Genomic DNA, 55,264 nt, shown 5'->3' on the forward strand with positions numbered 1-55,264 from the left:
TGGGGGCTGGTCGCGCAGTTCCCCGCGCCCCTGAAGACCAGGCCCCTGCGGGCCTGAAAAGCTCGGGGCGCAGCCCCTGCTTTTCAGGGGCGCGGGGAACTGCGCGAGAAGCCCCACCGGACCCGCACCCGACAACCGAGGCCTCCGGCACGGCCGAAAAACACAGGGCGCAGCCCGTGCTTTTTCAGGGGCGCGGGGAACTGCGCGAGAAGCCCCACCGGGCCCGCACCCGACCACGCACCCCCACCCGGCAGCAGCGGGGGAGGGCGCCCCACCACCCCCGGCCCAGCTGCACCAGGCCCCCCACACAAGGCAGACTCGTCCCATGCGCTCAGCCCACCGCGTAGAAACCGTCCGCACAGCCGAACGCACCCTCATGGCCCGCCTCCCCACCGGCGCCCTCATGCAACGCGCGGCCGCAGGCCTGGCCGCGGCCTGCGCCGACGTACTACCCCGCCGCGTCTACGGCAGCCGCGTCGTCCTCCTCACCGGCAGCGGGGACAACGGCGGCGACACGCTGTACGCCGGCGCCCGCCTGGCAAGGCGAGGCGCCGGCGTGACCGCCGTACTCCTCGCCCCGGACCGCACCCACCCCGCCGCCCTCGACGCCCTCCTCCGGGCAGGCGGCACCACCGCCGCCCCCACGACCGCCGCCGCCCTCATCAGCCGCGCCGACCTCGTCCTGGACGGCATCGTCGGCATCGGCGGCAGGGGCGGCCTGCGCCCCGAAGCCGCCCACCTGGCCGCCCTCGTCGCCGCCTCCCCCGCCACGGTCGTCGCCGTGGACCTCCCGAGCGGCATCGAACCGGACACCGGCGAGGTGCACGGCGCAGCCGTCCGCGCCGACCTCACCGTCACCTTCGGCACCCACAAGCCGGGCCTCCTCATCGACCCGGCACGCGAGTACGCCGGCTCGGTCCGCCTGATCGACATCGGCCTGGCGGACACCCTCCCTGCCACCCCCGCCCTGGAGTCCCTCCAGCACACCGACGTGGCCGCCCTCCTGCCCCACCCGTCCCAGGAGAGCGACAAGTACCGCCGCGGGGTCGTCGGGATCGCCGCGGGCTCGACCCGCTACCCGGGCGCGGCGGTCCTCGCGGTCGCCGGTGCCCTGCGCGGCGGCGCGGGCGCGGTCCGCTACGTCGGCGCGGCCGGCGACGCGGTCCTCGCCCGCTTCCCGGAGACCCTGGTCTCGAACACGGGCCCGAAGAAGGCGGGCCGGGTCCAGGCCTGGGTCGCCGGCCCCGGAGCCGCCGACGACCCGGCCCCCGTCACCGAGGCGCTCTCCACCGACGTCCCCGTCCTCCTCGACGCCGACGGCCTCCGTCTCGCCGCCCGCGAGACGGTCCGCACCCGCACGGCCCCCACCCTGCTGACCCCGCACGCGGGCGAGGCCGCGGCGCTCCTCGGCATCTCCCGCGAGGAGGTCGAGGCCTCCCGCCTCACCGCCGCACGCGACCTGGCCCGCGCCTACGACGCGACGGTCCTCCTCAAGGGCTCCACCACCCTGGTCGCGGCCCCGGACCCGGGCGTCCCGGTCCGCGTCAACGCCACCGGCACCCCCTGGCTCGCCACCGCCGGCAGCGGTGACGTCCTCTCGGGCCTGGCGGGCTCGCTGCTGGCGGCCGGCCTCTCCCCCCTGGACGCGGCGAGCGTGGCGGCGTACGTCCACGGCCTGGCGGGCCGCTACGCCGCCGACGGCGCCCCGGCGGGCGCCCACGACGTGGCGGAGTCGATCCCGGCGGCCTGGCGGGACATCACCGCCTGAGGCCCGTCCCGTTCCGTCAGTTCCGCCCCGCCCCGCTCAACTCCCCTCCTCGATCCGCTCGATCGCCTCCCGCACCATCCCCAGATACTCGGCTTCCTCGCACCGGGGCTTGCTCCCCATCCGGTACATGTCCATCGCGTCGGAGGGACACTCGCCCAGATCCTCGTCCGGAAGATCCGCCGAGAGCTCGCTGCACACCCGCCCGGCCAGCTCCGCGTCACCGCGCGCAGCGTCCCGCCGGACGGCGTCCCGTACGCGCAGAGGTACACCAAAGGGCATCAGACAACCTCGATTCCCCCGGGCCCGCAGCCCCGGATCGGCCGGGAGGCGGCTCCCTCCCGGCCGCCCGGACGCTAGTCCTCCCTCCATGCCAGGTCCATACCTTCGTCACAGTTCACGCACAGTGAGGGGCGGATCCGCTATCGTGCGCCCCGGCGTGACGGACCCCACCCCGTCACCCCGTTCAAACTCCGTTAACAATGGACTGTGATCTCACCGGTCTCCTCGTTGCCGCGGAGCGCCCACCGGCCCAGGCCGGAGGCGACTCCCTACGTCGACCTCACCCGTGCCGAGTGGAGCGCGCTGCGCGAAAAGACGCCGCTCCCGCTGAACGCCGAGGAGGTCGAGAAGCTGCGCGGCCTGGGCGATGTCATCGACCTCGACGAGGTACGGGACATCTATCTGCCGCTGTCCCGGCTCCTCAACCTCTACGTGGGCGCCACCGACGGCCTGCGCGGCGCCCTGAACACGTTCCTCGGCGAGCAGGGCTCCCAGTCGGGCACCCCGTTCGTCATAGGCGTCGCCGGCTCCGTGGCCGTCGGCAAGTCCACGGTCGCCCGTCTCCTCCAGGCCCTCCTCGCCCGCTGGCCCGAACACCCGCGCGTGGAGCTGGTCACCACCGACGGCTTCCTGCTGCCCATGAAGGACCTGCGGGAGCGCGGCCTGGTCTCCCGCAAGGGCTTCCCCGAGTCCTACGACCGCCGGGCCCTGACCCGTTTCGTCGCCGACATCAAGGCCGGCAAGGACGAGGTGACGGCCCCCGTCTACTCCCACCTCATCTACGACATCGTCCCCGACCAGCGGCTCACGGTCCGCCGCCCCGACATCATCATCGTCGAGGGGCTGAACGTCCTGCAGCCCGCCCTCCCCGGCAGCGACGGCCGCACCCGCGTCGGTCTCGCCGACTACTTCGACTTCAGCGTCTACGTCGACGCCGGCGCCGACGACATCGAGCGCTGGTACCTCAACCGTTTCAAAAAGCTCCGTCAGACCGCCTTCCAGAAACCCGACTCGTACTTCCGCAAGTACACCCAGGTCTCCGAGGACGACGCCCTCGACTACGCCCGCACCCTCTGGCGCACCATCAACAAGCCCAACCTGGTCGAGAACATCGCCCCCACCCGGGGCCGCGCCACCCTCATCATCCGCAAGGGCGCCGACCACAAGGTGCGCCGCCTCAGCCTGCGCAAGCTGTAGGCCCGCACGCGCGCCCCGCTACCCTGCGGGCATGCTGCACTTGCGCCTGATCACCCCGTCCGACCGGACCGACGAGGTGGTGCGCCTGATCGAGGACACGGTCGGCACCACCCACCTCGTCGTCATGGCGGGCGCCGCCCGCGACCCCGCCGGTGACGTCGTGATGTGCGACGTGGCGCGCGAGGCGGGCGACGAACTGATCGGCGCGCTCCGGGCGTTGGACCTCGACAGGACCGGCTCCATCGCCGTGGAGAACATCGACCTGTCGCTCTCCGAGCGCGCCGACAGGGCGGAGAAGGACGCGCCGGGCGAGGGGGCGGACGCGGTCCTGTGGGAGCACCTGACGGACGCGACCCACGAGGAGTCGACGCTCTCCGTCACCTACGTCGCCTTCATCACGCTGGCCACGATGATCGCGGCCTGCGGAGTGGTCCTGGACAACGCGGTCCTGATCGTCGGCGCGATGGCGGTGGGCCCCGAGTTCGGCCCCCTGGCCGGCATCAGCACGTCCCTCGTCCAACGCCATCCACGCCTGGCCGTCCGCTCCTTCGTCGCCCTGCTGGTGGGCTTCGCCGTGGCGATGGCGGTGACGGTGGGCTTCAGCTTCTTCATGGACGCACTCGGCTACTTCACCGAGGCCAAACTGGAGGCCGACCGCCCCAACACGGCCTTCGTCTACGCCCCCGACGCCTTCTCCTTCATCGTGGCCGTCCTCGCCGGCATCGCCGGCACCCTCTCCCTCACCTCGGCGAAGTCGGGCGCCCTGGTGGGCGTCGCCATCTCGGTCACCACGGTCCCGGCGGCGGCCAACGCGGCGGTGGCCCTGGCCTACGGCGACACGAAGCAGACGGTGGGCTCCTCGGAGCAACTGCTCCTGAACCTCCTGGGCATCGTCCTGGCCGGCACCCTGACCCTGCTGCTCCAGAAGTGGCTGTGGTCAAGGCAACGCGGCGCCTCATAGCCGGGCCGCACACGAAAGGGGCGCGGGGCTGCGCTGAATGTGCGGCTACCGCCGCGTGGGCGCGACAAGCCACCACGAACCCGCGGCCCGCACCACACAGAACCCCACGCCCCTACCGGAACGCACAGACCCCGCACCTACCCGAGCGCGGACTTCACCACATCGGCCAACCGCCCCGCCACGGACCGCGCCTGCTCGATGTCCGCGGCCTCCACCATCACCCGAACCAGCGGCTCGGTCCCGGACGGCCGCAACAACACCCGCCCGGTGGCCCCCAGTTCCGACTCCGCCTCGGCCACGGCCGCGGCCAGCTCCGCCGACGAACCCACCCGCGACCGGTCCACGTCCGGCACATTGACGAGCACCTGCGGCAGCCGCTCCATCACGCCCGCGAGCTCCCGCAGCGTACGTCCGGTCTGCGCGACCCGGGCCGCCAGCAGCAGCCCCGTCAGCGTGCCGTCACCCGTGGTCGCGTGGTCGGAGATGATCACATGCCCGGACTGCTCGCCCCCGAGCGTGTACCCGTGCTCCTTCATCTCCTCCAGCACATAACGGTCCCCGACCGCGGCCTGCACCAGCCGCAGCCCCTCCCGCTCCAGCGCCAGCTTGAACCCGAGGTTGGACATCACGGTCGCGACCACGGTGTCCGAGTGCAGCTCCCCCCGCTCCCGCATGGCCAGCGCGAGCACCGCGAGGATCTGGTCGCCGTCGACCTCGTCGCCCTCGTGGTCCACGGCCAGGCACCGGTCCGCGTCCCCGTCGTGCGCGATGCCGAGGTGCGCCCCGTGCTCGACGACGGCGGCCCGCAGCTTCCCGAGGTGCGTCGACCCGCAGCCGTCGTTGATGTTGAGCCCGTCCGGCTCGGCCCCGATGGTGACGATCTCGGCACCGGCCCGGGTGAACACCTCCGGCGAGACCCCGGCGGCGGCGCCGTGCGCCTCGTCGAGGACGATCTTCAGCCCCTCCAGACGGTTGGGCAGAGCGGACAGCAGATGCGCGGCGTACCGCTCGAAGCCCTCGTCGTAGGACCGGATACGCCCGACACCCGCGCCCGTCGGCCGGTCCCAGGGCGCCCCGGTGCGGTGCTCCTCGTACACGCCCTCGATGCGGTTCTCCAGGTCGTCGGCGAGCTTGTGGCCGCCGCGGGCGAAGAACTTGATGCCGTTGTCGGGCATGGCGTTGTGGCTGGCGGAGAGCATCACGCCGAGGTCGGCGCCCAGCTCACCGGTGAGGAACGCCACAGCGGGGGTGGGCAGCACGCCGACACGCAGGACGTCGACGCCCGCACTGGCGAGGCCGGCCACGACGGCCGCCTCCAGGAACTCTCCGGACGCCCGCGGATCCCGCCCGACCACCGCCACCGGCTTGTGGCCCTCGAACGTTCCCGCCTCGGCGAGTACGTGTGCCGCCGCGACGGAGAGTCCGAGCGCGAGCTCGGCCGTCAGATCCGCGTTGGCGACACCGCGCACGCCGTCCGTGCCGAAGAGTCGTCCCACAGTGGTGTCCTCCGAATTGCTGAGAATGTGCGGCTCGTACCTGATGGTCCCCTACCGGGCGGTCCCGCACCGGCTGTCCCCGAGTGTCCCGGCATTCCCCGGACCAAGTACATCCCCTGAGACTGTCCTCCCCCTTTCGGGGTTGTACCGACAGTCCACGTGTAAGCCCCCGTACGAACGGTCGACCCTGCTACGCAAACCGCCCCGGCGGCACGGGTACGTGCCACCGGGGCGATACGCGCAGTGCGCGGCGCGCGCGACACGCGCGCCGGGCGCGGGCGCGATCTAGCGCTTGCTGTACTGCGGAGCCTTGCGGGCCTTCTTCAGACCGGCCTTCTTGCGCTCGACCGCACGGTCGTCGCGACGGAGGAAGCCGGCCTTCTTGAGGGCGCCGCGGTTGTTGTCCACGTCGGCCTCGTTCAGCGCGCGGGCCACACCGAGACGCAGGGCGCCGGCCTGGCCGGAGACACCGCCACCCGCGATGCGGGCGATGACGTCGTAGCGGCCCTCGAGTTCGAGCACCTTGAAGGGCTCGTTGACTTCCTGCTGGTGCACCTTGTTGGGGAAGTAGTCCTCAAGGGTGCGACCGTTGATCTTCCACTTGCCGGTGCCCGGGACGATCCGGACGCGGGCGATGGCGTTCTTGCGACGGCCCAGGCCGGCGGCCGGCTGCGGGTCGCCGAAGCGGCCGGCGAGCGACTCCGAGGTGTACTCACCCTCGACGGGGACCTCGGACTCGGTGGTGTAGCTCTCGATGTCGACGAGCTCGGTCTCGGTCTCTTCGACCGGCTGCTCAACGGTGGTCTCGGCCACGGTTCTCCTCAGATTCTTTTCTGTTTGGGGTGTGGCCGGAACTACTGCGCGACCTGGGTGATCTCGAACGGCACCGGCTGCTGGGCAGCGTGCGGGTGCTGGTCGCCCGAGTAGACCTTCAGCTTGCTGATCATCTGACGGCCCAGGGTGTTCTTGGGGATCATGCCCTTGATGGCCTTCTCGACGGCCTTCTCGGGGTTCTTCGCCAGCAGCTCGTCGTAACGGACGGAGCGCAGACCACCCGGGTAGCCGGAGTGGCGGTACGCCAGCTTCTGGGTCTTCTTGTTGCCGGACAGGTGAACCTTGTCGGCGTTGATGATGATGACGAAGTCGCCCATGTCCATGTGCGGGGCATAGGTCGGCTTGTGCTTGCCGCGGAGGAGGTTCGCGGCAGTGGTAGCCAGACGGCCCAGGACGATGTCCTGAGCGTCAATGACGTGCCACTGGCGAGTCACATCGCCGGGCTTAGGGCTGTACGTACGCACTTCGCAGCCTTCTTCTTCAGTGGATGGGTGCTGACACATGGCATCACTGAAGCGATCGTGCAGCTGGGGACGACAGTGCCGGGAACGATGCCCGTATGCCGCCCACTGGTAACTGCTCCAGGGAACCTACGTAAGGGCTTCTCGCCTGAGAGCGACCAAGCCAGTACGCATAACAAGCGGCCAGACTACTCGCGCTGCCCCGGACGGGTCAAAACGGCCCCCGGCCACGCCCCGGACCACCGGCGGGAAAAGGCCTCACCCGTAAGCGAGTGAGGTACGCCTTCGCCCGTCTAAACTGCGGCCCATGAGCTTTGGGCAGGGGGGGTCTCAGTGGAGCCCCGGGGGTTCCCACAATCCGTGGGACGATCAGTACAGTTCCACCAGTAACCGGACCCCGGACTGGGCGTCACTCGCCGAGCAGTCCGAGATACGCAACAGACGCCGCAGACTTCTGATGATCGTGGGCGGCGCCCTCGCCACGGTCGGCATAGGTGTCGCCGTGGCCGTCGCCGTCGTCAACAACGACAGCGGCAACACCGCGGCGAACGGTCCGAACGACCTGCCGACCGCCGCGGACATCCCGAGTGCCAGCGCCAAGGCGGACCCGTCGTTCGCGCCGACCTCGGCCCCACCGCCCCTGGACCCGAAGGAGTTCATCTCCAGTTCGGGCAAGGACAAGGCGCCGATCAGCCCGGACATCCTCTTCCCGGGCTCCCAGCTGACCAAGCGCGACGGCGTGGTCTACCGCAAGGGCGCCACGGCCTCGACGACCAACTGCGCGTCGGCCGTCCAGGGCAGCCTGGACACCCTCCTGACCGGCAACGACTGCACTCGCTTCCTGCGCGTGACCTACGTCAGGGACAAGATCGCGGTCACGATCGGCGTCGCCCTGTTCGACACCGAGGCCGAGGCGACCAAGGTCAAGAAGGACTGGGACAAGAAGAGCACCATCGTCTCCCTGCCCGGCGAAGGCGTCGCCACCTTCTGCCGCACGACCTTCTGCCGTACGACCGCCAACTCCTACGGCCGCTACGCCTACTTCACCCTGTCCGGCTTCACCGACGGCAAGGACGTCACGGAGAAGGACAAGGCCGTGTTCGCCGCCGGCGACGACCTCAGTCAGTCCGCCTACGAGCAGATCCACCGCCGGGGCGAGACCCAGGCAGCCGCCGCGGCAGGCGGGCAGTAGCCCGAGCGAAGCCGCCCCGGGGTCAGCAGCAGCCGGCCCCGGGCGCCCCCGGCAGGGTCCGCCGGTTGCGCGCCTCCCTGCTCCGCGCGGCCAGCAGCTCGTCGGCCGGGTAGCCGACCTCCTCCAGGGTCAGCCCGTGCGGCCGTACGACATGGACGGCGGAGTCCCGCACACCGGCGGCCAGCACCTTCCCCGGCCAGTCGGTCCCCCGGTGCCCGTCCCCCACGAACAGCAGCGCCCCGATCAGCGAGCGCACCATGTTGTGGCAGAAGGCGTCGGCCCGCACAGTCGCGGTGATGATCCCGTCGTCCCCCCGCACCAGGCTCAGCTCCTGGAGCGTACGGATGGTGGTGGCCCCCTCGCGCCGCTTGCAGTAGGCGGCGAAGTCATGCTCCCCCAGCAGCAGCCGGGCCGCCTCGTTCATCGCGTCCACGTCGAGCGCCCAGTCGTGCCACAGCACATGGCCGCGCAGCAGCGGGTCGACACCGCCGGGATTGTCGGTGACGCGATACGCGTAGCGCCGCCAGACGGCCGAGAAACGCGCGTTGAAGCCGCTGGGCGCCTCCCTGAGCGCCCACACCCGCACATCCCTCGGCAGGCGCCCCGCGAGCCGCTTCAACAGCTTCTCGTGGTGCTCACGCCAGACCGCCTCCGGCAGGTCCACGTGCGCCACCTGTCCGCGCGCGTGCACCCCGGCGTCCGTCCGCCCGGCCACGGTCAGCTCGAAGGTCTCCCGGGACCGCGTCACGGTCCGCAGCGCGTCCTCGATCTCCCCCTGCACGGTCCGCCGCCCCCCGGCCTGCTTGGCCCACCCGGAGAACTCACTCCCGTCGTACGACAGGTCCAGCCGAACGCGCACATGACCCGGCGCCGCTTCATCACTCACACGAAGATCCTCTCAGGTACAAAAAAGCGGGCCCGCTCCCGTAACGGGAACGGACCCACTCAGACGCGCCCCCTTCCAGGGGCGCGGGGAACTGCGCGACCAGCCACGACGAACCCGCAGCCGCCAACCGCACAGCACCCCGCAGACGCTTACGCGTCCTTCGACTCCTCGGCAGCCTCATCGGCGGCGTCAGCCTTGGTGGTGTCCACCGTGGCCTCAGCGGCGGGCGTCTCCGCGTCCTTGGCGGCACGCTTGGTGGCGGCCTCGGCCTCACCGGTGGCCTGCTGCGCGACCGTCAGCGCCTCGACCAGCTCGATGACGGCCATGGGCGCGTTGTCGCCACGACGGTTACCGATCTTGGTGATGCGGGTGTAGCCACCGGGACGGTTCTCGTAGCGCGGGCCGATCTCGGTGAAGAGCGTGTGCACGACGCTCTTGTCCGTGATGACCTGGAGCACCTGGCGGCGGTTGTGAAGGTCGCCCTTCTTGCCCTTGGTGATCAGACGCTCGGCGTACGGCCGCAGACGGCGGGCCTTCGCCTCGGTGGTGGTGATGCGGCCGTGCTCGAAGAGGCTCTTCGCCAGGTTCGCGAGGAGCAGCTTCTCGTGCGCGGCGCTGCCGCCCAGACGGGCACCCTTGGTGGGCTTCGGCATGGTGTTTCTCCTAGGTGTCTGCCCCGGCCGTATCAGGTACCGGGGTCAGTATCCGAGCGGGCGGTCGCCCGTCGAAGATCCGGGGCTCCTCTTGCGAAGTGCCCCGGAGGACCGCGCCCCGTCAGGGGCGCGGGGAACCGCGCGACCGGCCATCACGGACCCGCAGTCAGAATCCGGCCGTCTCGCGGAGCGACTAGTACTGCTCGGTCTCCACGAACCCGGCGTCCGCGTCGTCGTCGGCGCCGAAGGCGTCGGCGGCGGCGGTCGGGTCGAAGCCGGGAGGCGAGTCCTTGAGCGCCAGGCCCATACCCGCCAGCTTCGCCTTGACCTCGTCGATCGACTTCGCACCGAAGTTGCGGATGTCGAGCAGGTCGGCCTCGGAGCGCGCGACCAGCTCACCCACGGAGTGGATGCCCTCACGCTTGAGGCAGTTGTACGACCGAACGGTGAGCTCCAGCTCCTCGATCGGCAGCGCCAGATCGGCGGCGAGCGCGGCGTCCGTCGGGGACGGACCCATGTCGATGCCCTCGGCGTCGATGTTCAGCTCACGGGCCAGACCGAACAGCTCGACCAGGGTCTTACCGGCCGACGCCATGGCGTCACGGGGACGCATGGCCTGCTTGGTCTCGACGTCGACGATCAGCTTGTCGAAGTCGGTGCGCTGCTCGACACGAGTCGCCTCGACCTTGTACGTGACCTTGAGAACCGGCGAGTAGATGGAGTCGACCGGGATACGGCCGATCTCCTGGCCCACCTGCTTGTTCTGCACGGCGGAGACGTAACCGCGGCCACGCTCGACCGTCAGCTCCATCTCCAGCTTGCCCTTGCCGTTGAGCGTGGCGAGGACGAGGTCGGGGTTGTGCACCTCGACACCGGCCGGGGGCGCGATGTCGGCGGCGGTGACCAGACCCGGGCCCTGCTTGCGCAGGTACATCACGACCGGCTCGTCGTGCTCCGAGGAGACGACCAGCTGCTTGATGTTGAGGATCAGGTCGGTGACGTCCTCCTTGACGCCCGGCACGGTGGTGAACTCGTGCAGGACACCGTCGATACGGATGGACGTGACCGCCGCACCCGGGATCGAGGAGAGGAGCGTGCGGCGGAGGCTGTTGCCGAGGGTGTAGCCGAAGCCCGGCTCCAGCGGCTCGATCACGAACCGGGAGCGGAATTCGTCGACGACCTCTTCGGTCAGCGAGGGACGCTGAGCGATCAGCATATGGAGATCCTTCTGTCAGGGGCGCCCGCTATTTGACGCCCTGAGGTGTAACAAGGGTACGGGCGATATGGCCCCGAAGAGCCATACCGCCCGAAAACCTGAGACCAAGCAGTCGCGCACCCGACCCGGAGGGTCAGACGCGCCGGCGCTTGGGCGGACGGCAGCCGTGCTGCGACATTGTGGGGGACGACCCCCACGCCCCCAGCCGGAAGCCGAGCCGCCCGGAGCCGGTGCGTCAGACGCGGCGGCGCTTGGGCGGACGGCAGCCGTTGTGCGGGGTGGGCGTGACGTCCTGGATGGAGCCGACCTCGAGACCGGTCGCCTGCAGCGAACGGATGGCCGTCTCACGACCCGAACCCGGGCCCTTGACGAACACGTCGACCTTGCGCATGCCGTGCTCCTGCGCGCGACGGGCGGCCGACTCGGCGGCCATCTGCGCGGCGAACGGCGTGGACTTCCGGGAGCCCTTGAAGCCGACGTGGCCGGCGGAGGCCCAGGAGATCACGTTGCCCGAGGGGTCCGTGATGGAGACGATCGTGTTGTTGAACGTGCTCTTGATGTGCGCGTGGCCGTGAGCGACGTTCTTCTTTTCCTTGCGGCGCACCTTCTTGGCAGCGCCCTGACGACCCTTGGGGGGCATCTACAAACTCCTACGGGGAGGTGGTCGGTCCTACAGCGAAGACCGCTGATGAAGCGTTGTCCGCTGAGGACTACTTCTTGCCCGGCTTCTTCTTACCGGCGATGGCGCGACGCGGGCCCTTGCGGGTGCGGGCGTTGGTGCTGGTGCGCTGACCGCGGACGGGCAGACCACGACGGTGACGGAGACCCTGGTAGCAGCCGATCTCCACCTTGCGGCGGATGTCGGCCTGGACCTCGCGACGGAGGTCACCCTCGGTCTTGATGTTGTTGTCCACGTACTCGCGGATCGCGACGAGCTGCTCCTCGGAGAGGTCGCGGACGCGGGTGTCGGGGTTGACGCCGGTCGCAGCCAGCGTCTCCTGGGAGAGGGTCCGGCCGATGCCGAACACATAGGTGAGGGCGACCTCCACACGCTTGTCGCGCGGGATGTCAACACCGGAAACGCGTGCCATTCAATGGCTCCTGGTGATTGTCGGAGGTCTTCCACAGAACCGGGCCCCGGCCGCCGGCCTCTTCCATGGCGAAGAGTAGGTACGGCTCGGGTCCCCGGCCTCCGAGCCGGGGGTGTCAGGCCTACAGCGCGCCTGGGTCCTGCGTATGAACAAATTCAGCTTGCGTCGCGCGAATCTCTGCGAATCGAGCAGAGGGATCGGTCGTGCGTCAGCCCTGGCGCTGCTTGTGGCGCGGGTTCTCGCAGATGACCATGACCCGACCGTGACGGCGGATCACCCTGCACTTGTCGCAGATCTTCTTGACGCTCGGCTTGACCTTCATGGGGTGAGGTTCTCCGGGTCAGTGCCACCACCCGCGTCCCGGAGACCGGGCACGGAGAGCGGGGGCAAGATCTACTTGTAGCGGTAGACGATCCGGCCACGCGTCAGGTCGTACGGAGACAACTCCACCACGACCCGGTCGTCAGGGAGGATACGGATGTAGTGCATACGCATCTTGCCGCTGATGTGTGCCAGGACCTGGTGGCCGTTCTGGAGCTCGACCTTGAACATGGCGTTCGGAAGAGACTCGACGACAGTGCCCTCGATCTCGATGGCACCTTGCTTCTTGGCCACGCTTCGCCCTTCGAATCGACTACCTTGATCGACTCGGCGTAACCGAATGAGGACACACGGAAACACGAGAGCCGACGAGTCAGTCTACGCCAGGGCCCCCGGAAACACGAATTCGGGTAAGGATGCCCAGAGCCGGAGATCCTTATGCCGCGCGCCCCGGAAGCGACGGGGCCGCTTTCAGGGCCGCGGGGCGGTGGCACCGAGCGGCTCCGCCGTGTGGGCACCACAGGCCCCACCGGTCACGCGCTAGGCGGCGAGAACTCAGCCCAGCGGATCGGGCGCCGCGACGATCCCGTACTCCGCCAGCTTGGCCCTGCCTCCGTCGGGGGCGGTCAGCACCAGCGGCCCCGCCTCGGTCAGCGCCACCGAGTGCTCCCAGTGCGAGGACCAGGTGCCGTCCGTGCTCACCACGGTCCAGTCGTCCGCGAGGACCTCGGTCTTCGGGGTGCCCAGGGCCACCATCGGCTCGATCGCGAGGCAGAACCCGGGGACGAGCTTGGGTCCCTTGCCCCGCCGCCGCTCGACGTAGTTCAGCAGGTGCGGGTCCATGTGCATCTCGGTCCCGATGCCGTGGCCGCCGTAGTCCTCGACGATGCCGTACTTGCCCCCGCCCGGCTTCGGCTGCCGGCGGATGTACGTCTCGATGGCGCGGGAGACGTCCACGAGCCGGTTGCCCACCTTCATGGCGGCGATCCCGGCCCACATGGACTCCTCGGTCACCCGGGACAGCTCGATCAGCTCCGGGGCGTGACCCGATCCCACGAACGCGGTGTAGGCCGCGTCACCGTGCCAGCCGTCGACGATCGCGCCGCAGTCGATGGAGATGATGTCGCCGTCCTTCAGGACGACCGTCTCGCTCGGGATCCCGTGGACCACGACCTCGTTCACCGACGTGCAGATCGTCGCCGGGAAGCCGCCGTACCCGAGGAAGTTCGACTTGGCGCCGTGCTCCGCGAGCACCTTGCGGGCCACCTCGTCCAGATCCTTCGTGGAGGCCCCCGGCACGGCGGCCTCGCGGGTGGCCGCGTGGATGGCTGCGACGACCAGCCCCGCCTCGCGCATCTTGGCGATCTGCTCGGGGCTCTTGATCTGCACCATGGGGGCCTGCGCTCTCCGTCTTCCGCGAATCCGACGTCTTGGGTGTGCCTACACAACAGTACGGCCGCGGCACCCTCCTCGGGCACCGCGGCCGACGTACCGACCGACGGCCTACTGGCCGTCGTCCTCGCGCTTGAGCGCTTCCATGGCGCGCTGGGTGACGTCCTCCACCGGGCCGAGCGCCGTGATCGTCACCACGAGGCCCTGGGCCTTGTAGTAGTCGATGATCGGCTCGGTCTGGGTGTGGTAGACCTCCAGGCGCTTGCGGACGGTCTCCTCGGAGTCGTCGTCACGCTGGTACAGCTCGCCGCCACAGGCGTCGCAGACGCCGTCCTGCTTCGGCTTCTTGTACGTGACGTGGAAGACGTGCGCGGAGTCGTTGCGGCAGATGCGCCGGCCGGCGATCCGCTTGACGACCTCCTCCTCGGGGACCTCCAGGTCCAGCACCGCGTCCAGGTTCATGGACTCGTCCTGGAGCGTCACGTCGAGCGCCTCGGCCTGCGAGACGTTGCGCGGGAAGCCGTCGAGCAGGAAGCCGTTCACGGCGTCCGGCTGCTCCATCCGGTCCTTCGCCATGGCGATGGTGACCTCGTCCGGCACCAGCTCGCCCTTGTCCATGTAGGACTTGGCGAGCTTGCCGAGCTCCGTCTGCTTGCTGATGTTGGCCCGGAACAGGTCGCCCGTGGAGATGTGCGGGATCGACAGGTTCCTGGCCAGGAACGCGGCCTGCGTTCCCTTACCCGCACCCGGCGGCCCGACGAGGACGATTCGCATCAGCGGAGGAACCCTTCGTAATTGCGCTGCTGGAGCTGGCTCTCGATCTGCTTCACGGTCTCCAGACCCACACCCACGATGATCAGGATGCTGGTACCGCCGAACGGGAAGTTCTGGTTGGCCCCGAAGCCGGCCAACGCCATTGTCGGCACGAGAGCGATCAGACCCAGGTACAGCGAACCCGGCCAGGTGATCCGGTTGAGTACGTAGCTCAGGTACTCAGCGGTCGGTCGGCCAGCCCGGATGCCCGGGATGAAGCCACCATACTTCTTCATGTTGTCCGCGACTTCCTCGGGGTTGAACGAGATGGCCACGTAGAAGAAGGCGAAGAAGATGATCAGGAAGAAGTAGATCGTGATGTGCACCGGCGCGTCCGAGGGCACCAGGTTGTTGTTGACCCAACTCGCCCAACCGGCCGTGGAGTTCGAGAACTGCACGACGAGAGCCGGAATGTAGAGCAGCGACGAGGCGAAGATCACGGGGATGATGCCCGCCTGGTTGACCTTCAGCGGAATGTAGGTCGACGTGCCGCCGTAGGAACGACGGCCGATCATGCGCTTCGCGTACTGGACCGGGATGCGGCGCTGGGCCTGCTCGACGAAGACCACCAGCGCGACCATGACCAGGCCGACGGCGATGACGGTGCCGAACTCGATCCAGCCGCCCGCCAGCTTTCCCTGCTCCTTGATGGCCCACAGGGCGGACGGGAAGGTGGCGGCGATCGAGATGAACATCAGGATCGACATGCCGTTGCCGATGCCACGGTCGGTGATCAGCTCACCGAGCCACATGACGACGGCCGTGCCGGCGGTCATGGTGACGACCATGACGACGGTGGTGTAGATCGACCGGTCGGGGACGATCTGGCCGGCCTGCACACAGCCGCTGAACAGCGTGCCGCTGCGGGCGGTGGCGACGAGGCCGGTGCCCTGGAGGATGGCGAGGGCGACCGTCAGATAACGCGTGTACTGCGTGATCTTCGCCGTACCGGCCTGCCCCTCCTTCTTCAGGGCTTCCAGACGCGGGATCACCACGGTCAGCAGCTGCAGAATGATGCTCGCCGTGATGTACGGCATGATGCCGAGCGCGAAGATCGTGATCTGCAGCAGCGCGCCACCGCTGAACATGTTCACCAGACCGAACAGACCCTTGTTGGTCTGGGCCTGGTCGATGCAGAACTGAACGGCGCGGTAGTCGACACCCGGGATCGGGACGTGCGTGCCGATCCGGTAGATCACGATGATGCCGAGCGTGAAGAGCAGCTTCTTGCGCAGGTCGGGCGTCTTGAACGCCCGGGCGAACGCGGTGAGCACGGTGCCTCCTGCGACCCCCGCGCTACTGCGTCAAGGGTGACGGTTTTGAGATCTGATGAGGACGACTTACGTAACGTTTAACTGCCGCGACGAGTGCCCGGTGAGGGGTCCCCTGTGAAAAACGGACAGTGCAGGCCACCTTACCGGCGGGACTGCCTCCCTAGGAACGACCAACCGGGGATACCCCATTTGTGGGGTATCCCCGGTCGGGATCGCTCAAGTCATCGAGACGCCTGATGTGTTCAGACGAGCTCGGTGACGGTACCGCCGGCAGCGGTGATCTTCTCCTTGGCGGAGCCGGAGACGGCGTCGACCGTCACCTGCAGCGCCACGGAGATCTCACCCTGGCCGAGGACCTTGACGAGGCTGTTCTTGCGGACGGCACCCTTGTCGACCAGGTCGGCAACGGTGACCTCCCCACCCTCGGGGTAGAGGGCGGCGAGCTTGTCCAGGTTCACGACCTGGAACTCCGTCTTGAACGGGTTCTTGAAGCCCTTCAGCTTCGGAAGACGCATGTGGAGGGGCATCTGGCCACCCTCGAAGCGCTCCGGAACCTGGTAGCGGGCCTTCGTGCCCTTGGTACCACGACCGGCCGTCTTACCCTTCGACGCCTCACCACGACCGACACGGGTCTTCGCGGTCTTGGCACCGGGGGCGGGACGGAGGTTGTGGATCTTGAGCGGGTTGTTCTCCGCCATGATCAGTCGACCTCCTCGACCGTCACGAGGTGGCGGACGGTGTGCACCATGCCGCGGAACTCGGGGCGGTCCTCCTTGACGACCTGCGTGTTGATGCCCTTGAGACCAAGGGAGCGCAGGGTGTCACGGTGGTTCTGCTTGCTGCCGATGTACGACTTCGTCTGCGTGATCTTGAGCTGTGCCATTACGCAGCACCGGCCCCGGCACGCGCACGCAGCAGAGCCGCGGGAGCGACGTCCTCGAGGGGCAGACCACGGCGGGCCGCGATCTCCTCGGGACGCTGCAGACCCTTCAGGGCCTCCACGGTCGCGTGCACGATGTTGATCGCGTTCGACGAACCGAGCGACTTCGACAGGATGTCGTGCACACCGGCGCACTCGAGCACGGCACGCACCGGGCCACCGGCGATGACGCCGGTACCGGGGGAAGCAGGCTTGAGCAGGACGACGCCCGCGGCCTTCTCGCCCGTGATCGGGTGCGGGATGGTGCCCTGGATACGGGGGACCTTGAAGAAGTGCTTCTTGGCCTCTTCAACACCCTTGGCGATCGCGGCCGGCACCTCCTTGGCCTTGCCGTAACCGACACCGACGGTGCCATCGCCATCGCCCACCACGACCAGCGCGGTGAAGCTGAAGCGACGACCACCCTTCACAACCTTGGCGACGCGGTTGATCGCGACGACGCGCTCAACGTACGCGGTCTTCTCGGCGGCAGCAGCGCCGCCGTCACGGCCCTTCCGGTCCCGCCGCTCGCCGCCACCGGCACCGCTTCCGCGGCGCTGGGGTCCAGCCATTGGATTTACCTCTCTCTTTCCGCTAGCTACGCAGCGAGCTCAGAACTTGAGCCCGGCCTCGCGGGCGGCGTCGGCCAGGGCCGCGATGCGACCCGCGTACCGGTTACCACCACGGTCGAACACGACTGCCTCGACACCGGCGGCCTTGGCACGCTCGGCGACCAGGGCGCCGACCTTGCCGGCCTGAGCCGACTTGTCCTCCGACGCACCACGGATCGACGAGTCCAGGGTGGACGCCGACGCAAGGGTGTGCCCCTTGAGGTCGTCGATCACCTGGGCCACGATGTGGCGGTTCGAGCGGGTCACGACCAGGCGGGGACGCTCAGCCGTACCGTTGACCTTCTTACGGATCCGGATGTGGCGCCGCTTGATGGCTGCACGCTTGTAAGCGTCGCCCTTAGCGATCTTCGTACCGTATGCCATGGCTTACTTACCCGCCTTTCCGACCTTGCGGCGGATGACTTCGCCCTCGTACTTGACGCCCTTGGCCTTGTACGGGTCGGGCTTGCGCAGCTTGCGGATGTTGGCCGCAACCTCGCCGACCTTCTGCTTGTCGATGCCCTCGACCGAGAACCGGGTGGGGTTCTCCACCTTGAAGGTGATGCCCTCGGGCGCCTCGACGGTGATCGGGTGGCTGTAGCCGAGCGCGAACTCGAGGTTCGAGCCCTTGGCCTGCACGCGGTAACCGACACCGCTGATTTCGAGCTTCTTCACGTAACCCTGGGTCACGCCGGTGATCATGTTCGCCACCAGCGTGCGGGACAGGCCGTGCAGGGCCTTGCTCTGACGCTCGTCGTTGGGGCGGGTGACGTTCAGGACGCCGTCCTCACCCTTGGCGATCTCGATCGGCGTAACGACGGTGTGGGTCAGCGTGCCCTTGGGGCCCTTGACCGAGACCGTCTGGCCGTCGATGGTGACGTCCACGCCGGCGGGAACCGTGATGGGGAGCTTGCCAATACGCGACATAGCTTTTTCCTCCGATTCCTTTCCGCTACCAGACGTAGGCGAGGACTTCTCCGCCTACGCCCTTCTTGCCGGCCTGCTTGTCGGTGAGGAGCCCGTGGGACGTGGAGATGATCGCCACGCCGAGGCCACCCAGCACCTTGGGCAGGGAGGTGGACTTCGCGTAAACCCGGAGACCGGGCTTGGAGATCCGCTTGATGCCCGCGATGGAGCGCTCACGGTTCGGGCCGAACTTCAGCTCGAGGACGAGGTTCTTGCCGACCTCGGCGTCCTCGACCTTCCAGCCCGTGATGAAGCCCTCCTGCTGGAGGATCTCCGCGATGTGGGACTTGATCTTCGATGCCGGCATCGTCACGGAGTCGTGGTATGCCGAGTTCGCGTTCCGCAGACGCGTAAGCATGTCTGCGATCGGATCAGTCATGGTCATGAATTGGCCTTCGGCCTCTCTCGCCGGGGTTTCCTGTATGCGCCATCCCTCTCCCCACTCGGTGGCGGGACGGGTGCGGTGCGGGGACCTACGGCGTAGTAAGTCGTACGGGCTACCGTCAGGCGCCCAACCCTCCAAGCCTAAGCCATGGATGGGTGGGCGCCTGACACGCCCAGTGCTTACCGAGAGCTTCGGGAATCCCTAAAAGGCGGGATTACCAGGAGCTCTTGGTCACGCCCGGCAGCTCGCCACGGTGAGCCATCTCACGAAGGCACACGCGGCACAGGCCGAACTTGCGGTACACGGAGTGGGGACGGCCGCAGCGCTGGCAGCGCGTGTAGCCACGCACGCCGAACTTGGGCTTGCGAGCAGCCTTCGCGATCAGAGCCTTCTTCGCCATCTCGCTCACGCCTCCTTGAAGGGGAAGCCGAGGTGACGAAGGAGGGCGCGGCCCTCAGCGTCGTTGGTCGCCGTGGTCACCACGGTGATGTCCATACCCCGGGTACGGTCGATCTTGTCCTGGTCGATCTCGTGGAACATGACCTGCTCGGTGAGACCGAAGGTGTAGTTGCCACGGCCGTCGAACTGCTTGGGGGACAGACCACGGAAGTCGCGGATGCGCGGGAGCGCGAGCGACAGGGTGCGGTCCAGGAACTCCCACATGCGGTCGCCACGGAGCGTGACGTGGGCACCGATCGGCTGGCCCTCACGCAGCTTGAACTGCGCGATGGACTTGCGGGCCTTGGTGACGGCCGGCTTCTGCCCGGTGATCGTGGTGAGGTCGCGGATGGCGCCCTCGATCAGCTTGGAGTCGCGGGCGGCGTCGCCCACACCCATGTTGACCACGATCTTGACGAGGCCCGGGGTCTGCATGACGTTCTCGTAGGAGAACTCTTCCTGCAGCTTGCCCGCGATCTCCTCGCGGTACTTCGTCTTGAGACGCGGAGTCGTGGTGGTAGCCATCAGATGTCCTCACCCGTCCGCTTGGCAACGCGAACCTTGTTGCCCTCGTCGTCGAAGCGGTAGCCGACACGCGTGACGACCTTCTTGCCGTCCTTCTCCACGACCAGCTGGACGTTGGAGACGTGGACCGGCGCCTCGACGGTGACGATGCCACCGGCCTGCGAACCCTTGGCGGTCGGGCCGGCCTTGGTGTGCTTCTTGACCCGGTTGACACCCTCGACCAGGACGCGGTCCTCGCGGGGGAAGGCCGCGATGACCTTGCCCTGCTTGCCCTTGTCCTTACCGGTGATGACCTGGACCAGGTCGCCCTTCTTGATCTTCATGCTTACAGCACCTCCGGCGCGAGCGAGATGATCTTCATGAACTTCTTCTCGCGCAGCTCCCGGCCGACCGGGCCGAAGATACGGGTGCCACGAGGGTCGCCGTCGTTCTTGAGAATGACGGCGGCGTTCTCGTCGAAGCGGATGTACGAGCCGTCCGGACGGCGGCGCTCCTTGACGGTGCGAACGATGACCGCCTTGATGACGTCACCCTTCTTCACGTTGCCGCCGGGGATCGCGTCCTTGACGGTGGCGACGATGACGTCACCGATGCCCGCGTAGCGGCGACCGGAGCCACCGAGCACACGGATGCAAAGGATTTCCTTCGCACCAGTGTTGTCGGCGACACGCAGTCGCGACTCCTGCTGGATCACGTCTATCTCCTGATTGTCTGCCGGTTCCCGGCAGGGGCCACCTCTTCACGAGGGAGCCCCTGCCGAGCCTGGCGGAACTGACCTGCGGATGTACCCCGCAGGCGGATCTTCTGGAATTCGCTTGCGCGAATTACCTACTTGGCCTTCTCGAGGATCTCGACGACACGCCAGTGCTTCGTGGCGGACAGCGGCCGGGTCTCCATGAGGAGGACACGGTCGCCGACGCCGGCGGCGTTCTGCTCGTCGTGAGCCTTGAGCTTGCTCGTGCTGCGGATGACCTTGCCGTAGAGGGCGTGCTTCTTGCGGTCCTCGACGGCGACGACGACGGTCTTGTCCATCTTGTCGCTGACGACGATGCCCTCACGGGTCTTGCGGAATCCGCGAGCCTCGGTGTTCGTCTCAGTCACGTTGCTCTCGCTCATCAGGCGCTCTCCACCGTCTCGATGCCCAGCTCGCGCTCACGCATCAGGGTGTAGATCCGCGCGATGTCCTTCCGGACGGCCTTGAGCCGACCGTGGTTCTCGAGCTGACCGGTCGCCGCCTGGAAGCGGAGGTTGAACAGCTCTTCCTTGGCTTCGCGGAGCTTGTTGAGAAGCTCCTCGTCACCCAGTTCGCGCAGCTCGGACGCCTTGGTACCGGCCGACATCACGCTTCACCTGCCTCGCGCTTGACGATCCGGCACTTCATCGGCAGCTTGTGGGCTGCGCGAGTCAGGGCCTCACGGGCGATCTTCTCGTTGGGGTAGGACAGCTCGAACATGACCCGGCCCGGGTGCACGTTCGCGATCCACCACTCCGGCGAACCCTTACCGGAACCCATGCGGGTCTCGGCAGGCTTCTTCGTGAGCGGGCGGTCCGGGTAGATGTTGATCCAGACCTTGCCGCCACGCTTGATGTGGCGGGTCATGGCGATACGGGCCGCCTCGATCTGGCGGTTGGTCACGTACGCCGGCGTGAGGGCCTGAATGCCGTACTCGCCGAACGCGACCGTCGTACCACCCTTGGCCTGGCCACGGCGCTTCGGGTGGTGCTGCTTGCGGTGCTTGACCCTACGGGGGATCAGCATGTCCCTCAGGCCTCCGTTCCGGTGCTCTCAGCCGGAGCGGCGGCGGCGGGAGCCTCGGCCTTGGGGGCCTCGGCGCCTGCAGCCTGCTGCGGCTTACGACCGCGACCGCCACGCTCGCCACCGCGGCCACCACGGCCGGCCGGGCGGTCAGCGCCGCCACGGGCCGGACGGTTGCCGGCGCGGGCGGCGGCGTTCTCGGCGCGGACCTCGGCGATGTTCTTGACGTCGCCCTTGTAGATCCAGACCTTCACGCCGATGCGGCCGAAGGTCGTCTTGGCCTCGAAGAAGCCGTAGTCCACGTTCGCGCGGAGCGTGTGCAGGGGCACACGGCCCTCGCGGTAGAACTCCGAGCGGGACATCTCGGCGCCACCGAGGCGGCCACCGCACTGGATCTTGATGCCCTTGGCGCCGGCCTTCATCGTGCCCTGCATGCTCTTACGCATGGCGCGACGGAAGGAGACGCGGGAGGAGAGCTGCTCGGCGACGGCCTGAGCGACCAGCTGGGCATCGGTCTCGGGGCTCTTGACCTCGAGGATGTTCAGCTGGACCTGCTTGCCCGTGAGCTTCTCGAGGTCACCGCGGATGCGGTCGGCCTCGGCGCCACGGCGGCCGATGACGATGCCCGGACGCGCGGTGTGGATGTCCACGCGGACGCGGTCACGGGTGCGCTCGATCTCCACCTTCGAGATACCGGCGCGCTCCATGCCGGACGTCATCATCCGACGGATGGCGACGTCTTCCTTGACGTAGTCCTTGTACAGCTTGTCGGCGTACCAACGCGACTTGAAGTCGGTCGTGACACCGAGCCGGAACCCATGCGGGTTTACCTTCTGGCCCATTACCGGGTTCCTTCCTTGCTGCTGACGACCACGGTGATGTGGCTGGTCCGCTTGCGGATCCGGTAGGCACGGCCCTGGGCACGCGGACGGAACCGCTTCAGGGTCGGGCCCTCGTCCACGTACGCCTCGCTGATGACCAGCGAAGAGGCGTCCGTGTGGTCGTAGTTGTGTGCGGCGTTGGCAATGGCGCTGTCCAGCACCTTGCCGACCGGCACGCTCGCGGCCTGCGGGGCGAAACGCAGGACCGCCTGAGCCTCCGTGGCGTCCATGCCACGGATGAGGTCCACCACGCGGCGGGCCTTCATGGGCGTGACGCGGATGTACCGCGCCTGGGCCCTGGCTTCCATGGTTGTCCTTCCAGTGTCTGTCATGGTCGATTCCACCCCGCGTTAGCGGCGCTTCGACTTCCGGTCGTCCTTGACGTGACCCCGGAAGGTGCGCGTCGGCGAGAACTCGCCGAGCTTGTGGCCGACCATCGACTCGGTGACGAACACCGGAATGTGGGTCTTGCCGTTGTGCACCGCGATCGTGTGGCCGAGCATGGCCGGGATGATCATCGAGCGACGGGACCAGGTCTTGATGACGTTCTTGGTGCCTGCTTCGTTCTGTACGTCCACCTTCTTGATCAGGTGGTCGTCGACGAAGGGCCCCTTCTTGAGACTGCGCGGCATCTAAACCCGCTCCTAGCGCTTCTTGTTCGTCTTGCGGCGGCGGACGATGTACTTGCTCGAAGCCTTCTTCGGCGAGCGAGTACGACCCTCCTTCTGACCCCAGGGGCTGACCGGGTGGCGACCACCGGAGGTCTTGCCCTCACCACCACCGTGGGGGTGGTCAACCGGGTTCATCGCCACACCGCGGACGGTCGGGCGGACGCCCAGCCAGCGCTTGCGGCCGGCCTTGCCCCAGTTGATGTTGCTCTGCTCGGCGTTGCCGACCTCGCCGACGGTGGCGCGGCAGCGCACGTCGACCAGGCGGATCTCACCGGACGGCATGCGGAGGTGGGCGTAGGCGCCCTCCTTCGCGAGCAGCTGCACGGAGGTACCGGCGGAGCGGGCGAACTTGGCGCCGCCACCGGGACGGAGCTCGATCGCGTGGATCGTGGTACCGACCGGGATGTTGCGGAGCGCCAGGTTGTTGCCCGGCTTGATGTCGGCCCCGGGACCGTTCTCCACCCGGTCGCCCTGCTGCAGGTTGCGCGGGGCGAGGATGTAGCGCTTCTCGCCGTCCGCGTAGTGCAGCAGCGCGATGCGCGCGGTGCGGTTGGGGTCGTACTCGATGTGCGCGACCTTCGCCGGCACGCCGTCCTTGTCGTGACGACGGAAGTCGATGACACGGAAGGCGCGCTTGTGTCCGCCACCCTGGTGACGAACGGTCACACGACCGGCGTTGTTACGGCCGCCCTTGCTGTGCAGCGGGCGGACCAGCGACTTCTCCGGCGTGGACCGCGTGATCTCGACGAAGTCGGCGACGCTGGAACCACGACGGCCCGGCGTAGTCGGCTTGTACTTGCGGATTCCCATTTCTCAGTCCTCGTCCGATATCGGACGATCCGACCCGCTTACGCGGTCGGACCGCCGAAGATGTCGATACGGTCGCCCTCGGCAAGGGTCACGATCGCGCGCTTGCTGTCGGCACGCTTGCCGAAGCCCGTGCGGGTCCGCTTGCGCTTGCCCTGGCGGTTGATCGTGTTGACCCCGGTGACCTTGACCGAGAAGACCGCCTGGACGGCCTGCTTGATCTGGGTCTTGTTGGCGCCGGGCGCGACGATGAAGGTGTACTTGCCCTCGTCGAGCAGCGCGTAGCTCTTCTCCGACACGACCGGCTTCAGCAGCACGTCACGGGGGTCCGTGAACGCCTTGCTGGGCGCGGTGATGACGGTGTTCTTGCCCTCGGCCTCGTGGCGCTTCGCCTTGGCGACGCGCGCGGCCTTGGCGGCCTTGGCCGCCTTCGAGGCGATGCTCGGGTGACGCGTAGCCATCAGGCGTCACTCCCTTCGGTGTCGTTGGCCGTGTTCGGGCCGGACACGAAGGACTCCAGAGCGGCCTGGGTGAAGACCACGTCGTCCGAGACGATCACGTCGTACGTGTTCAGCTGGCCCGGCTCCAGGATGTGCACCTGGGGCAGGTTGCGGGCGGAGAGCCACGCGGCCTCGTCGGCACGCTCGACGACCAGGAGCAGGTTCTTGCGCTCCGAGATCTTGCCGAACAGCGACTTGGCGGCCTTCGTGGAGGGGTTCTCGCCCTCGATCACGCCGGAGACGACGTGGATGCGGTTGTGGCGGGCCCGGTCGGTGAGGGCGTGGCGCAGGGCCGCGGCCTTCATCTTCTTCGGGGTCCGCTGCGAGTAGTCACGCGGCTGCGGGCCGTGGACGACGCCACCACCGGCGAACTGCGGCGCACGGGTCGAGCCCTGACGGGCGCGGCCGGTGCCCTTCTGGCGGTACGGCTTCTTGCCGCCACCACGGACTTCACCGCGACGCTTGGTCTTGTGGGTGCCCTGGCGGGCAGCCGCGTTCTGCGCGACGACGACCTGGTGGATCAGCGGGATGCTGATCTTCTCCACGCCGAAGATCTCCGCGGGGAGCTCGACGCTTCCGGTCTTCTCGCCGGCAGGCGAAAGGATGTCAACAGTGCTCATCGGTACCTCAGGCCCCCTTGGCCGCGGTGCGGACCAGGACGAGGCCGCCGTTCGGACCGGGGACAGCGCCCTTGATGAGCAGCAGACCCTTCTCCGCGTCAACGGCGTGGACGGTCAGGTTCTGGGTGGTGACCCGCTCGTTGCCCATGCGGCCCGCCATGCGGAGGCCCTTGAACACACGGCCCGGGGTGGCGCAGCCACCGATGGAGCCGGGAGAGCGGTGCTTGCGCTGGGTGCCGTGACCGGCGCCGAGGCCCTTGAAGTTGTGACGCTTCATGACACCGGCGAAGCCCTTGCCCTTGCTCTTGCCGGTCACGTCCACCTTGACGCCGGCCTCGAAGACCTCGGCGGAGATCTCCTGGCCCAGCGTGTACTCGGAGGCGTCCGCGGTGCGGATCTCGACGAGGTGACGGCGGGGGGTGACGTCGGCCTTGGCGAAGTGGCCCTTGAGGGGCTTGTTCACCTTGCGCGGGTCGATCTCGCCGAAGGCGATCTGGACCGACTCGTAGCCGTCGACATCGTTCGTACGGACCTGGGTCACGACGTTGGGGCCGGCCTTGACGACGGTGACCGGAACAACACGGTTGTTCTCGTCCCACACCTGCGTCATGCCGAGCTTCTCGCCCAGGATTCCCTTGATCTGCTTAGCCATTCTCAGATCACCGACCCCTAGAGCTTGATCTCGATGTCGACACCGGCCGGGAGGTCGAGTCGCATCAGAGAGTCAACGGTCTTGGGCGTCGGGTCGAGGATGTCGATCAGGCGCTTGTGCGTGCGCATCTCGAAGTGCTCGCGCGAGTCCTTGTACTTGTGCGGCGACTTGATGACGCAGTACACGTTCTTCTCAGTGGGCAGCGGCACCGGGCCCGCGACCGACGCACCAGTGCGCGTCACCGTCTCGACGATCTTCTTCGCCGAGGAGTCGATGACCTCGTGGTCGTAGGCCTTGAGCCGGATGCGGATCTTCTGTCCCGCCATGGCTACTCAGTAGTCCTTTGTCTCGTTTAACGCTCTGGAACCCGGTGTTCCGTCACCCGCTCCTCCGACCCACGCGGTCGGGTGTGTCGCGCTTCCTTCGACACGGAGGCCCCTTGTTCGAGCATCCCCTGTCCGGGAAGCACGGCCCTTCCTACAGCCGTGGGCCGGGGGCAGAAGCCCACCGGGTGCCTGGCCGGCGCCGCACTGACACTTCCCGAAAGATTCCCGTACGTCCGCTCCAGCGCTGCCGTAAGGCAGTTGGGGCGACGAGTACTGTGGGACTCGCTTCCGGTCCTCCCGGCGGGAGGCGCGCAGCATCAACACTCGACCGAGCAACCCCGCTAGTCTGCCATACGGCCCACCGGCTCCGCCAATCGAGCCGGAGAGATTACCCCGAGAGTGACGCAGGTCAAACCCGGGAGCCGCCGGTGCGGTGCGGGGCATCGGCATCGGCGCCGTTCGGGGCCTCGGCACCGGCGCCCTGCGGGACGTCGGCATCCGCGCCGTTCGGGGCGTCGTCCGCGGTCTTCGTCGCGCGGTCGGGATACACGAAGCAGGCTCCGACGGCGATGGCCGCCAGCGATGTCAGCCGCAGCGCCACCCCCACCCACCTCATCCCTCCGGTCCACTCCTGAGGTACGCCGAGGGCCAGCCAGAGGGTGACGGTGATTCCGGCGAGAACAAGGGCCGCGCCGACGAGGCGGCTCGCTGACAGACTCATGCGTCCATGATCTGGCGCGACCTCGCGGGGGCGTCCCGTTTCAGCCTCACGCCGGCGCCTCCGGCGTGCGCCGGCGTGACAGCGCCCGGTAGAGCACGCCCAGCGCGAGGACCAGCGCGGCGGGGATCAGCAGGACCAGCGCCGGGTGCACCTCCGCGTGCAGCAGCAGCCAGGCGCCCAGGAGGCCGCCGGCGAACATCGCGGCGACCGAGGCGAGACGGCGGCCCTCGTTCCTGGCGCCCGCCCCGATGTGGCTGTCGGGGTGCGGAGGCAGGCCGCTGAGGAGCGCGGTCAGGGCGCGGGTGGAGACCGTGGTGGGCACGTCCGCGACCCGCGCCCGCAGGGTGGTGACGTTGCGGACCCCCATGGCCACGGCGACCAGGGCGACGACGGTGTAGTGGGGGTCGTCCGCCGGGCCGCCCGTCACGTCGAGGCCGGTGCGCCAGGCGACCAGTCCGCCGAGCCCCAGCAGCAGGGCCTCGACGAGCAACGCGAGGACGAACCAGCGGCGGCCGTGGGCGTCCACGCTCGACTCGAACCGGGAGCCGAGCACCGCGCCGACCGTGAACCCCGCGAACGAGACGCCCGCGGCGGCCGGGGACAGACCGGCGGCACCGGTGAGCGCGAAGGAGAGGAAGAGGAGGTTCCCGGTCTGCACCGCGGTGAACACCGGGCCCAGCACGAGGAAGCTGACGGCCTCGATCATGCCGGTCGTCAGCGTCAGCGCCACCATGACCGAGGTGAGCCCGACGCCCGCTCTGGGCTTCATACCGGGACCCTAGGTCGCGGGTAATCCCCTCGCCCGCCGCCGCCCCGCCCTCCTACGCTGATCAGGTACGTCGGCCGTTCAGGCACGTCGGCTGTCACGGGGGAACGTTCACGATGCGTACGCACTATCCGCGGACCAGACATCTGCCCTGGTCCCCCGGCGCCACCGCCGACGATGTCCGGGTCACGGACCTGTCCGGCCTGCGCGGTCGCGAGGTCGTCGTGACCGAGAAGCTGGACGGCGAGAACACCACGCTGTACGCCGACGGCCTGCACGCCCGCTCGCTCGACTCCGCGCACCACCCCTCCCGCACCTGGGTCAAGGCGCTCCAGGCCCGGGTCGGCCACGCCCTCCCGGAGGGCTGGCGGGTGTGCGGGGAGAACATGTTCGCCCGCCACTCCCTCCCCTACGACGACCTGGACAGCTGGTTCTACGGCTTCTCGGTGTGGGACGCGGACGGGAACTGCCTGGGCTGGGACCGTACGACGGCGTTCCTGCGCGGAGTCGGCATCCCCGTGCCGCGTGTGCTGTGGCGGGGCGTGTTCGACGAGCGGGCGCTGCGCGCGCTGCGGCTGGATCTCGGGCGGCAGGAGGGGTATGTCGTCCGGGTCGTGGACGGCTTCGGCGCCGCGGAGTTCGGCGCCCGCGTCGCGAAGTGGGTGCGGGCCGGGCACGTGACGACGGACACGCACTGGATGCACGCGGCCGTCGTGGAGAACGGGCTGGGCGCGCGGGCGCCGCTGTGGGCGGTGCGCTCCGGCGCGCACGCCGACGCCGACGCGCTGGCGGAGGCGGTCGGGCTGCCCGGAGAGGGAGACCGGGAGGCCCTCGCCCGCTTCGACGCGGACGGCGGGCGGACCGGTGACGACCGGCTCGTCGGCGTACTGGCCGCGCTGCTGCCCGGGCACGGCCCGGGCGGTCGTCGCGCCCGCCTCGCGGCGCGGCTGGCCGGGGTCGTGGGCATGCCGCTCGCGCGCCGGGTCGCGGACCTCGTGGGGCTGCACCCCGCGCTGCACCGGCCGTACCCGGACGAGGAGCGCCGGACGGGCCTGGCCCGGCTGTCCCTCGCCGCCGATCTCGGTCTGCTGCACGCGGTCGCCCGCGCCACGGCGGCGACGCACGAGGCGCGCGAGCTGGTGGAGTGGTCGGCCCTGCACGCCGACGAGGTACGGCCCCTGGACGAGGGTGCCGTGCGAAAGGCGTTCGCCGGGCTGTCGCCCGACGCGGCCGTCCGGTGCCGGGCCGAGGCGCGGGAGGCGTACGCGCGGGGGCGCGTCGCGGATGCAGAGGGCGCCGTCGCCGCGACCTGGCGCTGGCGGTCAGGGGCCTATCCGAAGCTGATCCAGCTGGTCGGGCCGTCGGGCAGTGGCAAGAGCACCTTCGCGCGGGGGCTCGCGGGCGTGGACGCGTACGTCTCGCTGGACGAGTTGCGCGAGGCGCGCGGCGCGCGCGCCGACCAGCGCGCCAACCCGGACGTGCTGCGCGCCGGGCTGGACCGGCTGGACGGGGCGCTGGCCGCCGGCGGGACGGCGGTGTGGGACGCCACCTCGCTCACCCACCAGCAGCGCTCGCTGGCGCACGCGGTCGCGCGGCGGCGCAACGCGCTGATCACCCACGCCGTGGTCCTGGTGGACGAGGACGAGCTGGTCCGGCGCAACTCCCACCGCGCACACCCGGTGCCGCCCGAGGTGCTCACCGCCCAGCTGCGCCGCTTCGCCCCGCCGTATCCGGGCGACGCGCACCGCACCTGGTACGTCGGGGCGAGCGGGACCGTAGAGGAAGAGGTCTGAGGAACCGTGCGGACGAGCGAGGAGATCTATCACCGGGTGCGCTGGGACGCGCGCTTCGACCCGGCGCGCTTCGTGTTCGGCGTCCTGCAGCGGGGCGCCGCGCCCAAGCGGGTCCCGCTGCCCGCGTTCGTGCCCGGCGGGGAGATCCCGTGGCACCGGGTGCTGTTCGTCGAGGCGGACGGGGAGGTGGTCTGGGACCGGGCGACGGGTGTGGACCGGATCGACGCGACGGAGGCGGGGCGCGTCCGGGAGACCCGGCTGCTCCGGGCGCCGTTCTTCACGGCGCGCACGCCGCACGCCTGGGACGGAGAGGAATGGGCGCCCCGGCGCACACCCGAGGGCGCCGGATACGAGGCCGGCGTGGACAGCGTGCGGGTGCTGACCTGGAACACCCTCTGGGACCGCTACGACGCCGACCGCATCGACAGCGCCCGGCGCAGGCCGCTGCTGCTGCGGGCCCTGCGCGAGGCCGAGGTCGACGTGATCGCGTTGCAGGAGGTCGAGGCGGAGCTGCTGGCGATGCTGCTGCGCGAGCCGTGGGTGCGGGCAGGCTGGACGCTGGGGACGGACCCGCGCGGGCGGGACGTGGACGGCTGCGGTCTGCTGCTGCTGAGCCGGCTGCCGGTGCGCGAGGCGGCCTTCCACGCGCTGGGCCCGCACAAGGCGGTGACCGCTGTGGTCGTGGAGACCGGCGCACGCCCCCTCGTCGTGGCGGCGACGCATCTGAGCAGCGACCACTCCGCCGACGGAGCGGGTCGCCGTACCGCCGAACTCGCCCGTGTGGCCGAGGGGTTCGCGGGCCTGGACGCCGATCTGCTCCTCCTCGGCGACTTCAACGACGGCGGCGACACACCCCAGGTGACGCTCGGCATGCGGGACGCGTGGAGCGAGGCGCACGGTCCGGCCGACATGACGCCGACCTTCGACCCGGGTGCCAACCCCCTGGCGGCGGTCTCGTCCCTGACGGGGCGGGCCTCCCGGCTGGACCGGGTGCTGGTGCGTGGGCAGGGGCTGGAGGTGCGCTCGGCCGAGCTGTACGGGGACGCGCCCACGCAGGACGGGCTGTTCGTCTCGGACCACTACGGCGTACGGACGGAGGTGGGGCCCGGCTCCCCGGCCCCGGCCGCCGCGCGCCTCGACGTCCGGCCGACCGCCCGTACGGCTCTGGCGTGGCTGCCGCCCAAGGAGCTGTGGCCGCCGCTTCAGGACATCCGCCGCGACCACGACCCGCAGATCCACCGCTGGCCTCCCCATGTGAACGTCCTCTTCGGCTTCGTACCGGAACACGCCTTCGAGCAGGCGGCCTCGGTGCTCGCGGCGTCGATGCCGGCCGCGACCACTGCGTTCGACGTCCGGCTGGAGGGCGTGCACTGGTTCGGCCACCGGGGCGACGCGACGGTGTGGCTGGATCCGGCGGCGGCCGGTGAGGGGCCCTGGGCCGAGCTGCACAGCACCCTCGTACGCCACTTCCCGCGCTGCCAGGGCCGTCAGGAGGGGTTCACCCCGCATCTGAGCCTGGGGCGCACCACCGACCCGAACGCCCTGGCCGCCGTCTGCGCGGCCCGGCTCGGCCCCCTGTCGGCCAGGGTCGGGGAGCTCGCGCTGCTGTCGCGACGCGGGGACGAGCCGATGCGGGTGCGGGGGACGGTGAGCCTGGGGACGGGTGAGGTGCGCTGGGCCGAGGAGGAGCCGGTGCCTCATCCGGCCGAGGGGAACGGCGAGGCCGGCGTCGCCGACCGGATCACCCGCCTCGTCGCCGACGCGTTCCCCGGCGGTGTCGTCCACGTCGTCGGCTCTCGGCGCATGGGCTGCGCGCTGCCCGGCGCGGATCTGGACCTCGTGGCGGCACTGCCCGGAGCCGTCGAACTCACTTCCCTGCAGCGGGAGTTGCCCGAGGCCGCCGCTGTGCGTGAGGTGGTCGGAGCACGCGTCCCCGGTCTGCGGCTGCGGCTCGACGGCGTGGACGTGGACCTGGCCGTCGTGGCCACCGGCTCGCTGGACCCGGTGGAGGCGGTGGCCCGCCGGGCGGAGCTGGGCGAGGCGGCGGCGGTCGCGCTCAGCGCGGTGAGCGACGCGGAGGCGGTGCTGGCCTCGGTGGGCGGCCATGAGCCGGCCTTCGCCGGGCTGGCCGGGCAGGTCAAGGCGTGGGCGAGGGCGCGGGGGCTGGACTCGGCGCCGTTCGGCGGGCTGCCGGGCCTGGCCTGGTCCGTGCTGGCGGCCCGCACGGTGAGCAAGGCGGGAGATCTGCCGCCGGAGGGCCTCCTGCGGCACTTCTTCGCGACATGGGCGGCGTGGGACTGGCGCCGGCCGGTGGGCGGCCTCGCCGGAGCCCCGGCCGGGCCCCTCACCATCGCCACCCCGTCCGCCCCGGTCCGCTCCTGCACGGACCAGGTCACGACGGGCATGCGGGACCTGATCACCCTGGAGCTGTTCCGTGCCTGGGAGCTGCTGGAGGAGGGGTCTGCGTGGGCCGACGTCCTCACCCCTCCCCCGCTCCACCGCCGCCACGCCGCCTGGGCGGTCGTGACGGTCGGAGAGGGCGCGGGTGGGGGCGCGGACGAGGGCCGGGTACGGGGCAGGATGCGGGCCCTGGTCACCGACCTCGCCGAGGTGGCCCCCGGGTGCCACGCCTGGCCCCGCCCCTACACCACGGCCCCCGCCCGCTATGCCATCGGCCTGGGCCCGACCCCGCCGACCGCCGAGGCCCTGGCCACCGTGGCGGACCGTCGGCTACGGGGTCTGGCGGGGGTGACGCTCACGCGGGCGGAGGGCGGCGAGGTGCCGACGCTGTCCTGAGAGTCAGCGGACGTCGACGTAGACCGCCGAAGTGGTGACGGCGTCGGTCGTCGAGTTGCCGTAGTACACCCAGCGGTAGAAGCCGTCGGCCGAGGCGGTGGCCGTGGTGTTCAGGGCTCCCGTGCTGCTGGTGGTGACCTTCTTGACCGTCTTGAAGGAGGTGGCGTCCGAGGCGCGGTACTGGAGGCTGACCGTACGGCCGCTGTAGCCGCCGTACTTCTTGGTGCTCCAGTTCGCCCGGGTCAGCTTGCCCGTGACGGTGATCTTCTTGCCCTTGGTCACCGTCTCCGGCGTGGCCGCGACGGTGGCCCTGGCCGCGCGCTTGAGCTGCACGGTCTGGGACCGGGTCTCGTACTCCTCGGTCTTGAGGCCGCCGCTCGCCTTCCACAGGCGCATGACGACGGCGGTCTTCCAGGTCGTCGCGGCCGCGTTGGTGTTGACCTGCCTCCGGCTCGGATGCGGGTCGATGTGGAACTCACCCTCGCAGCGGGCGTGCCTGGCGTCGGTCTCGAAGCACGTGTAGATGCCCGGGCCGATGTAGCCGTCGCCGGTGTCGACGGCCTTGGTCCTGTCACCGCGATAGATGAAGGGGTGGGCGGTGTAACCGGAGGGGTTCGCGGTGCTGAGACCGGCCGGCAGGGCGATCTTGAAGGTGACGGACGGCCGCACCTCCTTCGTCGTACCGACCACGATCGGCTCGCCCTTGTTGATGACGATGTCCGACACGGTGATCCCGGTGTCCGCCGCCTGAGCCGCCGGCGCGTTCAGCACGGAGAATCCGAGCGCCCCCACGAGCGTGGCCACCGCGACGGTCCGTCTGCCTGACTTCATTCACACCTCTTCATTAAAGATGCCTATCCAGAAGGCGGCAGGCTACCAAGGGTGATCTCCCGGCCCGGCCTTTCACCACGGCCCCGACCCGCTACACCGTCGGCCTGGGCCGAACCCCGCCGACCGCGACCGAGGTGACCGCCGTGGCGGAACGTCGGCTGCGCGGCCTGGCGGGGTCACGCTCATGAGGGCTGCGGGCCGCGAGATACCGGCGCTCCGCTGAACCCCGAGGGTCAGCGCACGTCGACGTAGTCCGCCGGGCTGGTGGCGACACCAGTGGCCGCGTTGCCGAAGTACACCCAACGGTAGGAACCGTCGGTGGAAGCGGTGACCGTGGTCTTCAGGCCACCCGTGCTGCCAGTGGTGGCCTTCTTGACCGTCCTGAAGGTGTCACTGCCCTTGGCGCGGTACTGGAGGCTGACCGTACGGCCGCTGTAGCCGCCGTACTTCTTGGTGCTCCAGTTCGCCCGGGTCAGCTTGCCCGTGACGGTGATCTTCTTGCCCTTGGTGACCGGCTCGGGCGTGGCGTCGACGGTCACCTTGGCCGCGCGCTTGAGCCGGACGGTCTTGGACCGCTTCTCGATCTCCCCGGCCTTGAGGTTCCCGCTGGCCTTGAACAGACGGAGCGAGACGGCGACCTTCCACGTGGTGGCGTCGCTGTTGGAGTCGACGTGCTCCTGGCTCGGGTGCGGGTCGATGTAGAGATTGCCCTCACAGTGAGCGTGCCTGGAGTCGCTCGCGTAGCAGGTGTAGCCCCCCGGTCCGATGTAGTTCTCTCCGGTGTCGGCGGCCTTCTTCAGGTCGCCCCGGTAGAGGAACGGGGCCGCGTACCAGCTGCCCGCCGTTCCCTCGACGCTGTACCCGGCCGGCAGCGCCAGGTTGAACGTCATGGGCGGCTCCACCTCCTTCGTCGTGCCCACCACGATCGGCTTGCCCTTGTTGATGACGATGTCCGACACGGTGATGCCGGTGTCCGCCGCGTGGGCCGCCGGCGCGTTCAACACCGAGAAACCCAGCGCCCCCACGAGCGTGGCCACCGCGACGGTTCGTCTGCCTGACTTCATTCACACCTCTTCGAACGACTGCCCTAATAGGAAGCGGCAGAGTACCAAGGGTGATCTCACAGCCTCCCGCATCCCGCAGGGACGGTCAGCCTTCGGCCGCGTACGACACGAAGTCCGCCCAGGCGGTCGACGTGAGCGCGAGCCCGGGGAGACGTGTGTCCTTGGAGTCGCGGACGTGGACGGTGCCGGGGGCTACGGCGACCTCGACACAGGAGTTGCCGTCGGTACCACCGCTGTAGCTGCTCTTGAACCACGCCAACTCGGAGGTACCCCCGCCAACGGCCTTGTGGATCATGTTTCTCCCAGCAGTTGCTCGATGAAGGCCAGCGACTCCCGGGGCGAGAGCGCCTGAGCCCGGATGGTGCCATACCGCAGCTCAAGGATGCGCAGGTGTTTGGGATCATGGATTGCCCGACCGCTGAACGCACCGTCGGAGCGGCCCACGGCACTACCGTCCGAGAACTTGAGCAGCTCGATCCTGCCGTCGAGTCCTGGGTGGGGTTCCGTGTTCGTCGGCATCACCTGCAGTGTGACGTTGTGCAACCGCCCCACCTCCAGCAGGCGTTCGAGCTGCTGTCGCCACATCATTGTGCCTCCGACCTGCCGACGCAGAGGTGCCTCTTCCAGGACGAAGTGAATCGACGGCGCCGGATCACGTGCGAAGACACATTGCCGGGCAAGCCGAGCCGCAGCCATACGTTCCACGTCGTCCGGTGAATACGGCGGCTGAGCCGCCCCGATGACGGCCCGCGCATGGTCCGGCGTCTGCAGCAGCCCCGCGATGATGTTGCACTCGTACACCCCGATCTCGACCGCCTGCCCCTCCAGCTTCCCCAGTTCCCGCACCTTCTTCGGGTACCGGACCTTCTTCACGTCCTCCCAGGTGGCCGAGATGAGCCCGCCCGCCTCCAGCATCTCGTCGGACTTGTCCAGGTACTCCTGCCGGGGAATCCGCTTCCCGGCCTCGATCTTGTAGACCAGGTCCTCGCCGTACCCGATCGCCACCGCGAAGTCAGCCACCCGCATGCCGACGGCCTCACGCCTCAGCTTCAACTGCCGCCCCACCGTCTCGACGACCGCGACGCCCCAGTCGTCGTCCGGGTCCACCTCCCAACCCGGCTCGTCCGTCGTGTCCTTGAGCCCGTCCACCTGCATCGCGCACCTCTCCGCCGTACCGCCGTGACGTAAGGCCCCCTACCCGTGGGCCGGTTCCGGACAGGCTGGACAGTGCCGGACAAGCCCTGGACAGTAACCGTACGTACCGGCGCAGTCACTGTTCACCGTAAGCACGCACCGCCACGCTGAGTGACGTGAATACGGAAACCGCCGCCCCCGAGGCCGAACCGCTCAACCCCATCCGCAACTTCAGCGTGCGGCTGTCCCCCACACCGCGTGGAGCGCGTCTCGCCCGCCTGCTGGCCACCGAGCAACTGCGCGCATGGGGACTGCCGTTGGACCCGGCGCGGCACGTCGTCGCCGAGCTGGCGGCCAACGCGGCCACGCACGGCCGGGTACAGGGACGGGACTTCGGACTCACGCTCTACGTGATCGGCGGCACCCTCCGGATCGAGGTCACGGACACCCGCGGCGAACAGCTGCCCAGAGCCCAACACCCGTCCCAGGACGCCGAGTCCGGCCGGGGCCTGCTCCTCGTCGAGGCGCTGGCCGACCGCTGGGGCACCGCGCCCGGCCTGCCGCCACGCAAGACGGTCTGGGCCGAGGTCACCGTCCGCCAGTCACCGGGACCTGGAGATGTGGGCTCCGGTGCGACGGGCGGTCTTTCCCCAAAGGACCGGGGAGAGAAAGAACCCCACCAAACCCCACCCCTCCTCCCGTCCGGCGGGCGGTCTCACCCTCGCGGGTGAACATCGCCGACTCGGCTGGATTTCGGGCCGGTTGGTGCCCTTACTCTCAGCGCAGCAGGACCACACAACCGCAGACATGCGACGGCCCCCGCCGGGACGGCAATCCCAGTGCGAGGGCCTGACCACCGAGGAAGTAGGAGCTTCCCGATGGATACGCAGAACCCTAGCGCGCCCTCGCGCGCCCATGCCCGGCTTGCCGACAACAAGCACCCGAAACGGCTGAGCCCGTACGGCGGCGGACTGACGCACGACCACTCCCGCCACACCACCCGTTTCACGGTGATCGGCAACCACCTCGCCCAGCACCCGGAGCTGTCCCTCGTCGCGATCGGGCTGGCCGCGCACATCCAGTCGCTGCCCAATGGCGCCCGCGTCGACATCAAGACGCTCGCCGGCCGCTTCACGGAAGGCGCGACCCGTATCGCCGCCGCCCTGCGCGAACTGGAGGCCCACGGCTACCTGCGCCGCGAACGCGAACGCGTCCCCGGCGGCCGCATCATCACCCGCACGATCTCCTGCAACCAGCCCGGCCGCAGCAAGGACCACGCGGAGAGCGAGCCCGTACGCCCGGCACGCCCGCCCCGGCAGCAGAAGGCACCCCGCAAGCCCCTCCCCTCGGTCCCCCAGCCCGCCTACCGCTCCCCCACGCTCCTCCAGACCGCCACCGACCTCCTCGCGGACCTGCGCCGCATGGACCCCCGCCTGCTCCTCTCGACCTGCGACACCGCCCACCTCGCCCCGGGCGTCGCCGCCTGGCTGGAGCGCGACCTCACCCCCACCGCCGTACGCGACGCCCTGACCGGCGGTCTCCCGCCCGAGCCGCTCCACCGCCCGGCCGCCCTCCTGGCCCACCGGCTCACAGCCCAGCTGCCGCCCCCGCCCCCGTTCCGGGCACCTGCGCCCCCACCTGCCATCCAGTACGACATGACGAACTGCGACGGCTGTGACCGCGGCTTCCGGGGACCGGCAGGCAGCCGCTGCCGCGACTGCAGGCCCGACCACACCATGTCCGACCTCATGGAGGACGCCTAGCATGATCGTGACGATCCTTGCCTCCGGGCACAGACGACGAGGAGCGAGCGCCATGACCATCGTCCCGGACGACGCACAGCACGGCTCCTCCCACCTCTACCGGGCCATGCGGGACTTCGTTCAGTCGATGGACGACACCCTCCCGGGGAAATTCGAGATCACCGAGGAAGGGATCGTCCACGACATGATGTCGCCCATCGGACCGCACGAACTCACCGTGCTGCGCCTACGGAAGCGCCTGGAAAAGGTGATGCCGGAAGAGATCGTGGCGCATACCGGGGAGCCGGACGTGGAAGGCGAGGCGGAAGGCATCATGCGGCGCCCCGACGTGATGGTGATCGCCGAAGCCGACATGGAGGTCGAGGGAACGTTCGATCCCCGTACGATTCACGCCGCCGTCGAAGTCGTCTCCCGTTCCAACCCCGACAACGACTGGATCGGCAAGGTCCGCGACTACCCCCTGCTCGGCATCCCCGTCTACGCCGTCTTCGACCCACGCACCGGCACCGGCGCCGTCCTCACCGACATCCACGCCACCCCGGACGGCCCGCGCTACGCCACCCGCAAGGACTTCGTCTACGGCGAGGACGTCACCATCGCCGACTGGACCATCTCCACGGAGAACCTGCCCCGCTACCCGGACAAGGGCTGACGACGGCCGAGGCCCGGGGTCACCGCCCCTCGGCCAGTCCCTCCCTCAGCGCCCCGTACGCCGCCTTCCGCCCGTACGTCTCGTCCATCGGCGTCGCCGCCCCCTGACCATCGAAGACCCCGGGCACCCACGAGTACTTGTCCGAGAAGCCCCACACCGTGAACGACGTGCAGCTCCGCGCCCCCAGGCAGGCGTCCAGCAGCCGCCGGTAGTAACTCGCCTGCGTCGCCGACTTCGTCTCGTCCACCGGCAGGATCATCCGCACGTCCACCTCCGTGAACGCCGTCCGCATCCCCAGCGCGCCGAAGCGGGCGAGGTTCTCCGCGACCTGGCCCGGGAAGCCGTACTGGATCGCCAGGTGCCCCTGCGCGCCGAACCCCTGCACCGGCACACCCTCGGCCCGCAACCGCTTCGCCAGTTCGTAGTACGCGGTGGACTTCGCGTTGACGCCCTCCACGTTGTAGTCGTTGAGGAAGAGCTTCGCCTTCGGGTCGGCGGCGTGCGCCCAGCGGAAGGCGTCCGCGATGTACGACGGCCCCAGCTCACGCAGCCAGATCGAGTTCCGCGGGCTGCCGTCCTCCTCGAAGACCTCGTTCACCACGTCCCACTGCTGGATCTTCCCCTTGTACCGCTTCACCTCGGTCGTGATGTGCTTCCGGAGGATCCCGCGCAGCTCCGCCGCCCCGATCGACCCGTCCGTCACGCCGGCCGTCAGCCAGGTCGGCAGCTGGCTGTGCCAGACGAGGGTGTGACCCCGGACCACCTGTCCGTTCTTGCGTGCGAAGCGCACCAGGTCGTCGGCGGCCTTCCAGTCGTACACCCCGCGCTGCGGCTCCACGGACTCCCACTTCATGGCGTTCTCGGCGGTCACCGAGTCGAACTCGCGGACCGTCGTCCTGCGGTACGTCCGGTCGTCCGCGAGGGCCGCCATGTCGACGGCCGTGCCGACGCGGACGCCGGCCCGGTCGGCGAGCGTCCGCAACGACGGGCCCGGCTGTCCGTGCGCCGAGGCCGGGTGCACCGCCACGGCCGTGGACAGCAGTGCTCCCGCGACGATCCCGAGCGCGGGCAGGCGAAGGCGGTTCATGTACGTCATCTGTCTCCAGGTCCCTTCTCAGATCCGGTGGCTCTCCAGCGGCCCCAGATACGTCGGTGTCAAACCACCCGTGTCGATCACCAGCCGTTGCAGCACCACGGTCGGATCGACCATCCAGAACGTCAGCCGGTGCACCCCGGGCCCGGTGATCGCGTGCCGGGTCACCGTCACGTTCACGTTGTCCGAGGTGTTGCGGGCCCACTGCTTGTTCATGAGCCCGTCGTCGGCCCCGGTGACGGCGTTGATGTCGACGACCTGCGGAGCGTCCGCGTCGAAGGAGACGGCGTACCGCAGCCCGCCCGTCGCGAGCGCGGGGTTCCGGGGCGAGACATACGCCAGGACCGTCACCTCGTCCACGGCCGACAGGACACTGACCGTGTACTCCAGCCGTGGCCCCGACCCGCCCGGCGTCTGCCGGGGCGCCGTCACGGGCCACGGCGTCACCCCCGCCCCCGTACGCCCGATGCGCTCGATCCGGCGCCAGCTCACGCGCCCGTCGCGCGAACCCACCGCCCGTGTGTGGTGCTCCGCGTCGATCGCCACGTATCCGCCCGCCTCGACGAACCCCCGCAGCGTCCGCGCCTCCCGCTCCGACGGCTTCTCCGCGACGGCCTTCACCGCGACCGAGCTTCCGGCCCCGCTCACCGTCAGCGAAGCCTCGGCACCTCCCGCCGGCACCCGCCCCCAGTCCACCCGGACCCCGACCCGCACCTGCTCCTCGACCCGCCCCCGGGGCCGCTCCACCACCAGCCAGGGCGCCGACGACTCGATCCGGTACGAGAAGGGCGTACGCCCCCGGTTGAAGATCTCCACGTACTGCTGGGGCCTGGTCTGGTACGGGCTGAACACCGGCAGCACCGCCTGCGCGGCGGACCGGGGCCACCACTCCCCCGAGTCGTCGCCCCCGTCGACCGCCACACCCAGCTCCGCCGCCACCGGCACCTCGATCCGCCGCACCTTGGGGAAGATCTCGTCCGGCAGTGCCACGTTGTTCCGCTCCGGCTGCTGCCACCCCGCGTTCGGGCCGTAGCGCTCCACGTCCCCGTACCCGATGTGCGGCTGCGTCTGGAAACCCCGCCATTTCCCGCCCGCCACCTCGGAGTTGAAGCGCTCGGCCAGCGCGAGGTCGCGTGCCAGTCCCGCCTCGGCGGCCTCCGCGCGGTCATTTGCCGCCGCCCGTCCCTGCCGTACGTACAGCAGGTTCTGGAACTCCGCCTCCCGCAGCTCGTACAGGTTCGCGGTGGCCGCCACCTCGTATCCGACCAGTTCGAACCACGCGTCCCGCACGGCCGCCGGCAGTCGCCGCCCCACCCGGTCGGCCCGCTTCGCCAGCGCCCGCCACTGGGCCGTGACGCGTTCCAGCTCCCGGTGGCCGAAGAAGAACGGCGTCGCCTGGTCGTCGTAGACGATCGCGCGCTCGTCCTTCGTGGGGTCCTTCGTCTCGTCGAGGGTGATCCGGCGGTTGAGCAGCTCCGGCTTGCGACGGGCCTGGAGCTGCCCGTAGGCGCCCAGCACCTCGGCGATCTCCGCCGCGGCCTGCGCGCCGAAGTTCTGCCGCGCGAACCCCCGCTCCCACTCCTCCAGATCTTTCGCACCCCAACGGCCGGGTTTCCAGGCGTAGTTCAGGAAGAACTCGGTCGGCAGCTCGTTCCCCTTCAGGTCGCCGACGTTCACCACCCACAGACCGTGGTTGCCGTACGCGTCGGCCTGGTGCAGCTGCTCCCACAGATTCGCGAGGTTCGCCGTGTCGACCCACTTGTAGTTGCGCCCGACACCGACGTAGTCGAAGTGGTAGTACAACCCGTAACCCCCGGGTCGTACGGGCTCCCCGGGGTCCGGATGCTTACGGATGTTCCCCCAGTTGTCGTCCGTGAGGACGACCGTGACGTCGTCCGGCGCCCGCAGCCCCCGGTCCCAGTACCGCTGGACCTCCTTGTAGAGGGTCCACACCTGCGGGGTCTCCTCCACCGGGCGGCCGGTCACCTCGGCGATGATCCGCCGCTGGGTGTCGATGATCTCCCGCATCAGCTCGATGCCGTCGCCGTCCGGCAGGCTCGTGTCGCCGTTGCCCCGCATGCCCAGCGTGACGACGCCCTCGAAGTCCTCCTCGACCATGCGCCGGATGCCGTCACGCCAGTACGCCCTGATGGCCTCGGCGTTCCGGCGGTACGACCACTCCCCGGTACCCCCGTAGGGATCCCGCCCGGGGGTCACCACCTTGCCCGCGCCGTCGCGCACCGCGGGGACCGCGTGCCGGTTCCACTCCTCGATCCCCCGCATCATGGGCGCCTCATGCGACGTGCCCATGACAATCCCGTATTCCTTCGCCCGCGCGTGGTTCTCCGGATCGTCCTCGGCGAAGGCCCGCCCCCACACCGCGGGCCAGACGTAGTTCCCCTTCAGCCTCAACAGCACCTCGAAGACCTTCGCCCAGAAGTCCGCGGTGAAGCCACCGGGGTGCCCCGGCGCCTTCCCGGGCCCGAAGTACGCCGGCGCCCACGTCCCGAGCGCCGGATTCTCGTCGTTGATGAAGACGCCCCGGTACTTCACGGCGGGCGTGCCCTGGCTGAACCGGCCGGGGCGCACGTACACCGCGCCCCGGTGGACCGGCGGCACGTCGTCCCACCAGTACCAGGGTGAGACACCGAGGCCGTACGAGACGTCGTACGCCCCGAAGATCGTGCCGCGCGGATCGCTGCCGGCGATGACGAAGGCCCGGCGCACCCCCGGCATCGGCCGCTCGACGACCGTCTGCAGCGAGGTCTCCCACTTCCCCCGCACCCCGCCGACGTCGAGCTTCCCGGCGGCGATCAGCCCGTCGATCAGCGGACTGCGCCCGATGGTGCCCACCAGCACGATCTCGGCCGCCGTCTCGCTCCCCGGCCGCACCCCGGTCACCCGCTCGATGTCGTCCCGCAGATCCCCCGCGACCCGTACGACTCCGGGGTGATCCTCGGGGCTGACCACCACCGGGGCACCGACCAGCGCGAAGGCCCCCGGCACGGGCGTGAAGGAGAGATACGCGCCGGAATCGGTGACCCTCGGCCCACCCGGCCCACCCGGCCCGCCACCCACAGGCGCCTCCTCCGCCCCCGCGACCCCCGGCAGGGCGGGCACCACGGCGAGCCCGGCACCCGCTCCCAGAACGGTTCTCCGACTGACGTCCGCGGACATGCCACACCCCTCGCCCGGTCATCCCGAAGGCTGAATTTGCTCAGCGACATGACAAATGGTGAAGGGAGTGAGGCGAGGGGACAACGGGTCTAACGCGCCGAATAGTTTCGAAGGCGACGAACCTCCGCTACCCCCGATCCGGGGCGCTCTTGTGCGGCACCTCCCGGCAGGCCTCGACCAGTCCCTTGACCACGTAGGTGTTCCCCGTGGGGCGGACACCGTCCTTCACCATGTCGGGCCCCTCGAGGGCCAGGGTCTCACCGGGCCACAGCGTGAACGAGAAGGCACCCTTCGGACCCGGCGGGTCGGTCTCACCACGAGGCTGCTCGCAGACATAGCCCTTCCTGGGCCTGTCGATGCTCACGTAGATGCCCTCGGCACGCAGACGCTCCACCATTTCGTCCCTGTCGCGGTAGCTCAGCTTCTTCTCCGTGCGGATCGTGATGCTGCCGTCGTCGTTCCGCTCCACCGCATACGCCTTCGCCCCACCGCTCGACGACGGCAGCGCCACCACCACCCCCCCCGCCGCGACACACGCCGCGAGGGCGACGAGCGCGCGCCGCGTGGTGATCGTGCGACGGATCACGGGCTCGCGCTCGGGCCCGTCCTCGGCCCGCAGCGCGATCTCCCGCTGGAGCTCGTCCAGCAGCCGGTCCTCGAAGGTCTTCGTCGTCCTCGTGGTCATGCCTCTCCCCCTGCGTAGCTGAGCCCTACCGGATGGTCACTGCCCACCGCCGCCGAGCGGAGCGCCCGGCGGGCCCGGTGCAGCCGTACGCGCGCCGTGACCTTGCGTATCCCCAGCGCCGTGGCGGCCTCGGAGACGCTCAGCTGGTCGACGGCGACCAGCTCGACGACCGCGCGCTCCCCCTCGGGGAGCCCGTCCAGCGCGGCCAGCGCCCGCCGTCCGGCCGCCTCGGCGTCGAGCTTCTCCTCCAGCCGTCCGATGTCGTCGGCCTCCAGCAACCGTCGCCCGGCGACACGGCCGCCGAGCGCGCTCTGCCGTGCACTGCGCCGCGCCTCCGCCGCGACCACGTTGCGCGCGATGCCGTAGAGCCAGGCCGTCTCGCTCCCGAGTTCGGGGCGGTACGCGCGGGCGGAGTCGATCACCGCGAGGAAGGTCTCGGCGGTGAGATCGGCGACGGTGTGCGGATCGGTGACCCGCCGGGCCATGAAACGGGTGACGGCGTCGACATGACGGCGGTAGAAGACCTCGAAGGCCGCCGGATCGTACATGCTGCCTCCCGGCGGACCGCCGCGGCTTCTGCTGTCCGGTGCCAAGGTACCTACCTCCCGTGGTCGGTCGTGCTGTCACTTGTACTTGGACCGGAGCGGGAAAGGCGTTACAGGAAGGGCTGCACAGGAGAGGCGTCACGGGAAGGGCGTCGGGGAAACAGAAGAGGCCCGTACGACCGAAGTCGTACGGGCCTCTCCAGAGACCTACCGGGTGCTGAAGACCTACACGGTCCTCAGACCTACCGGGTCAGTTCAAGATCACTTCGTGATCTTGATGACCTGGCCGGCGCCCACGGTCCGGCCACCCTCACGGATGGCGAACTTCAGGCCCTCTTCCATGGCGATGGGCTGAATGAGCTCAACCTTCATCTCCGTGTTGTCGCCGGGCATGACCATCTCGGTGCCCTCGGGGAGGGTCACCACGCCGGTCACGTCCGTCGTACGGAAGTAGAACTGCGGGCGGTAGTTGTTGAAGAACGGCGTGTGGCGGCCACCCTCGTCCTTGGACAGGATGTAGGCCTGGGCCTCGAACTCGGTGTGCGGCGTGACCGAACCGGGCTTGATGATGACCTGGCCGCGCTCGACGTCCTCGCGCTTGATGCCACGGAGGAGCAGACCGACGTTCTCACCGGCCTGGCCCTCGTCGAGCAGCTTGCGGAACATCTCGATGCCGGTGACCGTGGTGGTGGTCTTCTCCTGCTTGATACCGACGATGTCGACGGTCTCGTTGACCTTGAGGACACCACGCTCGATACGGCCGGTGACGACGGTGCCACGACCGGTGATCGTGAAGACGTCCTCGATCGGCATCAGGAACGGCTTGTCGACGTCACGCTCGGGCTGCGGGATGTTCTCGTCGACGGCCTTCATCAGGTCGAGGACGGACTGGCCCCACTCCTTGTCACCCTCAAGGGCCTTGAGCGCCGAGACCTTGACGACCGGCAGGTCGTCGCCCGGGAACTCGTACTCGGAGAGCAGCTCACGGACCTCGAGCTCGACGAGCTCCAGGATCTCCTCGTCGTCCACCATGTCGGCCTTGTTCAGGGCGACGACGATGTACGGAACGCCGACCTGGCGGGCCAGGAGCACGTGCTCCTTGGTCTGCGGCATCGGGCCGTCGGTGGCGGCGACGACGAGGATGGCGCCGTCCATCTGCGCCGCACCCGTGATCATGTTCTTGATGTAGTCCGCGTGACCGGGGCAGTCGACGTGGGCGTAGTGACGGGTCTCCGTCTGGTACTCGACGTGCGCGATCGAGATGGTGATACCGCGCTGGCGCTCCTCGGGAGCCTTGTCGATCTGGTCGAACGCCGAGGCCTCGTTCAGGTCCGGGAACGCGTCGTGCAGCACCTTGGTAATGGCGGCCGTGAGGGTCGTCTTACCGTGGTCGATGTGACCGATGGTGCCGATGTTGACGTGCGGCTTAGTCCGCTCGAACTTCGCCTTCGCCACTGGGGTCCTCCTGGGAGTGGTTCTGGTACGCCTTACTTCATCGGCGCCAGGTGATCTTTGCTGGAAAGTCCGGGTCCTTGGGCAAACACCCGTGTTCGCGGGTGTTTGCCCCCTGAGGCTCCGGAGTCAAGCCTAAAGCGTGTGGACGCGGAGCGTTACTCGCCCTTGGCCTTCGCGATGATCTCCTCGGCGACGTTCCGCGGAACCTCGGCGTAGGAGTCGAACTGCATCGAGTAGCTTGCGCGACCCGAGGTCTTGCTGCGGAGGTCTCCGACGTAGCCGAACATCTCCGAGAGGGGCACGAGGCCCTTCACGACGCGGGCACCGGCCCGCTCCTCCATGGCCTGGATCTGACCACGGCGGGAGTTGATGTCGCCGATGACCTCACCCATGTAGTCCTCGGGCGTGGTGACCTCGACGGCCATCATCGGCTCAAGGAGCACGGGGGACGCCTTGCGCGCGGCCTCCTTGAAGGCCTGCGAACCGGCGATCTTGAAGGCGAGCTCGGAGGAGTCGACCTCGTGGTAGCCACCGTCGATGAGCGTGACGCGGACGCCCGTCATCTCGTAGCCCGCGAGGATGCCGAACTGCATGGCCTCCTGCGCACCGGCGTCCACCGAAGGGATGTACTCCTTCGGGATACGGCCACCGGTGACCTTGTTCACGAACTCGTAACTGGCGTCGCCGCCCTCGATCGGCTCGATCGCGATCTGCACCTTGGCGAACTGGCCGGTACCACCAGTCTGCTTCTTGTGCGTGTAGTCGACGCGCTCGACGGCCTTGCGGATCGTCTCGCGGTAGGCGACCTGCGGCTTGCCGACGTTGGCCTCGACCTTGAACTCACGGCGCATACGGTCGACCAGCACCTCGAGGTGCAGCTCGCCCATACCACCGATGATGGTCTGGCCCGTCTCCTCGTCCGAGTGGACCTGGAAGGAGGGGTCCTCCTCCGCGAGACGCTGGATGGCGACACCCAGCTTCTCCTGGTCACCCTTGGACTTGGGCTCGATCGCGACCTGGATGACCGGCGCCGGGAAGTCCATGGACTCCAGGATCACCGGCTGCTTGTCGTCGCTCAGCGTCTCACCGGTGGTGGTCTGCTTCAGGCCCATGACGGCGACGATGTCGCCGGCGCCCACCGACTCGATCTCCTCACGCTTGTTCGCGTGCATACGGTAGATCTTGCCGATGCGCTCCTTCTTGCCCTTGACGGAGTTCAGCACGGCGGTGCCGGACTCCAGGCGACCGGAGTAGATCCGGACGAAGGTGAGCTTGCCGAGGTGCGGGTCGCTCATGATCTTGAACGCCAGCGCCGACAGCGGCTCGTCGTCGGACGGCTTGCGCTTGACGACGACCTCGGGGTCCTTGACGTCGTGGCCCTCGATGGCCTCGACGTCGAGCGGGGTCGGGAGGTAGCGGACGACCGCGTCGAGCAGGGGCTGGACGCCCTTGTTCTTGAACGCGGTGCCACAGAACACCGGGGTGACGGTGACGCCGTCGGACTTGCCGGACGCGATGGTGATGCGACGGATCGCGGCGTACAGCTGCTCCTCGGTGGGCTCCTGGCCCTCCAGGAACAGCTCCATGATCTCGTCGTCGTTCTCCGCGACGGCCTCGACCAGCTTGCCGCGGTACTCCTCGGCAGCCTCGGTGTGCGTGGCCGGGATGTCGACGACGTCGTACATCTCGCCCTTGGCGGCCTCGGCGGACCACACGAGCGCCTTCATGCGGACCAGGTCCACAACGCCCTTGAAGTCCATCTCGGCGCCGATCGGCAGCTGCATGACGAGCGGGACGGCGCCCAGGCGGCTGGAGATCATGTCCACACAGCGGTGGAACTCCGCGCCCGTACGGTCCAGCTTGTTCACGAAGCAGATGCGCGGCACGCCGTAGCGGTCGGCCTGACGCCACACGGTCTCGGACTGCGGCTCGACACCGGCGACACCGTCGAACACCGTGACGGCACCGTCGAGCACGCGGAGCGAACGCTCCACCTCGACCGTGAAGTCGACGTGACCCGGGGTGTCGATGATGTTGATCGTGTAGTCGTTGTCCTCGAGCGGCCAGTGACAGGTGGTGGCAGCAGAGGTGATCGTGATGCCACGCTCCTGCTCCTGCTCCATCCAGTCCATGGTGGCAGCGCCGTCGTGGACCTCACCGATCTTGTAGCTGACGCCGGTGTAGAAGAGGATCCGCTCGGTGGTGGTCGTCTTGCCCGCGTCGATGTGGGCCATGATCCCGATGTTGCGGACCCTGGCCAGGTCAAGTGAAGTGGTAGCCATAAGGCTTCGGTCTTCTCTCGGTCTCGATGGGGGTAGCGACTACCAGCGGTAGTGCGCGAAGGCCTTGTTGGACTCGGCCATCTTGTGGGTGTCCTCGCGCTTCTTCACAGCGGCACCGAGGCCGTTGGACGCGTCGAGAAGCTCGTTGAGCAGACGCTCGGTCATGGTCTTCTCGCGACGGGCGCGGGAGTAACCGACCAGCCAGCGCAGCGCGAGCGTGTTGGCACGACCGGGCTTGACCTCGATCGGAACCTGGTACGTCGCACCACCGACACGGCGGGACTTGACCTCGAGGGTCGGCTTGATGTTCTCCAGGGCGCGCTTCAGCGTGATGACCGGGTCGTTGCTGGTCTTCTCGCGCAGGCCCTCCATGGCGCCGTACACGATGCGCTCGGCGGTGGAGCGCTTGCCGTTCAGCAGCACCTTGTTGATCAGCGACGTGACAAGAGGAGAACCGTAGACCGGGTCGATGATGACCGGGCGCTTCGGGGCGGGGCCCTTACGAGGCATTCTTACTTCTCCTTCTTGGCGCCGTAGCGGCTGCGGGCCTGCTTGCGGTTCTTGACACCCTGGGTGTCAAGCGAACCGCGGATGATCTTGTAGCGAACACCGGGCAGGTCCTTCACACGGCCGCCGCGCACGAGCACGATGGAGTGCTCCTGCAGGTTGTGTCCCTCACCCGGAATGTAAGCGGTGACCTCGATCCCGCTGGTCAGACGCACACGCGCGACCTTACGCAGGGCCGAGTTCGGCTTCTTCGGGGTGGTCGTGAACACGCGCGTGCAGACGCCGCGACGCTGGGGCGAACCCTCGAGTGCGGGCGTCTTGTTCTTCTCGACCTTGTCCTGCCGGCCCTTCCGGACCAGCTGCTGGATCGTAGGCACTACTTCTCCGGTTTCTGTGTGCCGAATGGTGAAGCTAACCTGAAACATTCGCCGACCCACGCGGTCGGGTGTGTCGAAACTGCAGACTCCCGCCGCAAGGCAGAAAGGGCGCAGAGTACGGCGGCCGCTTACGGCTCCCCCTGTGCGGTTGAAGGCACGCACGGGAGCCAGGGCACACCCCAGGCACAAGGTCTGAGCGTACCTACCTCATTCGCTACGGTCAAAACAAATGGGCGGGCGGTGGTTTGAGGAGGGGGCGCCCGCACGGCGGAACAGGTGACCGGCACGGTCCCACGCCCCCGGCGAACTCCCGGGCGCGGTACCGGATCAGGGGGTCGCGGACGTCTCCAGAACGGCGATGAGGACGAGGAAGAGGGCCCAGCCGGCCACGGAGAGCCAGCCGAGGATGATCCCGGCCAGCGCGAAGCCGTCGCCGCCCTCGCCCGTGCGTTTGATCTCGGCGCGGGCGGTGTGGCCGAGAATGACCGCGGGAATGCCGGTGAGCCCCATCGTCATGGTGGTGAGCACGCCGCACACCATGGAGCCCACGGCCTTGCCGTTGGTCATCGGGGGCGGCAGGGGCGCCGGCATGAACGTCCTGGGCACCGGAGCGCCCATGACGGTCGGCTGCATCCCCGAGGGCCCCTGGGGCAGGTCGGCGACCAGAAGGGACAGCTCCCCCACTGTGCGCGCCCTGTAGGCCCTCTCGATGCGCCTCTCGTACTCGTCCTGCGGAAGGCGGCCCTCGCTGAACCCGGCCTTCAGTACATCCACGGCACGCTCACGGTCGGCGTGTGCGGCGAGCATCGACGGAGCATTGCCCTGCGGCTGCTGCCACGGAATCGGCTGCCATGACGGGTTCGACACGAGAAACACTCCCCCGGACTGGTTGTCCCTCCATGATGCTCCAACGCCCGCCCCCGAGCACGGGTTCCCCGCCCCGGTTCTGTTGCGGTTCTGCCACACCGAACACCCGTACCCACGCCAAAGGGCGGCCACCCGAAGGTGACCGCCCCTCAACTCAAGCAACTGCTCCCGCGCGCCTACTGGTTGTACGGACCGTAGTCGTAGTCCTCCAGCGGGACGGCCTGGCCGGAGCCCGTGCCGAACGGCGAGTAGTCGATGTCGTCGTAGCCGACGGCCGAGTACATCGCGGCCTTGGCCTCCTCGGTCGGCTCCACCCGGATGTTGCGGTAGCGGGACAGACCCGTACCGGCCGGGATGAGCTTACCGATGATGACGTTCTCCTTGAGGCCGATGAGGCTGTCGGACTTGGCGTTGATCGCCGCGTCCGTCAGGACTCGGGTCGTCTCCTGGAAGGAGGCGGCCGACAGCCAGGATTCCGTCGCCAGCGAGGCCTTGGTGATACCCATCAGCTGCGGACGACCGGAGGCCGGGTGACCGCCCTCCTGGACCACACGACGGTTCTCGGTCTCGAACTTCGAGCGCTCGACCAGCTCACCGGGCAGCAGCTCGGCGTCGCCGGACTCGATGATCGTCACGCGGCGGAGCATCTGCCGGATGATGATCTCGATGTGCTTGTCGTGGATCGACACACCCTGCGAGTTGTAGACCTTCTGGACCTCGCCGACCAGGTGGACCTGGACGGCACGCTGACCCAGGATGCGCAGCACGTCGTGCGGGTTGGTGGCACCCACGGTGAGCTTCTGGCCCACCTCGACGTGCTCGCCCTCGCTCACCAGCAGACGGGCGCGCTTCGAGATCGGGAACGCCGTCTCGTCGCTGCCGTCGTCCGGCGTGATGACGATCTTCTTGGTCTTCTCCGTCTCCTCGATGCGGACGCGACCGGCCGCCTCGGAGATCGGCGCGACACCCTTGGGCGTACGGGCCTCGAAGAGCTCGACGACACGCGGCAGACCCTGCGTGATGTCGTCACCGGCCACACCACCGGTGTGGAAGGTACGCATCGTCAGCTGGGTACCGGGCTCACCGATGGACTGGGCGGCGATGATGCCGACCGCCTCACCGATGTCGACCAGCTTGCCGGTGGCCAGGGAGCGGCCGTAGCACATGGCACACGTGCCGACCTTGGACTCACAGGTCAGGATCGAGCGGGTCTTGACCTCCTCGACACCGTGGTGCACGAGCTGGTCGATGAGCACGTCGCCCAGGTCCACGTTGGCCGGCGCGATCACCTTGCCGTCGATGACGACGTCCTCGGCGAGCATGCGGGCGTAGACGCTGGTCTCGACGTCCTCGGCCTTGCGCAGGATGCCGGTCTCGTCCTTCGACGCGATCCGCAGCTTCAGACCGCGCTCGGTGCCGCAGTCCTCCTCGCGGATGATGACGTCCTGCGAGACGTCCACCAGACGACGGGTCAGGTAACCCGAGTCGGCGGTACGCAGGGCGGTGTCCGCCAGACCCTTACGGGCACCGTGCGTGGAGATGAAGTACTCAAGGACGGACAGGCCCTCACGGAACGAGGCCTTGATGGGACGCGGGATGGTCTCGTTCTTCGCGTTCGACACCAGACCACGCATACCCGCGATCTGCCGCATCTGCATCATGTTTCCTCGGGCACCCGAGTCGACCATCATGAAGATGGGGTTGGTCTTGGGGAAGTTCGCGTTCATCGCCTCGGCGACCTCGTTGGTCGCCTTGGTCCAGATCGCGATGAGCTCCTGCGTGCGCTCTTCCTTGGTGATCAGACCGCGCTCGTACTGCTTCTGGACCTTCTCGTCCTGCGCCTCGTAACCCTTGACGATCTCCTTCTTCGCCTCGGGAACGACGACGTCGGAGATGGCCACGGTGACACCGGAACGGGTCGCCCAGAAGAAGCCGGCCGCCTTCAGGTTGTCGAGCGTCGCCGCCACGATGACCTTGGGGTAGCGCTCGGCCAGGTCGTTGACGATCTCGGAGAGCTGCTTCTTGCCCACCGAGTAGTCGACGAACGGGTAGTCCTCGGGCAGCAGCTCGTTGAAGAGCGCACGGCCGAGCGTGGTCTTCAGACGGAAGCTGTCACCCTGCTGCCACTCCGGCTCGCCCTCCTCGCGCGCCGGCGGCATCCAGCCACGCGGCGGGATGGTGCCCACCGGGAAGCGGATGTCCACCTGGGACTGCAGCGCGAGCTCGCCGGCGTCGAACGCCATGATCGCCTCGGCCGTGGAGGCGAACGAACGCCCCTCGCCCTTGGTGTCACGCAGTTCGCCGTCGGTGGTGAGGAAGAACAGACCGAGGACCATGTCCTGGGTCGGCATCGTCACCGGACGGCCGTCGGCGGGCTTGAGGATGTTGTTCGAGGACAGCATCAGGATGCGGGCCTCGGCCTGCGCCTCCGCGGAGAGCGGCAGGTGCACGGCCATCTGGTCACCGTCGAAGTCCGCGTTGAACGCGGTGCAGACGAGCGGGTGGATCTGGATGGCCTTGCCCTCGACCAGCTGCGGCTCGAAGGCCTGGATGCCGAGGCGGTGCAGGGTGGGAGCACGGTTCAGCAGCACCGGGTGCTCGGCGATGACCTCTTCGAGGACGTCGTACACGACGGTGCGGCCGCGCTCCACCATGCGCTTGGCGGACTTGATGTTCTGCGCGTGGTTGAGGTCCACGAGCCGCTTCATCACGAACGGCTTGAAGAGCTCCAGCGCCATGGCCTTCGGCAGACCGCACTGGTGCAGCTTCAGCTGCGGACCGACGACGATCACGGAACGCGCGGAGTAGTCCACACGCTTGCCGAGCAGGTTCTGACGGAAGCGACCCTGCTTGCCCTTCAGCATGTCGCTGAGGGACTTCAGCGGGCGGTTGCCGGGACCGGTGACCGGACGGCCACGACGACCGTTGTCGAACAGCGCGTCGACGGCCTCCTGGAGCATGCGCTTCTCGTTGTTCACGATGATCTCGGGCGCGCCGAGGTCGAGAAGCCGCTTCAGTCGGTTGTTCCGGTTGATCACACGGCGGTACAGGTCGTTCAGGTCGGAGGTCGCGAAGCGGCCACCGTCCAGCTGCACCATCGGGCGGAGGTCCGGCGGGATGACCGGCACGCAGTCGAGCACCATGCCCTTGGGGCTGTTGCTGGTCTGCAGGAACGCGGAGACGACCTTGAGGCGCTTGAGCGCACGGGTCTTCTTCTGGCCCTTGCCGGTGCGGATGATCTCGCGGAGGCGCTCGGCCTCCTCGTCCAGGTCGAAGGACTCCAGGCGCTTCTGCAGCGCCGCGGCACCCATCGAGCCGTCGAAGTACGTGCCGAAGCGGTCACGCAGCTCGCGGTAGAGGAGCTCGTCGCCCTCCAGGTCCTGGACCTTGAGGTTCTTGAACCGGGTCCACACCTCGTCGAGACGGTCGATCTCGCGCTGCGTACGGTCGCGCAGCTGCTTCATCTCACGCTCGGCGCCCTCGCGCACCTTGCGGCGCACGTCGGCCTTGGCGCCCTCGGCCTCCAGCTCGGCCAGGTCGGTCTCGAGCTTCTTGGCGCGGGCCTCCAGGTCGGCGTCCCGGCGGTTCTCGACCTGCTGACGCTCGACGGAGACGTGGGCCTCCAGCGACGGCAGGTCGCGGGTGCGGCGCTCCTCGTCGACGTACGTGATCATGTACGCCGCGAAGTAGATGACCTTCTCCAGGTCCTTCGGGGCGAGGTCGAGCAGGTAGCCCAGCCGCGACGGAACGCCCTTGAAGTACCAGATGTGGGTGACGGGAGCGGCCAGTTCGATGTGGCCCATCCGCTCACGGCGCACCTTGGCGCGCGTGACCTCGACGCCGCAGCGCTCACAGATGATGCCCTTGAAGCGGACACGCTTGTACTTGCCGCAGTAGCACTCCCAGTCCCGGGTCGGACCGAAGATCTTCTCGCAGAAGAGTCCGTCCTTTTCGGGCTTGAGCGTGCGGTAGTTGATCGTCTCGGGCTTCTTGACCTCGCCGTGGCTCCACTGACGGATGTCGTCAGCGGTGGCCAGACCGATCCGGAGCTCGTCGAAGAAGTTGACGTCGAGCACTATGCGTCAATCCCTCTCAGGGTTGTAAGTCATGGGGTCTGATACGGGGGTCCTGGGGCCGGAGGCCTTCATGCTTCTCGCGGTGAAGGCCTCCGAACTCCCGTCAGACCTCTTCGACGCTGCTCGGCTCACGCCGGGACAGGTCGATGCCAAGCTCCTCCGCAGCGCGGAAGACGTCCTCGTCGGTGTCGCGCATCTCGATGGACATGCCGTCCGAGGACAGCACCTCCACGTTGAGGCACAGGGACTGCATCTCCTTGATGAGAACCTTGAAGGACTCGGGGATGCCGGGCTCGGGGATGTTCTCGCCCTTGACGATGGCCTCGTAGACCTTCACGCGGCCGGTCACGTCGTCGGACTTGATGGTCAGCAGCTCCTGGAGGGCGTACGCGGCGCCGTAAGCCTCCAGCGCCCACACCTCCATCTCACCGAAGCGCTGGCCACCGAACTGGGCCTTACCACCCAGCGGCTGCTGGGTGATCATCGAGTACGGGCCGGTCGACCGGGCGTGCAGCTTGTCGTCGACCAGGTGGTGGAGCTTGAGGATGTACATGTACCCGATGGAGATCGGGTCCGGGAACGGCTCACCGGAGCGGCCGTCGAACAGCCTCGCCTTACCGGTCGGCTGCACCATGCGCTCGCCGTCGCGGTTCGGGATGGTGTGCTGGAGCAGGCCGGCCAGCTCGTCCTCGCGGGCACCGTCGAAGACCGGGGTCGCGACGTTGGTGCCGGGGGCGACCGAGTCGGCGCCGATGACCTGCAGACGCTTCGCCCAGTCGTCGGCGAGACCGGAGACGTCCCAGCCGCGGCTGGCGAGCCAGCCGAGGTGGATCTCCAGCACCTGTCCCGGGTTCATTCGGGACGGCACACCGAGCGGGTTGAGGATGATGTCGACCGGGGTGCCGTCCTCCAGGAACGGCATGTCCTCGATCGGCAGGATCTTGGAGATGACACCCTTGTTGCCGTGACGGCCGGCGAGCTTGTCACCGTCGGTGATCTTGCGCTTCTGCGCCACGTACACGCGCACCAGCTGGTTCACACCGGGGGGAAGCTCGTCGCCCTCCTCGCGGTCGAAGACGCGGACGCCGATGACCTTGCCGATCTCGCCGTGCGGCACCTTCAGCGAGGTGTCACGGACCTCGCGCGCCTTCTCACCGAAGATCGCGCGGAGCAGCCGCTCCTCGGGGGTCAGCTCGGTCTCACCCTTGGGCGTGACCTTGCCGACGAGGATGTCACCGGCGACGACCTCGGCACCGATACGGATGATGCCGCGCTCGTCGAGGTCGGCGAGGACCTCCTCGGAGACGTTCGGGATGTCCCGGGTGATCTCCTCGGGGCCGAGCTTGGTGTCACGGGCGTCGACCTCGTGCTCCTCGATGTGGATCGAGGAGAGGACGTCGTCCTGCACGAGGCGCTGCGACAGGATGATCGCGTCCTCGTAGTTGTGACCCTCCCACGGCATGAACGCCACGAGCAGGTTCTTGCCCAGCGCCATCTCGCCGTTCTCGGTGGCCGGACCGTCGGCCAGGACCTGGCCCTCGATGATCCGGTCGCCCTCGTTGACGATGACCTTCTGGTTGACCGAGGTGCCCTGGTTGGAGCGGGAGAACTTGGCCAGGCGGTACGTGATGTACGTGCCGTCGTCGTTGGTCGTGGTGATGTAGTCCGCGGAGACCTCCTGGACCACACCGTCCTTCTCGGCCTTGACCACGTCGCCGGCGTCGACGGCGGAGCGGTACTCCATGCCGGTGCCGACGAGCGGGGACTCGCTCTTGATGAGCGGCACGGCCTGACGCATCATGTTCGCGCCCATGAGGGCACGGTTGGCGTCGTCGTGCTCCAGGAAGGGGATCATGGCGGTCGCGACCGACACCATCTGGCGCGGCGAGACGTCCATGTAGTCGACGTCGTCACCGGGGACGTAGTCGACCTCGCCGCCACGACGGCGGACCAGGACGCGGTTCTCGGTGAAGCGCATGTCGTCGTCGAGCGTGGCGTTGGCCTGCGCGATGACGAAGCGGTCCTCCTCGTCGGCCGTCAGGTAGTCGACCTCGTCGGTGACGATGCCGTCGGTGACCCGGCGGTACGGCGTCTCCACGAAACCGAACGCGTTGACGCGGCCGTAGGAGGCGAGCGAGCCGATCAGACCGATGTTCGGGCCTTCGGGCGTCTCGATCGGGCACATGCGGCCGTAGTGCGAGGGGTGCACGTCACGGACCTCGAAGCCGGCCCGCTCACGGGACAGACCACCGGGACCCAGCGCCGAGAGACGACGCTTGTGCGTCAGACCCGACAGCGGGTTGTTCTGGTCCATGAACTGCGACAGCTGGCTGGTGCCGAAGAACTCCTTGATGGAGGCGACGACCGGCCGGATGTTGATCAGGGTCTGGGGCGTGATCGCCTCGACGTCCTGGGTCGTCATGCGCTCGCGGACGACACGCTCCATACGCGCCAGACCCGTACGGACCTGGTTCTGGATGAGCTCGCCGACACTGCGCAGACGACGGTTGCCGAAGTGGTCGATGTCGTCGGTCTCGACGACGATCGTCTGGCCGTTGTCGGCGGCCGTCTCGGTCTCGCCCGCGTGCAGCTTCACCAGGTACTTGATCGTCGAGATGACGTCCTCGACGGTCAGGACGCCCGCGTCGAGCGGAGCCTCCGCACCCAGCTTCTTGTTGACCTTGTAGCGGCCGACCTTCGCGAGGTCGTAGCGCTTGGGGTTGAAGTACAGGTTCTCAAGAAGCGTCTGCGCGGCCTCACGCGTGGGGGGCTCGCCCGGACGCAGCTTG

Annotated in this window: 61 protein-coding genes (1 of these 61 cut by a window edge); 9 read left to right on the plus strand and 52 right to left on the minus strand. The window is 68.8% G+C overall.

The window, feature by feature from the left end:
* Positions 1–325 precede the first annotated feature (325 nt).
* Positions 326–1,768 (plus strand): NAD(P)H-hydrate dehydratase, encoded by a 1,443-nt coding sequence (locus ACWCRJ_RS08490; RefSeq protein ID WP_450938577.1) that lies wholly within the window; start codon positions 326–328, stop codon positions 1,766–1,768.
* A 36-nt stretch (positions 1,769–1,804) separates the two neighbouring features.
* On the opposite strand, the gene ACWCRJ_RS08495 is transcribed toward ACWCRJ_RS08490, so the two are convergent.
* Entirely contained in the window at positions 1,805–2,047 is a 243-nt protein-coding gene (locus tag ACWCRJ_RS08495) for a hypothetical protein (RefSeq protein ID WP_450938578.1), read from the minus strand.
* Between the two features lie 207 nt (positions 2,048–2,254).
* Between ACWCRJ_RS08495 and coaA the strand changes: the two genes are divergently transcribed.
* Both coaA and ACWCRJ_RS08505 read left to right on the plus strand, forming a co-directional pair.
* The gene (gene coaA, locus ACWCRJ_RS08500; RefSeq protein ID WP_450938579.1) at positions 2,255–3,244 is read left to right on the plus strand and encodes a type I pantothenate kinase; all 990 of its coding nucleotides are present in this window, start codon (positions 2,255–2,257) and stop codon (positions 3,242–3,244) included.
* A gap of 31 nt (positions 3,245–3,275) precedes the next feature.
* Entirely contained in the window at positions 3,276–4,205 is a 930-nt protein-coding gene (locus ACWCRJ_RS08505; protein WP_450938580.1) for a DUF389 domain-containing protein, read from the plus strand.
* Positions 4,206–4,342: 137 nt separating this feature from the next.
* On the opposite strand, the gene glmM is transcribed toward ACWCRJ_RS08505, so the two are convergent.
* The 3 genes from glmM to rplM all read right to left on the minus strand — a co-directional run bounded on the left by glmM (position 4,343) and on the right by rplM (position 6,999).
* Positions 4,343–5,701, minus strand: coding sequence for a phosphoglucosamine mutase (glmM, locus tag ACWCRJ_RS08510; RefSeq protein WP_450938581.1), 1,359 nt, complete (start codon positions 5,699–5,701; stop codon positions 4,343–4,345).
* 285 nt (positions 5,702–5,986) lie between these two features.
* Entirely contained in the window at positions 5,987–6,514 is a 528-nt protein-coding gene (gene rpsI, locus ACWCRJ_RS08515; RefSeq protein ID WP_046916490.1) for a 30S ribosomal protein S9, read from the minus strand.
* 41 nt (positions 6,515–6,555) lie between these two features.
* Entirely contained in the window at positions 6,556–6,999 is a 444-nt protein-coding gene (gene rplM, locus ACWCRJ_RS08520) for a 50S ribosomal protein L13 (RefSeq protein WP_013001400.1), read from the minus strand.
* Positions 7,000–7,303: 304 nt separating this feature from the next.
* Between rplM and ACWCRJ_RS08525 the strand changes: the two genes are divergently transcribed.
* Positions 7,304–8,188, plus strand: coding sequence for a hypothetical protein (locus tag ACWCRJ_RS08525; RefSeq protein WP_450938582.1), 885 nt, complete (start codon positions 7,304–7,306; stop codon positions 8,186–8,188).
* 22 nt (positions 8,189–8,210) lie between these two features.
* On the opposite strand, the gene truA is transcribed toward ACWCRJ_RS08525, so the two are convergent.
* The 33 genes from truA to ACWCRJ_RS08690 form a co-directional block, all read right to left on the minus strand.
* Positions 8,211–9,074, minus strand: a complete 864-nt coding sequence (truA, locus tag ACWCRJ_RS08530) for a tRNA pseudouridine(38-40) synthase TruA (protein ID WP_450938583.1) — start codon at positions 9,072–9,074, stop codon at positions 8,211–8,213.
* A 149-nt stretch (positions 9,075–9,223) separates the two neighbouring features.
* Positions 9,224–9,727: a 50S ribosomal protein L17 gene (rplQ, locus tag ACWCRJ_RS08535; RefSeq protein ID WP_450938584.1), complete on the minus strand. Its 504-nt coding sequence runs from the start codon at positions 9,725–9,727 to the stop codon at positions 9,224–9,226.
* A gap of 193 nt (positions 9,728–9,920) precedes the next feature.
* Positions 9,921–10,943, minus strand: a complete 1,023-nt coding sequence (locus ACWCRJ_RS08540; RefSeq protein ID WP_003966937.1) for a DNA-directed RNA polymerase subunit alpha — start codon at positions 10,941–10,943, stop codon at positions 9,921–9,923.
* 235 nt (positions 10,944–11,178) lie between these two features.
* Positions 11,179–11,583, minus strand: coding sequence for a 30S ribosomal protein S11 (gene rpsK / locus ACWCRJ_RS08545; RefSeq protein ID WP_003956432.1), 405 nt, complete (start codon positions 11,581–11,583; stop codon positions 11,179–11,181).
* Positions 11,584–11,653: 70 nt separating this feature from the next.
* Positions 11,654–12,034, minus strand: a complete 381-nt coding sequence (gene rpsM, locus ACWCRJ_RS08550; RefSeq protein WP_005481202.1) for a 30S ribosomal protein S13 — start codon at positions 12,032–12,034, stop codon at positions 11,654–11,656.
* A 208-nt stretch (positions 12,035–12,242) separates the two neighbouring features.
* The gene (gene rpmJ / locus ACWCRJ_RS08555; RefSeq protein ID WP_003998809.1) at positions 12,243–12,356 is read right to left on the minus strand and encodes a 50S ribosomal protein L36; all 114 of its coding nucleotides are present in this window, start codon (positions 12,354–12,356) and stop codon (positions 12,243–12,245) included.
* A gap of 71 nt (positions 12,357–12,427) precedes the next feature.
* Positions 12,428–12,649, minus strand: coding sequence for a translation initiation factor IF-1 (gene infA, locus ACWCRJ_RS08560; RefSeq protein WP_003948620.1), 222 nt, complete (start codon positions 12,647–12,649; stop codon positions 12,428–12,430).
* Positions 12,650–12,910: 261 nt separating this feature from the next.
* Positions 12,911–13,747 carry a type I methionyl aminopeptidase gene (gene map, locus ACWCRJ_RS08565; protein WP_450938585.1) on the minus strand — a complete coding sequence of 279 codons (837 nt, stop codon included), beginning with the start codon at positions 13,745–13,747 and terminating at the stop codon, positions 12,911–12,913.
* Positions 13,748–13,858: 111 nt separating this feature from the next.
* The gene (locus ACWCRJ_RS08570; RefSeq protein WP_013001405.1) at positions 13,859–14,521 is read right to left on the minus strand and encodes an adenylate kinase; all 663 of its coding nucleotides are present in this window, start codon (positions 14,519–14,521) and stop codon (positions 13,859–13,861) included.
* Positions 14,521–15,834 (minus strand): preprotein translocase subunit SecY, encoded by a 1,314-nt coding sequence (secY, locus tag ACWCRJ_RS08575; RefSeq protein WP_450938586.1) that lies wholly within the window; start codon positions 15,832–15,834, stop codon positions 14,521–14,523. Before secY ends, ACWCRJ_RS08570 begins: the two co-directional genes overlap by 1 nt.
* A 242-nt stretch (positions 15,835–16,076) precedes the next feature.
* Positions 16,077–16,532 carry a 50S ribosomal protein L15 gene (gene rplO / locus ACWCRJ_RS08580; protein WP_005481206.1) on the minus strand — a complete coding sequence of 152 codons (456 nt, stop codon included), beginning with the start codon at positions 16,530–16,532 and terminating at the stop codon, positions 16,077–16,079.
* 2 nt (positions 16,533–16,534) lie between these two features.
* Positions 16,535–16,717, minus strand: coding sequence for a 50S ribosomal protein L30 (gene rpmD, locus ACWCRJ_RS08585; protein WP_005481207.1), 183 nt, complete (start codon positions 16,715–16,717; stop codon positions 16,535–16,537).
* On the minus strand, positions 16,717–17,325 hold the full coding sequence (gene rpsE / locus ACWCRJ_RS08590) for a 30S ribosomal protein S5 (protein ID WP_010354225.1): 609 nt from the start codon (positions 17,323–17,325) through the stop codon (positions 16,717–16,719). Before rpsE ends, rpmD begins: the two co-directional genes overlap by 1 nt.
* Before the next feature lie 39 nt (positions 17,326–17,364).
* Positions 17,365–17,748, minus strand: coding sequence for a 50S ribosomal protein L18 (gene rplR, locus ACWCRJ_RS08595; RefSeq protein WP_005481210.1), 384 nt, complete (start codon positions 17,746–17,748; stop codon positions 17,365–17,367).
* Between the two features lie 3 nt (positions 17,749–17,751).
* Entirely contained in the window at positions 17,752–18,291 is a 540-nt protein-coding gene (gene rplF / locus ACWCRJ_RS08600; RefSeq protein WP_450938587.1) for a 50S ribosomal protein L6, read from the minus strand.
* 25 nt (positions 18,292–18,316) lie between these two features.
* On the minus strand, positions 18,317–18,715 hold the full coding sequence (rpsH, locus tag ACWCRJ_RS08605) for a 30S ribosomal protein S8 (protein WP_013001411.1): 399 nt from the start codon (positions 18,713–18,715) through the stop codon (positions 18,317–18,319).
* Positions 18,716–18,929: 214 nt separating this feature from the next.
* On the minus strand, positions 18,930–19,115 hold the full coding sequence (locus ACWCRJ_RS08610; protein WP_003948630.1) for a type Z 30S ribosomal protein S14: 186 nt from the start codon (positions 19,113–19,115) through the stop codon (positions 18,930–18,932).
* 5 nt (positions 19,116–19,120) lie between these two features.
* Entirely contained in the window at positions 19,121–19,678 is a 558-nt protein-coding gene (gene rplE / locus ACWCRJ_RS08615) for a 50S ribosomal protein L5 (RefSeq protein WP_005481216.1), read from the minus strand.
* Positions 19,678–20,001, minus strand: coding sequence for a 50S ribosomal protein L24 (gene rplX, locus ACWCRJ_RS08620; RefSeq protein ID WP_383880198.1), 324 nt, complete (start codon positions 19,999–20,001; stop codon positions 19,678–19,680). Before rplX ends, rplE begins: the two co-directional genes overlap by 1 nt.
* 2 nt (positions 20,002–20,003) lie before the next feature.
* On the minus strand, positions 20,004–20,372 hold the full coding sequence (gene rplN, locus ACWCRJ_RS08625; protein WP_003992364.1) for a 50S ribosomal protein L14: 369 nt from the start codon (positions 20,370–20,372) through the stop codon (positions 20,004–20,006).
* A gap of 134 nt (positions 20,373–20,506) precedes the next feature.
* On the minus strand, positions 20,507–20,794 hold the full coding sequence (gene rpsQ, locus ACWCRJ_RS08630; RefSeq protein WP_013001413.1) for a 30S ribosomal protein S17: 288 nt from the start codon (positions 20,792–20,794) through the stop codon (positions 20,507–20,509).
* The gene (gene rpmC / locus ACWCRJ_RS08635) at positions 20,794–21,018 is read right to left on the minus strand and encodes a 50S ribosomal protein L29 (RefSeq protein WP_005481220.1); all 225 of its coding nucleotides are present in this window, start codon (positions 21,016–21,018) and stop codon (positions 20,794–20,796) included. Before rpmC ends, rpsQ begins: the two co-directional genes overlap by 1 nt.
* Complete coding sequence (gene rplP, locus ACWCRJ_RS08640) at positions 21,018–21,437, minus strand: 50S ribosomal protein L16 (RefSeq protein WP_004927269.1); 420 nt, start codon at positions 21,435–21,437, stop codon at positions 21,018–21,020. Before rplP ends, rpmC begins: the two co-directional genes overlap by 1 nt.
* Before the next feature lie 5 nt (positions 21,438–21,442).
* The gene (gene rpsC / locus ACWCRJ_RS08645; protein WP_005481221.1) at positions 21,443–22,276 is read right to left on the minus strand and encodes a 30S ribosomal protein S3; all 834 of its coding nucleotides are present in this window, start codon (positions 22,274–22,276) and stop codon (positions 21,443–21,445) included.
* A complete protein-coding gene (rplV, locus tag ACWCRJ_RS08650) occupies positions 22,276–22,623 on the minus strand; it encodes a 50S ribosomal protein L22 (RefSeq protein WP_004571827.1) in 348 nt (115 codons plus the stop codon). The genes rpsC and rplV overlap by 1 nt, the downstream gene beginning before the upstream one ends.
* A 42-nt stretch (positions 22,624–22,665) precedes the next feature.
* Complete coding sequence (gene rpsS / locus ACWCRJ_RS08655) at positions 22,666–22,947, minus strand: 30S ribosomal protein S19 (protein WP_005481224.1); 282 nt, start codon at positions 22,945–22,947, stop codon at positions 22,666–22,668.
* Between the two features lie 12 nt (positions 22,948–22,959).
* Positions 22,960–23,796 carry a 50S ribosomal protein L2 gene (rplB, locus tag ACWCRJ_RS08660; protein WP_005481225.1) on the minus strand — a complete coding sequence of 279 codons (837 nt, stop codon included), beginning with the start codon at positions 23,794–23,796 and terminating at the stop codon, positions 22,960–22,962.
* Between the two features lie 38 nt (positions 23,797–23,834).
* Positions 23,835–24,254, minus strand: a complete 420-nt coding sequence (gene rplW / locus ACWCRJ_RS08665; RefSeq protein WP_005481228.1) for a 50S ribosomal protein L23 — start codon at positions 24,252–24,254, stop codon at positions 23,835–23,837.
* On the minus strand, positions 24,254–24,913 hold the full coding sequence (gene rplD / locus ACWCRJ_RS08670; protein ID WP_046916499.1) for a 50S ribosomal protein L4: 660 nt from the start codon (positions 24,911–24,913) through the stop codon (positions 24,254–24,256). The genes rplW and rplD overlap by 1 nt, the downstream gene beginning before the upstream one ends.
* A 7-nt stretch (positions 24,914–24,920) precedes the next feature.
* A complete protein-coding gene (gene rplC / locus ACWCRJ_RS08675) occupies positions 24,921–25,565 on the minus strand; it encodes a 50S ribosomal protein L3 (protein WP_005481233.1) in 645 nt (214 codons plus the stop codon).
* A 17-nt stretch (positions 25,566–25,582) separates the two neighbouring features.
* Complete coding sequence (gene rpsJ, locus ACWCRJ_RS08680) at positions 25,583–25,891, minus strand: 30S ribosomal protein S10 (protein WP_003948644.1); 309 nt, start codon at positions 25,889–25,891, stop codon at positions 25,583–25,585.
* Between the two features lie 409 nt (positions 25,892–26,300).
* Entirely contained in the window at positions 26,301–26,612 is a 312-nt protein-coding gene (locus ACWCRJ_RS08685; protein WP_450938588.1) for a hypothetical protein, read from the minus strand.
* A gap of 46 nt (positions 26,613–26,658) precedes the next feature.
* On the minus strand, positions 26,659–27,381 hold the full coding sequence (locus ACWCRJ_RS08690; RefSeq protein WP_450938589.1) for a YoaK family protein: 723 nt from the start codon (positions 27,379–27,381) through the stop codon (positions 26,659–26,661).
* Between the two features lie 113 nt (positions 27,382–27,494).
* Between ACWCRJ_RS08690 and ACWCRJ_RS08695 the strand changes: the two genes are divergently transcribed.
* Positions 27,495–29,171 carry an RNA ligase family protein gene (locus ACWCRJ_RS08695; protein ID WP_450938590.1) on the plus strand — a complete coding sequence of 559 codons (1,677 nt, stop codon included), beginning with the start codon at positions 27,495–27,497 and terminating at the stop codon, positions 29,169–29,171.
* Between the two features lie 6 nt (positions 29,172–29,177).
* Positions 29,178–31,967, plus strand: coding sequence for an RNA repair domain-containing protein (locus ACWCRJ_RS08700; protein WP_450938591.1), 2,790 nt, complete (start codon positions 29,178–29,180; stop codon positions 31,965–31,967).
* A gap of 3 nt (positions 31,968–31,970) precedes the next feature.
* Here ACWCRJ_RS08700 and ACWCRJ_RS08705 read toward each other — a convergent pair whose 3' ends face one another.
* The 4 genes from ACWCRJ_RS08705 to ACWCRJ_RS08720 form a co-directional block, all read right to left on the minus strand.
* Positions 31,971–32,798: a hypothetical protein gene (locus ACWCRJ_RS08705; protein ID WP_450938592.1), complete on the minus strand. Its 828-nt coding sequence runs from the start codon at positions 32,796–32,798 to the stop codon at positions 31,971–31,973.
* A gap of 233 nt (positions 32,799–33,031) precedes the next feature.
* The gene (locus tag ACWCRJ_RS08710; protein ID WP_450938593.1) at positions 33,032–33,862 is read right to left on the minus strand and encodes a hypothetical protein; all 831 of its coding nucleotides are present in this window, start codon (positions 33,860–33,862) and stop codon (positions 33,032–33,034) included.
* Between the two features lie 85 nt (positions 33,863–33,947).
* Positions 33,948–34,157: a DUF397 domain-containing protein gene (locus tag ACWCRJ_RS08715; protein WP_450938594.1), complete on the minus strand. Its 210-nt coding sequence runs from the start codon at positions 34,155–34,157 to the stop codon at positions 33,948–33,950.
* Entirely contained in the window at positions 34,154–35,017 is an 864-nt protein-coding gene (locus ACWCRJ_RS08720) for a helix-turn-helix domain-containing protein (protein ID WP_450938595.1), read from the minus strand. Before ACWCRJ_RS08720 ends, ACWCRJ_RS08715 begins: the two co-directional genes overlap by 4 nt.
* Before the next feature lie 155 nt (positions 35,018–35,172).
* Here ACWCRJ_RS08720 and ACWCRJ_RS08725 point away from each other — a divergent pair, with 155 nt between their 5' ends.
* From ACWCRJ_RS08725 to ACWCRJ_RS08735, 3 genes are all read left to right on the plus strand, one after another.
* Complete coding sequence (locus ACWCRJ_RS08725; RefSeq protein WP_450938596.1) at positions 35,173–35,727, plus strand: ATP-binding protein; 555 nt, start codon at positions 35,173–35,175, stop codon at positions 35,725–35,727.
* Positions 35,728–35,874: 147 nt separating this feature from the next.
* The gene (locus ACWCRJ_RS08730) at positions 35,875–36,759 is read left to right on the plus strand and encodes a helix-turn-helix domain-containing protein (RefSeq protein ID WP_450938597.1); all 885 of its coding nucleotides are present in this window, start codon (positions 35,875–35,877) and stop codon (positions 36,757–36,759) included.
* Between the two features lie 52 nt (positions 36,760–36,811).
* Complete coding sequence (locus ACWCRJ_RS08735; protein ID WP_450938598.1) at positions 36,812–37,411, plus strand: Uma2 family endonuclease; 600 nt, start codon at positions 36,812–36,814, stop codon at positions 37,409–37,411.
* 19 nt (positions 37,412–37,430) lie between these two features.
* Here the strand turns inward: ACWCRJ_RS08735 and ACWCRJ_RS08740 are convergent, their stop codons facing one another.
* The 11 genes from ACWCRJ_RS08740 to rpoB form a co-directional block, all read right to left on the minus strand.
* Positions 37,431–38,507 (minus strand): endo-1,4-beta-xylanase, encoded by a 1,077-nt coding sequence (locus tag ACWCRJ_RS08740; RefSeq protein ID WP_450938599.1) that lies wholly within the window; start codon positions 38,505–38,507, stop codon positions 37,431–37,433.
* A gap of 18 nt (positions 38,508–38,525) precedes the next feature.
* Positions 38,526–41,681: a glycosyl hydrolase 115 family protein gene (locus tag ACWCRJ_RS08745; protein WP_450938600.1), complete on the minus strand. Its 3,156-nt coding sequence runs from the start codon at positions 41,679–41,681 to the stop codon at positions 38,526–38,528.
* Positions 41,682–41,808: 127 nt separating this feature from the next.
* Entirely contained in the window at positions 41,809–42,366 is a 558-nt protein-coding gene (locus ACWCRJ_RS08750) for a hypothetical protein (protein ID WP_450938601.1), read from the minus strand.
* A complete protein-coding gene (locus ACWCRJ_RS08755) occupies positions 42,363–42,914 on the minus strand; it encodes an RNA polymerase sigma factor (RefSeq protein WP_450938602.1) in 552 nt (183 codons plus the stop codon). The genes ACWCRJ_RS08750 and ACWCRJ_RS08755 overlap by 4 nt, the downstream gene beginning before the upstream one ends.
* 258 nt (positions 42,915–43,172) lie before the next feature.
* Positions 43,173–44,366: an elongation factor Tu gene (gene tuf, locus ACWCRJ_RS08760; protein ID WP_005481261.1), complete on the minus strand. Its 1,194-nt coding sequence runs from the start codon at positions 44,364–44,366 to the stop codon at positions 43,173–43,175.
* 155 nt (positions 44,367–44,521) lie between these two features.
* Positions 44,522–46,648 (minus strand): elongation factor G, encoded by a 2,127-nt coding sequence (gene fusA, locus ACWCRJ_RS08765; RefSeq protein WP_046913804.1) that lies wholly within the window; start codon positions 46,646–46,648, stop codon positions 44,522–44,524.
* Positions 46,649–46,687: 39 nt separating this feature from the next.
* Positions 46,688–47,158 (minus strand): 30S ribosomal protein S7, encoded by a 471-nt coding sequence (rpsG, locus tag ACWCRJ_RS08770; protein ID WP_005481264.1) that lies wholly within the window; start codon positions 47,156–47,158, stop codon positions 46,688–46,690.
* A 2-nt stretch (positions 47,159–47,160) separates the two neighbouring features.
* Positions 47,161–47,532, minus strand: a complete 372-nt coding sequence (gene rpsL / locus ACWCRJ_RS08775; protein ID WP_003948652.1) for a 30S ribosomal protein S12 — start codon at positions 47,530–47,532, stop codon at positions 47,161–47,163.
* A 327-nt stretch (positions 47,533–47,859) separates the two neighbouring features.
* On the minus strand, positions 47,860–48,339 hold the full coding sequence (locus ACWCRJ_RS08780; RefSeq protein WP_450938680.1) for a DUF1707 and DUF4190 domain-containing protein: 480 nt from the start codon (positions 48,337–48,339) through the stop codon (positions 47,860–47,862).
* Positions 48,340–48,575: 236 nt separating this feature from the next.
* The gene (locus tag ACWCRJ_RS08785; RefSeq protein WP_450938603.1) at positions 48,576–52,475 is read right to left on the minus strand and encodes a DNA-directed RNA polymerase subunit beta'; all 3,900 of its coding nucleotides are present in this window, start codon (positions 52,473–52,475) and stop codon (positions 48,576–48,578) included.
* 103 nt (positions 52,476–52,578) lie between these two features.
* Positions 52,579–55,264: the 3' portion of a DNA-directed RNA polymerase subunit beta gene (gene rpoB, locus ACWCRJ_RS08790; RefSeq protein ID WP_450938604.1), read on the minus strand. The gene runs 800 nt beyond the window's last position; only the last 2,686 of its 3,486 coding nucleotides appear in the window; the start codon falls outside the window, past its right edge; the stop codon is at positions 52,579–52,581.

The organism is Streptomyces sp. NPDC002324 (genome assembly GCF_053593335.1).

Excerpts from the sequence above, each read along its gene's own strand:
- ACWCRJ_RS08490 (WP_450938577.1), top strand. The coding sequence starts at position 326 with ATGCGCTCAGCCCACCGCGTAGAAACCGTCCGCACAGCCGAACGCACC.
- ACWCRJ_RS08495 (WP_450938578.1), bottom strand. The coding sequence starts at position 2,047 with ATGCCCTTTGGTGTACCTCTGCGCGTACGGGACGCCGTCCGGCGGGAC.
- ACWCRJ_RS08505 (WP_450938580.1), top strand. The coding sequence starts at position 3,276 with ATGCTGCACTTGCGCCTGATCACCCCGTCCGACCGGACCGACGAGGTG.
- ACWCRJ_RS08525 (WP_450938582.1), top strand. The coding sequence starts at position 7,304 with ATGAGCTTTGGGCAGGGGGGGTCTCAGTGGAGCCCCGGGGGTTCCCAC.
- rplQ (WP_450938584.1), bottom strand. The coding sequence starts at position 9,727 with ATGCCGAAGCCCACCAAGGGTGCCCGTCTGGGCGGCAGCGCCGCGCAC.
- ACWCRJ_RS08540 (WP_003966937.1), bottom strand. The coding sequence starts at position 10,943 with ATGCTGATCGCTCAGCGTCCCTCGCTGACCGAAGAGGTCGTCGACGAA.
- rpsK (WP_003956432.1), bottom strand. The coding sequence starts at position 11,583 with ATGCCCCCCAAGGGTCGTCAGGGCGCTGCCAAGAAGGTGCGCCGCAAG.
- rpsM (WP_005481202.1), bottom strand. The coding sequence starts at position 12,034 with ATGGCACGCGTTTCCGGTGTTGACATCCCGCGCGACAAGCGTGTGGAG.
- rpmJ (WP_003998809.1), bottom strand. The coding sequence starts at position 12,356 with ATGAAGGTCAAGCCGAGCGTCAAGAAGATCTGCGACAAGTGCAGGGTG.
- map (WP_450938585.1), bottom strand. The coding sequence starts at position 13,747 with ATGGTGCAGATCAAGAGCCCCGAGCAGATCGCCAAGATGCGCGAGGCG.
- ACWCRJ_RS08570 (WP_013001405.1), bottom strand. The coding sequence starts at position 14,521 with ATGCGAATCGTCCTCGTCGGGCCGCCGGGTGCGGGTAAGGGAACGCAG.
- rplO (WP_005481206.1), bottom strand. The coding sequence starts at position 16,532 with ATGGCGGAGAACAACCCGCTCAAGATCCACAACCTCCGTCCCGCCCCC.
- rpmD (WP_005481207.1), bottom strand. The coding sequence starts at position 16,717 with ATGGCACAGCTCAAGATCACGCAGACGAAGTCGTACATCGGCAGCAAG.
- rpsE (WP_010354225.1), bottom strand. The coding sequence starts at position 17,325 with ATGGCTGGACCCCAGCGCCGCGGAAGCGGTGCCGGTGGCGGCGAGCGG.
- rplR (WP_005481210.1), bottom strand. The coding sequence starts at position 17,748 with ATGGCATACGGTACGAAGATCGCTAAGGGCGACGCTTACAAGCGTGCA.
- rplF (WP_450938587.1), bottom strand. The coding sequence starts at position 18,291 with ATGTCGCGTATTGGCAAGCTCCCCATCACGGTTCCCGCCGGCGTGGAC.
- rpsH (WP_013001411.1), bottom strand. The coding sequence starts at position 18,715 with ATGACCATGACTGATCCGATCGCAGACATGCTTACGCGTCTGCGGAAC.
- ACWCRJ_RS08610 (WP_003948630.1), bottom strand. The coding sequence starts at position 19,115 with ATGGCGAAGAAGGCTCTGATCGCGAAGGCTGCTCGCAAGCCCAAGTTC.
- rplE (WP_005481216.1), bottom strand. The coding sequence starts at position 19,678 with ATGGCTACCACCACGACTCCGCGTCTCAAGACGAAGTACCGCGAGGAG.
- rplX (WP_383880198.1), bottom strand. The coding sequence starts at position 20,001 with ATGAAGATCAAGAAGGGCGACCTGGTCCAGGTCATCACCGGTAAGGAC.
- rpsQ (WP_013001413.1), bottom strand. The coding sequence starts at position 20,794 with ATGAGCGAGAGCAACGTGACTGAGACGAACACCGAGGCTCGCGGATTC.
- rpmC (WP_005481220.1), bottom strand. The coding sequence starts at position 21,018 with ATGTCGGCCGGTACCAAGGCGTCCGAGCTGCGCGAACTGGGTGACGAG.
- rplP (WP_004927269.1), bottom strand. The coding sequence starts at position 21,437 with ATGCTGATCCCCCGTAGGGTCAAGCACCGCAAGCAGCACCACCCGAAG.
- rpsC (WP_005481221.1), bottom strand. The coding sequence starts at position 22,276 with ATGGGCCAGAAGGTAAACCCGCATGGGTTCCGGCTCGGTGTCACGACC.
- rplV (WP_004571827.1), bottom strand. The coding sequence starts at position 22,623 with ATGGAAGCCAGGGCCCAGGCGCGGTACATCCGCGTCACGCCCATGAAG.
- rpsS (WP_005481224.1), bottom strand. The coding sequence starts at position 22,947 with ATGCCGCGCAGTCTCAAGAAGGGGCCCTTCGTCGACGACCACCTGATC.
- rplB (WP_005481225.1), bottom strand. The coding sequence starts at position 23,796 with ATGGGAATCCGCAAGTACAAGCCGACTACGCCGGGCCGTCGTGGTTCC.
- rplW (WP_005481228.1), bottom strand. The coding sequence starts at position 24,254 with ATGGCTACGCGTCACCCGAGCATCGCCTCGAAGGCGGCCAAGGCCGCC.
- rplD (WP_046916499.1), bottom strand. The coding sequence starts at position 24,913 with ATGAGCACTGTTGACATCCTTTCGCCTGCCGGCGAGAAGACCGGAAGC.
- rplC (WP_005481233.1), bottom strand. The coding sequence starts at position 25,565 with ATGGCTAAGCAGATCAAGGGAATCCTGGGCGAGAAGCTCGGCATGACG.
- rpsJ (WP_003948644.1), bottom strand. The coding sequence starts at position 25,891 with ATGGCGGGACAGAAGATCCGCATCCGGCTCAAGGCCTACGACCACGAG.
- ACWCRJ_RS08685 (WP_450938588.1), bottom strand. The coding sequence starts at position 26,612 with ATGAGTCTGTCAGCGAGCCGCCTCGTCGGCGCGGCCCTTGTTCTCGCC.
- ACWCRJ_RS08690 (WP_450938589.1), bottom strand. The coding sequence starts at position 27,381 with ATGAAGCCCAGAGCGGGCGTCGGGCTCACCTCGGTCATGGTGGCGCTG.
- ACWCRJ_RS08695 (WP_450938590.1), top strand. The coding sequence starts at position 27,495 with ATGCGTACGCACTATCCGCGGACCAGACATCTGCCCTGGTCCCCCGGC.
- ACWCRJ_RS08705 (WP_450938592.1), bottom strand. The coding sequence starts at position 32,798 with ATGAAGTCAGGCAGACGGACCGTCGCGGTGGCCACGCTCGTGGGGGCG.
- ACWCRJ_RS08710 (WP_450938593.1), bottom strand. The coding sequence starts at position 33,862 with ATGAAGTCAGGCAGACGAACCGTCGCGGTGGCCACGCTCGTGGGGGCG.
- ACWCRJ_RS08715 (WP_450938594.1), bottom strand. The coding sequence starts at position 34,157 with ATGATCCACAAGGCCGTTGGCGGGGGTACCTCCGAGTTGGCGTGGTTC.
- ACWCRJ_RS08720 (WP_450938595.1), bottom strand. The coding sequence starts at position 35,017 with ATGCAGGTGGACGGGCTCAAGGACACGACGGACGAGCCGGGTTGGGAG.
- ACWCRJ_RS08730 (WP_450938597.1), top strand. The coding sequence starts at position 35,875 with ATGGATACGCAGAACCCTAGCGCGCCCTCGCGCGCCCATGCCCGGCTT.
- ACWCRJ_RS08735 (WP_450938598.1), top strand. The coding sequence starts at position 36,812 with ATGACCATCGTCCCGGACGACGCACAGCACGGCTCCTCCCACCTCTAC.
- ACWCRJ_RS08740 (WP_450938599.1), bottom strand. The coding sequence starts at position 38,507 with ATGACGTACATGAACCGCCTTCGCCTGCCCGCGCTCGGGATCGTCGCG.
- ACWCRJ_RS08745 (WP_450938600.1), bottom strand. The coding sequence starts at position 41,681 with ATGTCCGCGGACGTCAGTCGGAGAACCGTTCTGGGAGCGGGTGCCGGG.
- ACWCRJ_RS08750 (WP_450938601.1), bottom strand. The coding sequence starts at position 42,366 with ATGACCACGAGGACGACGAAGACCTTCGAGGACCGGCTGCTGGACGAG.
- ACWCRJ_RS08755 (WP_450938602.1), bottom strand. The coding sequence starts at position 42,914 with ATGTACGATCCGGCGGCCTTCGAGGTCTTCTACCGCCGTCATGTCGAC.
- fusA (WP_046913804.1), bottom strand. The coding sequence starts at position 46,648 with ATGGCTACCACTTCACTTGACCTGGCCAGGGTCCGCAACATCGGGATC.
- rpsG (WP_005481264.1), bottom strand. The coding sequence starts at position 47,158 with ATGCCTCGTAAGGGCCCCGCCCCGAAGCGCCCGGTCATCATCGACCCG.
- ACWCRJ_RS08780 (WP_450938680.1), bottom strand. The coding sequence starts at position 48,339 with ATGCTCGCCGCACACGCCGACCGTGAGCGTGCCGTGGATGTACTGAAG.